General features: G+C 40.5%; 54 protein-coding genes and 3 tRNA genes (1 of these 57 running past the window's edge). 33 read left to right on the top strand and 24 right to left on the bottom strand.

Features of this window, described 5'->3' with window-relative positions:
• On the bottom strand, positions 1–471 hold the 5' portion of the coding sequence (locus tag I6F41_RS13325) for a cryptochrome/photolyase family protein (protein ID WP_182684591.1). Its footprint begins 1083 nt before the window's first position; only the first 471 of its 1554 coding nucleotides appear in the window; it begins with the start codon at positions 469–471; its stop codon lies off the left edge, out of view.
• A gap of 290 nt (positions 472–761) precedes the next feature.
• Between I6F41_RS13325 and I6F41_RS13320 the strand changes: the two genes are divergently transcribed.
• The 23 genes from I6F41_RS13320 (at position 762) to I6F41_RS13210 (ending at position 23568) form a co-directional block, all read left to right on the top strand.
• Positions 762–838, top strand: a tRNA-Met gene (locus tag I6F41_RS13320).
• Between the two features lie 279 nt (positions 839–1117).
• Entirely contained in the window at positions 1118–1573 is a 456-nt protein-coding gene (gene rimP, locus I6F41_RS13315) for a ribosome maturation factor RimP (RefSeq protein WP_041454374.1), read from the top strand.
• 38 nt (positions 1574–1611) lie between these two features.
• Complete coding sequence (gene nusA, locus I6F41_RS13310; RefSeq protein ID WP_011327685.1) at positions 1612–3111, top strand: transcription termination factor NusA; 1500 nt, start codon at positions 1612–1614, stop codon at positions 3109–3111.
• A 25-nt stretch (positions 3112–3136) separates the two neighbouring features.
• A complete protein-coding gene (gene infB, locus I6F41_RS13305; RefSeq protein ID WP_011327686.1) occupies positions 3137–5797 on the top strand; it encodes a translation initiation factor IF-2 in 2661 nt (886 codons plus the stop codon).
• Between the two features lie 109 nt (positions 5798–5906).
• Positions 5907–6407, top strand: coding sequence for a 30S ribosome-binding factor RbfA (rbfA, locus tag I6F41_RS13300; RefSeq protein WP_011327687.1), 501 nt, complete (start codon positions 5907–5909; stop codon positions 6405–6407).
• The gene (truB, locus tag I6F41_RS13295) at positions 6391–7350 is read left to right on the top strand and encodes a tRNA pseudouridine(55) synthase TruB (protein WP_011327688.1); all 960 of its coding nucleotides are present in this window, start codon (positions 6391–6393) and stop codon (positions 7348–7350) included. The genes rbfA and truB overlap by 17 nt, the downstream gene beginning before the upstream one ends.
• Before the next feature lie 154 nt (positions 7351–7504).
• Positions 7505–7774: a 30S ribosomal protein S15 gene (rpsO, locus tag I6F41_RS13290; RefSeq protein ID WP_011327689.1), complete on the top strand. Its 270-nt coding sequence runs from the start codon at positions 7505–7507 to the stop codon at positions 7772–7774.
• 350 nt (positions 7775–8124) lie between these two features.
• Positions 8125–10251: a polyribonucleotide nucleotidyltransferase gene (gene pnp / locus I6F41_RS13285; protein WP_011327690.1), complete on the top strand. Its 2127-nt coding sequence runs from the start codon at positions 8125–8127 to the stop codon at positions 10249–10251.
• A gap of 254 nt (positions 10252–10505) precedes the next feature.
• Positions 10506–11384, top strand: coding sequence for a lipoprotein NlpI (gene nlpI / locus I6F41_RS13280; protein WP_011327691.1), 879 nt, complete (start codon positions 10506–10508; stop codon positions 11382–11384).
• Positions 11368–12543: a hypothetical protein gene (locus I6F41_RS13275; RefSeq protein WP_197108640.1), complete on the top strand. Its 1176-nt coding sequence runs from the start codon at positions 11368–11370 to the stop codon at positions 12541–12543. Before nlpI ends, I6F41_RS13275 begins: the two co-directional genes overlap by 17 nt.
• 256 nt (positions 12544–12799) lie before the next feature.
• Positions 12800–15592 (top strand): monovalent cation/H+ antiporter subunit A, encoded by a 2793-nt coding sequence (locus I6F41_RS13270; protein ID WP_011327693.1) that lies wholly within the window; start codon positions 12800–12802, stop codon positions 15590–15592.
• Positions 15592–15939 (top strand): Na+/H+ antiporter subunit C, encoded by a 348-nt coding sequence (locus I6F41_RS13265; RefSeq protein ID WP_011327694.1) that lies wholly within the window; start codon positions 15592–15594, stop codon positions 15937–15939. The genes I6F41_RS13270 and I6F41_RS13265 overlap by 1 nt, the downstream gene beginning before the upstream one ends.
• Complete coding sequence (locus I6F41_RS13260; RefSeq protein WP_011327695.1) at positions 15936–17453, top strand: monovalent cation/H+ antiporter subunit D; 1518 nt, start codon at positions 15936–15938, stop codon at positions 17451–17453. The genes I6F41_RS13265 and I6F41_RS13260 overlap by 4 nt, the downstream gene beginning before the upstream one ends.
• Positions 17453–17989 (top strand): Na+/H+ antiporter subunit E, encoded by a 537-nt coding sequence (locus tag I6F41_RS13255; protein WP_011327696.1) that lies wholly within the window; start codon positions 17453–17455, stop codon positions 17987–17989. The genes I6F41_RS13260 and I6F41_RS13255 overlap by 1 nt, the downstream gene beginning before the upstream one ends.
• The gene (locus I6F41_RS13250; protein ID WP_011327697.1) at positions 17983–18252 is read left to right on the top strand and encodes a K+/H+ antiporter subunit F; all 270 of its coding nucleotides are present in this window, start codon (positions 17983–17985) and stop codon (positions 18250–18252) included. Before I6F41_RS13255 ends, I6F41_RS13250 begins: the two co-directional genes overlap by 7 nt.
• Before the next feature lie 9 nt (positions 18253–18261).
• The gene (locus tag I6F41_RS13245; protein WP_011327698.1) at positions 18262–18591 is read left to right on the top strand and encodes a Na+/H+ antiporter subunit G; all 330 of its coding nucleotides are present in this window, start codon (positions 18262–18264) and stop codon (positions 18589–18591) included.
• Positions 18592–18775: 184 nt separating this feature from the next.
• Positions 18776–19210 carry a MerR family transcriptional regulator gene (locus I6F41_RS13240; protein ID WP_179808057.1) on the top strand — a complete coding sequence of 145 codons (435 nt, stop codon included), beginning with the start codon at positions 18776–18778 and terminating at the stop codon, positions 19208–19210.
• A complete protein-coding gene (locus I6F41_RS13235; RefSeq protein ID WP_011327700.1) occupies positions 19210–21456 on the top strand; it encodes a heavy metal translocating P-type ATPase in 2247 nt (748 codons plus the stop codon). Before I6F41_RS13240 ends, I6F41_RS13235 begins: the two co-directional genes overlap by 1 nt.
• A gap of 30 nt (positions 21457–21486) precedes the next feature.
• The gene (locus I6F41_RS13230) at positions 21487–21840 is read left to right on the top strand and encodes a cupredoxin domain-containing protein (protein ID WP_011327701.1); all 354 of its coding nucleotides are present in this window, start codon (positions 21487–21489) and stop codon (positions 21838–21840) included.
• A gap of 72 nt (positions 21841–21912) precedes the next feature.
• Complete coding sequence (locus I6F41_RS13225) at positions 21913–22128, top strand: TIGR02450 family Trp-rich protein (protein ID WP_011327702.1); 216 nt, start codon at positions 21913–21915, stop codon at positions 22126–22128.
• 554 nt (positions 22129–22682) lie between these two features.
• Positions 22683–22895: an EF-hand domain-containing protein gene (locus I6F41_RS13220; RefSeq protein ID WP_011327703.1), complete on the top strand. Its 213-nt coding sequence runs from the start codon at positions 22683–22685 to the stop codon at positions 22893–22895.
• A gap of 149 nt (positions 22896–23044) precedes the next feature.
• Positions 23045–23257: a calmodulin gene (locus tag I6F41_RS13215; protein ID WP_011327704.1), complete on the top strand. Its 213-nt coding sequence runs from the start codon at positions 23045–23047 to the stop codon at positions 23255–23257.
• Positions 23258–23352: 95 nt separating this feature from the next.
• Complete coding sequence (locus tag I6F41_RS13210) at positions 23353–23568, top strand: EF-hand domain-containing protein (protein ID WP_011327705.1); 216 nt, start codon at positions 23353–23355, stop codon at positions 23566–23568.
• A gap of 87 nt (positions 23569–23655) precedes the next feature.
• On the opposite strand, the gene I6F41_RS13205 is transcribed toward I6F41_RS13210, so the two are convergent.
• From I6F41_RS13205 to leuS, 15 genes are all read right to left on the bottom strand, one after another.
• Entirely contained in the window at positions 23656–25269 is a 1614-nt protein-coding gene (locus I6F41_RS13205) for a M28 family metallopeptidase (RefSeq protein ID WP_197108638.1), read from the bottom strand.
• A gap of 284 nt (positions 25270–25553) precedes the next feature.
• Positions 25554–25793, bottom strand: coding sequence for an RNA recognition motif domain-containing protein (locus tag I6F41_RS13200; protein WP_011327707.1), 240 nt, complete (start codon positions 25791–25793; stop codon positions 25554–25556).
• 222 nt (positions 25794–26015) lie between these two features.
• Positions 26016–26981, bottom strand: coding sequence for a lipoyl synthase (lipA, locus tag I6F41_RS13195; protein ID WP_011327708.1), 966 nt, complete (start codon positions 26979–26981; stop codon positions 26016–26018).
• The gene (gene lipB / locus I6F41_RS13190; protein ID WP_011327709.1) at positions 26978–27631 is read right to left on the bottom strand and encodes a lipoyl(octanoyl) transferase LipB; all 654 of its coding nucleotides are present in this window, start codon (positions 27629–27631) and stop codon (positions 26978–26980) included. The genes lipA and lipB overlap by 4 nt, the downstream gene beginning before the upstream one ends.
• A 19-nt stretch (positions 27632–27650) precedes the next feature.
• Positions 27651–27929 (bottom strand): DUF493 family protein YbeD, encoded by a 279-nt coding sequence (gene ybeD / locus I6F41_RS13185; RefSeq protein WP_011327710.1) that lies wholly within the window; start codon positions 27927–27929, stop codon positions 27651–27653.
• Positions 27930–28147: 218 nt separating this feature from the next.
• Positions 28148–29311, bottom strand: a complete 1164-nt coding sequence (locus tag I6F41_RS13180) for a serine hydrolase (protein WP_011327711.1) — start codon at positions 29309–29311, stop codon at positions 28148–28150.
• 314 nt (positions 29312–29625) lie between these two features.
• Complete coding sequence (locus tag I6F41_RS13175; protein ID WP_041454376.1) at positions 29626–30399, bottom strand: septal ring lytic transglycosylase RlpA family protein; 774 nt, start codon at positions 30397–30399, stop codon at positions 29626–29628.
• On the bottom strand, positions 30399–31505 hold the full coding sequence (rodA, locus tag I6F41_RS13170; RefSeq protein WP_089367968.1) for a rod shape-determining protein RodA: 1107 nt from the start codon (positions 31503–31505) through the stop codon (positions 30399–30401). The genes I6F41_RS13175 and rodA overlap by 1 nt, the downstream gene beginning before the upstream one ends.
• On the bottom strand, positions 31502–33370 hold the full coding sequence (gene mrdA / locus I6F41_RS13165; protein WP_011327714.1) for a penicillin-binding protein 2: 1869 nt from the start codon (positions 33368–33370) through the stop codon (positions 31502–31504). The genes rodA and mrdA overlap by 4 nt, the downstream gene beginning before the upstream one ends.
• 8 nt (positions 33371–33378) lie before the next feature.
• The gene (gene rlmH, locus I6F41_RS13160; RefSeq protein WP_058372938.1) at positions 33379–33849 is read right to left on the bottom strand and encodes a 23S rRNA (pseudouridine(1915)-N(3))-methyltransferase RlmH; all 471 of its coding nucleotides are present in this window, start codon (positions 33847–33849) and stop codon (positions 33379–33381) included.
• A gap of 42 nt (positions 33850–33891) precedes the next feature.
• The gene (gene rsfS / locus I6F41_RS13155) at positions 33892–34209 is read right to left on the bottom strand and encodes a ribosome silencing factor (RefSeq protein ID WP_011327716.1); all 318 of its coding nucleotides are present in this window, start codon (positions 34207–34209) and stop codon (positions 33892–33894) included.
• A 92-nt stretch (positions 34210–34301) separates the two neighbouring features.
• Positions 34302–34946, bottom strand: coding sequence for a nicotinate-nucleotide adenylyltransferase (gene nadD / locus I6F41_RS13150; protein WP_041454377.1), 645 nt, complete (start codon positions 34944–34946; stop codon positions 34302–34304).
• Positions 34947–34961: 15 nt separating this feature from the next.
• Positions 34962–35999, bottom strand: coding sequence for a DNA polymerase III subunit delta (holA, locus tag I6F41_RS13145; protein WP_011327718.1), 1038 nt, complete (start codon positions 35997–35999; stop codon positions 34962–34964).
• Entirely contained in the window at positions 35999–36490 is a 492-nt protein-coding gene (locus I6F41_RS13140) for an LPS-assembly lipoprotein LptE (protein WP_011327719.1), read from the bottom strand. Before I6F41_RS13140 ends, holA begins: the two co-directional genes overlap by 1 nt.
• Before the next feature lies 1 nt (position 36491).
• Complete coding sequence (leuS, locus tag I6F41_RS13135; protein ID WP_197108636.1) at positions 36492–39080, bottom strand: leucine--tRNA ligase; 2589 nt, start codon at positions 39078–39080, stop codon at positions 36492–36494.
• A gap of 232 nt (positions 39081–39312) precedes the next feature.
• On the opposite strand from leuS, the gene I6F41_RS13130 reads away from it, so the two are divergent.
• The 5 genes from I6F41_RS13130 to I6F41_RS13110 all read left to right on the top strand — a co-directional run bounded on the left by I6F41_RS13130 (position 39313) and on the right by I6F41_RS13110 (position 44339).
• Entirely contained in the window at positions 39313–39771 is a 459-nt protein-coding gene (locus I6F41_RS13130) for a zinc ribbon-containing protein (RefSeq protein WP_011327721.1), read from the top strand.
• A gap of 76 nt (positions 39772–39847) precedes the next feature.
• On the top strand, positions 39848–42271 hold the full coding sequence (locus I6F41_RS13125; protein WP_011327722.1) for a Lon protease family protein: 2424 nt from the start codon (positions 39848–39850) through the stop codon (positions 42269–42271).
• Between the two features lie 2 nt (positions 42272–42273).
• On the top strand, positions 42274–42750 hold the full coding sequence (locus tag I6F41_RS13120) for an FKBP-type peptidyl-prolyl cis-trans isomerase (protein WP_011327723.1): 477 nt from the start codon (positions 42274–42276) through the stop codon (positions 42748–42750).
• Positions 42751–42893: 143 nt separating this feature from the next.
• Complete coding sequence (locus tag I6F41_RS13115) at positions 42894–43409, top strand: hypothetical protein (protein WP_182676823.1); 516 nt, start codon at positions 42894–42896, stop codon at positions 43407–43409.
• A gap of 141 nt (positions 43410–43550) precedes the next feature.
• Complete coding sequence (locus I6F41_RS13110; RefSeq protein ID WP_011327725.1) at positions 43551–44339, top strand: bestrophin-like domain; 789 nt, start codon at positions 43551–43553, stop codon at positions 44337–44339.
• A gap of 113 nt (positions 44340–44452) precedes the next feature.
• Here I6F41_RS13110 and I6F41_RS13105 read toward each other — a convergent pair whose 3' ends face one another.
• On the bottom strand, positions 44453–45049 hold the full coding sequence (locus I6F41_RS13105) for a hypothetical protein (protein ID WP_011327726.1): 597 nt from the start codon (positions 45047–45049) through the stop codon (positions 44453–44455).
• Between the two features lie 398 nt (positions 45050–45447).
• Here I6F41_RS13105 and I6F41_RS13100 point away from each other — a divergent pair, with 398 nt between their 5' ends.
• The 4 genes from I6F41_RS13100 to I6F41_RS13085 all read left to right on the top strand — a co-directional run bounded on the left by I6F41_RS13100 (position 45448) and on the right by I6F41_RS13085 (position 50097).
• Positions 45448–48630: a S41 family peptidase gene (locus I6F41_RS13100; RefSeq protein WP_442960628.1), complete on the top strand. Its 3183-nt coding sequence runs from the start codon at positions 45448–45450 to the stop codon at positions 48628–48630.
• A gap of 126 nt (positions 48631–48756) precedes the next feature.
• Positions 48757–49068: a monooxygenase gene (locus I6F41_RS13095; RefSeq protein WP_011327728.1), complete on the top strand. Its 312-nt coding sequence runs from the start codon at positions 48757–48759 to the stop codon at positions 49066–49068.
• Positions 49069–49525: 457 nt separating this feature from the next.
• Positions 49526–49807 (top strand): type II toxin-antitoxin system Phd/YefM family antitoxin, encoded by a 282-nt coding sequence (locus tag I6F41_RS13090; RefSeq protein ID WP_011327729.1) that lies wholly within the window; start codon positions 49526–49528, stop codon positions 49805–49807.
• Positions 49804–50097 carry a type II toxin-antitoxin system RelE/ParE family toxin gene (locus I6F41_RS13085; RefSeq protein ID WP_086994712.1) on the top strand — a complete coding sequence of 98 codons (294 nt, stop codon included), beginning with the start codon at positions 49804–49806 and terminating at the stop codon, positions 50095–50097. The genes I6F41_RS13090 and I6F41_RS13085 overlap by 4 nt, the downstream gene beginning before the upstream one ends.
• Before the next feature lie 83 nt (positions 50098–50180).
• On the opposite strand, the gene lnt is transcribed toward I6F41_RS13085, so the two are convergent.
• From lnt to miaB, 5 genes are read right to left on the bottom strand one after another with little or no spacing between them, the layout of a single operon-like run.
• Complete coding sequence (lnt, locus tag I6F41_RS13080) at positions 50181–51731, bottom strand: apolipoprotein N-acyltransferase (protein ID WP_172459234.1); 1551 nt, start codon at positions 51729–51731, stop codon at positions 50181–50183.
• Positions 51712–52596: a CNNM family magnesium/cobalt transport protein CorC gene (corC, locus tag I6F41_RS13075; RefSeq protein WP_011327732.1), complete on the bottom strand. Its 885-nt coding sequence runs from the start codon at positions 52594–52596 to the stop codon at positions 51712–51714. The genes lnt and corC overlap by 20 nt, the downstream gene beginning before the upstream one ends.
• 22 nt (positions 52597–52618) lie before the next feature.
• The gene (gene ybeY, locus I6F41_RS13070) at positions 52619–53077 is read right to left on the bottom strand and encodes an rRNA maturation RNase YbeY (RefSeq protein WP_011327733.1); all 459 of its coding nucleotides are present in this window, start codon (positions 53075–53077) and stop codon (positions 52619–52621) included.
• A 4-nt stretch (positions 53078–53081) separates the two neighbouring features.
• A complete protein-coding gene (locus I6F41_RS13065; RefSeq protein ID WP_011327734.1) occupies positions 53082–54140 on the bottom strand; it encodes a PhoH family protein in 1059 nt (352 codons plus the stop codon).
• 50 nt (positions 54141–54190) lie between these two features.
• Positions 54191–55639: a tRNA (N6-isopentenyl adenosine(37)-C2)-methylthiotransferase MiaB gene (gene miaB / locus I6F41_RS13060; protein WP_086994706.1), complete on the bottom strand. Its 1449-nt coding sequence runs from the start codon at positions 55637–55639 to the stop codon at positions 54191–54193.
• Positions 55640–55903: 264 nt separating this feature from the next.
• On the opposite strand from miaB, the gene I6F41_RS13055 reads away from it, so the two are divergent.
• Positions 55904–57073: an FAD-dependent monooxygenase gene (locus I6F41_RS13055; RefSeq protein WP_011327736.1), complete on the top strand. Its 1170-nt coding sequence runs from the start codon at positions 55904–55906 to the stop codon at positions 57071–57073.
• A gap of 290 nt (positions 57074–57363) precedes the next feature.
• On the opposite strand, the gene I6F41_RS13050 is transcribed toward I6F41_RS13055, so the two are convergent.
• Positions 57364–57438: transfer RNA gene (locus I6F41_RS13050), tRNA-Gln, on the bottom strand.
• A gap of 39 nt (positions 57439–57477) precedes the next feature.
• Positions 57478–57562 (bottom strand) — tRNA-Leu (locus tag I6F41_RS13045).
• Positions 57563–57671: the final 109 nt, after the last annotated feature.

Here is a 57671-nt window from a genome sequence, read left to right as displayed (position 1 = left end):
GTAAAAATGCTCCATCGTTATGTGTTTATCTTTTACAAAACGGTGTTTTATTTCCTCAAAGGGCAGTAAAAAATGCTCGCTGTCAACCCCGCTAACCGTTAATGGGCTGGTGTTTGCAAAGTGGGCTAACTGGGTTTTTAATCTATATTCGTCTGGGTATTGATACTCAATAGTATTGCATTGATGTTGCGCCGCTATTCGGGTAAGCAATGCGGGTAAATCTTTATCATTACAGGTTTCGTTTAATGTTAAATGCAGTACATTAAATTCGGCCTGGTTTAATGCTGTTGCAAAGTTTTCCATTGCGCAAAAAAATGCACTGATTTTTTGAATATGGTGCTTAACATAGCTGGTTTCTTGTTTTAGCTCTGCAATAACATATAAGGTATTGGTTTGTTTATTTTTAAACCATGAGTGAGCAGGGTTGAGCTGATCGCCCAAAATGAGTCTAAGAGTATTAAAGTGTGTCATGCCTAAGCCAAATAAATTTAATACGCAAAATTATTACATCAAGATCGCTTACTTTATAAAAACATAGATTTAAAAATTCCTAAATTTGGATAATAAGTGCAAAAATTAACAAAATTAAATAATTACGCGTTAAATTATAAACACGCTATTTGGTGTCACTTTTTTTATAAACTTATTACTTATTATGGTTGCTAATTACGGCGTACATACTTATAATACCCGCCATTGTTTAGTATGTTGAAAGATATTACTAACAGCGATATTAAATTATTAAGTTTAGTATCTATTGGCGCGGGATGGAGCAGTCTGGTAGCTCGTCGGGCTCATAACCCGAAGGTCGTCGGTTCAAATCCGGCTCCCGCAACCAATCATAATAGTGGGTTTAATCTTACTAATTTATATCGCGCATTCTAAGTAATGCGCGTTTTGCGTTTAAGCTACTGTAGTTTAATTTAGTCAGATTTTTGACTCGCAACCAAGCTTGGCCCTAGGCCACACAGTTTTGTGCTTTTTGGTGTGACGCCCCGCTTGGTTCGGGGCGTTGTTGTATCTGCACTGTTTGATTTGTGACATGGTGATCAAATCAAAATTTAAACTCAATATTTTAGGGCTATAAGCCCTTTTTTTGTTTGTATGGAGGATTTTCGTGACAAAACTTGAACAAGATTTAGTGGCTATGTTAACGCCAGCGGTAGAAATGTTAGGTTTTGAATTACATGGTCTTGAGTTTGTACAAGCGGGTCGCCATTCTACCTTAAGAGTTTATATTACTCATGAGGCTGGGATCTCAGTTGATAATTGTGCAGATGCGAGTCGCCAAATAAGTGCGATTTTAGATGTCGAAGACCCAATTACAAATGAATATGATTTGGAAGTATCGTCTCCTGGTGTTGATCGTCTATTATTCAAACAAGATCACTACGAGCAGGCGCAAGGAGAGGAAGTACAATTACGTACTAAACTTCCACAAGACGGTCGTCGTAATTTTAAAGGCGATTTAATAGCAGTTACTAGCGATATGATTACACTATCTAGTGATGGTACAGAGCATTTAATTATGCTTAGCAACATTGAGCGTGCGAACATAATTGCAAAGTTTTAATTCGAGCGCAAAGGAATAGGGCAAGCGAGGCATAACCCATGGCAAAAGAGATATTATTGGTTGCTGAAGCCGTCTCCAATGAGAAAGCGGTTCCAAAAGAAAAGATTTTTGAAGCTTTAGAGTTCGCTCTAGCAACAGCAACAAAGAAAAAGCACGGTGGTGACATCGACGTACGTGTAGCAATTGACCGTAAAACAGGTGACTACGATACTTACCGTCGCTGGCAGATTGCTGCAGTATTAGAAGATGGGTCTTTAGAGAACCCATACAGCGAAATTACCCTAGAAGCAGCGCAAGTTGAAGAACCTGACTTGCAAATGGGTGACTTCGTTGAAGAGCAAATTGACTCAATTAAATTTGACCGTATTACAACCCAAATGGCTAAGCAAGTTATCGTACAAAAAGTACGTGAAGCTGAGCGTGCTTTAGTTGTAGAAGAATACAAAAGTAAAGAAGGTGAGTTAGTAACGGGTGTGGTTAAAAAAGCCACTCGTGACGCGATCGTTCTTGATTTAGGTAATAATGCAGAAGCGGTAATTTACCGTGACGACATGCTACCGCGTGAAAACTTCCGCCCAGGCGATCGTATTCGCGGTCTTCTATACGAAGTTAAGCCAGAAGCACGTGGCGCACAATTATTTGTAACGCGTTCTAAGCCTGAAATGCTAATGGAATTGTTCCGCATTGAGGTGCCAGAAATCGGCGAAGAAATGATTGAATTACGTGCCGCTGCACGTGATCCAGGTTCGCGCGCTAAAATTGCGGTTAAGTCTAACGACAAACGTATTGACCCAATTGGTGCTTGTGTAGGTATGCGTGGCGCACGTGTTCAAGCTGTATCGTCAGAACTTGGCGGTGAGCGTGTTGATATCGTACTTTACGATGATAACCCAGCACAATTTGTTATTAACGCAATGGCACCTGCAGAAGTAGCTTCAATCGTAATGGATGAAGATACGCACTCAATGGATATCGCTGTAGAAGCTGATAACCTAGCACAAGCTATTGGTCGTAATGGTCAAAACGTTCGTTTAGCTAGCCAATTAACTGGCTGGGAACTAAACGTAATGACTGTTGAAGACATGCGTAGCAAAAACGAAGCTGAGTCAGATAAGTTACTTAACTTATTTACTGAAAATTTAGAAATTGATGATGAATTTGCTTCATTATTAATTAACGAAGGTTTCTCGTCACTTGAAGAAGTTGCGTATGTACCGGCATCTGAATTTTTAGAAATTGATGGCTTAGATGAAGAAACGGTTGATCTATTGCGCTCACGTGCAAAAGACGCATTAACCACTAAAGCACTTAAAACGGAAGAAAGCTTAGATGGCGCAGAGCCAGCTGAAGACTTACTTGCGCTTGAAGGCTTAGAACGTCATTTAGCATTTGTTATGGCAAGCAAGGGTGTAATTACACTTGAAGACTTAGCTGAGCAAGGTATTGATGAATTAGTGGATATTACAGAACTATCACCTGAAAAAGCAGGTGAACTGATTATGGCTGCACGTAACATTTGTTGGTTTGCAGACGAGTAATTTATTAACGGAGGTATTAGAGACTATGGCAGAAGTAAATGTTGAAAAACTAGCCGGTGATATAGGTACAACTGTTGATAAATTGCTACAGCAGTTTTCACAAGCCGGTATTACCAAGCAAGCAGGCGAAAGCGTAACCGAAGCTGAAAAAGCGACGTTACTTGATCACTTAAGCAAGCAGCATGGCGGCACAGGTTCAGATGGCCCAGCGCGTATGACATTGCAACGTAAGAGCAAAAGCACATTAAGTGTGACTGGCTCAACGGGCAAAGCAAAGTCTGTTCAAGTTGAAGTTCGCAAAACACGTACCTACGTGAAGAAAAGCGCAATGGAGCAAGAGCAAGAAGAGCTACGCCTAGCCGCTGAAGAAAAACTGCGCCTTGAAGAGCAGCAAAAAGCTGCACAAGAAGCCGCAGAATTGAAAGCGAAACAAGAGGCAGAACGTAAAGCGAAAGAAGACGCTGATCGTAAAGCTAAAGAAGAAGCTAAACGCAAAGCTGATGCAGAGCGTAAAGCGAAACAAAAGCAGATGACCCCAGAGCAAAGTGCTAAGTCTGAGAAAGATCGCATCGAAGCTGAGCGTCTGCAAAAAGAAGCAGAAGAGGCCGCATTGAAGAAAGCTGAAGAAGAAGCGAAACGTCAAGCAGAAGAAGCAAGAAAGCTAGCTGAAGAGAACTCAGCACGCTGGAAGAAAGAAGAAGAAGAGCGTAAGAAGCGTGAAGAAACATCTGATCACCACCTTACAACTTCTACTTACGCACGTGAAGCAGAAGATGTTGCTGATGCTCGTGATGAGCAAGGCACACGCCGTGCGAAGAAAAAGAAAAAAGCGCCAGCAAAAGATAAATTTGCAGCGTCTAAAGGCCGTAATAAAGGCAAGTTAAAAGCACCTACATCGCTACAGCATGGTTTTACAAAACCAACTGCTGATGTTAAAAATGAAGTGCGTATTAGCGAAACAATTACAGTTGCAGAGCTTGCGTCACGCATGGCTGTTAAAGGCGCTGAAGTTGTAAAAACAATGATGAAAATGGGCGACATGGTTACTATTAACCAAGTGATTGACCAAGAAGCTGCACAACTTGTTGCAGAAGAAATGGGCCACAAAGTTATCATTGTTAAAGAAAACGAATTAGAGCAAAAAGTACTAAACGATCGCCATGAAGATGGTAAGTCTGAGCCACGTGCACCAGTTGTAACTGTTATGGGTCACGTTGACCATGGTAAAACATCTACACTTGATTACATTCGTTCAGCTAAAGTAGCCTCAGGCGAAGCCGGTGGTATTACACAGCACATTGGTGCATACCATGTTGATGTTAATGGCAACATGATCACTTTCTTAGATACTCCGGGTCACGCCGCATTTACTTCAATGCGTGCTCGTGGTGCTCAAGCGACTGATATCGTAATCTTAGTGGTTGCAGCTGATGATGGTGTTATGCCACAAACTAAAGAAGCGGTACAGCATGCACGTGCTGCTGGCGTTCCTTTAATCATTGCTGTAAACAAAATGGATAAAGAAGGCGTAGACCCAGATCGCGTTAAGAACGAGCTAGCTCAGCTTGACGTTATTCCTGAAGAATGGGGCGGCGATACGCAGTACGTTCATATCTCTGCAAAAACAGGTTTAGGTATTGATGAGCTTTTAGAAGCGGTATTAAACCAATCTGAGCTACTAGAACTTACGGCTCCAACTGTTGGTATGGCTGCAGGTGTTGTTATTGAATCACGCTTAGATAAAGGCCGTGGTCCAGTTGCATCGATACTTGTTCAATCGGGTACGCTTAACCAAGGTGACATTGTATTATGTGGTCTTGAGTATGGTCGTATTCGTGCAATGCGCGATGAAAACGGTAAAGACATTAAGTCTGCGGGTCCTTCTATTCCTGTAGAAATTTTAGGTCTTTCTGGTATTCCGGCTGCAGGCGACGAAGCAACTGTAGTTAAAGATGAGCGTAAAGCGCGTGAAGTTGCTTTATATCGTCAAGGTAAATTCCGTGATGTTAAACTAGCGCGTCAACAAAAAGCTAAGCTTGAAAACATGTTTAGTCATATGACTGAAGGCGATGTGTCTGAAGTTAACGTGGTACTTAAAGCTGACGTTCAAGGTTCAATCGAAGCAATCTCTGATTCACTAACTAAACTCTCTACTGATGAAGTGAAAGTGAAGATAGTAGGTTCAGGTGTTGGTGGTATTACCGAAACTGATGCAACACTTGCAGCAGCGTCTAACGCAATTGTGGTTGGCTTTAACGTTCGTGCTGATGCTTCTGCTCGTAAAGTAATTGAGTCTGAAAACTTAGACTTGCGTTACTACAGCGTAATCTACAGCTTGATTGACGAAGTTAAACAAGCAATGTCGGGTATGTTGGCACCAGAATTTAAGCAAGAGATTATTGGTCTTGCTCAGGTTCGTGACGTGTTTAAGTCTCCAAAAATTGGCGCAATTGCTGGTTGTATGGTTACTGAAGGTGTTATTAAACGTAGCGCTCCAATTCGTGTACTTCGTGATAACGTGGTTATCTACGAAGGTGAACTTGAGTCACTTCGTCGCTTTAAAGACGATGTTGCTGATGTTCGTAACGGCATGGAATGTGGTATCGGCGTTAAGAACTACAATGACGTTCGTGTTGGCGACCAAATTGAAGTATTTGAAACAGTTGAAATACAACGTACTCTTTAATTGTTAGCTAGCTAGACTAATAAATGGGGGCTTAGCCCCCATTTGTGTATCCATTATTTAATTAACTTATTATTATATTCCAATAGGTTATGATTTTAGGACAAATGCAATGAGAGAATTTTCTCGTACAGATCGTGTTGCTCAGCAAATTCAAAAAGAAATTGCGGTAATTTTACAACGCGAAATAAAAGATCCACGCTTAGGTATGGTGACAGTGTCAGCGGTAGAAGTATCGCGCGATTTATCTTATGCGAAAATATTCATTACGGTATTTAATACGCAAGATGATAATGCAGCGAAGCAAAGTGCAAACGTACTTAACGAAGCGACCGGTTATATCCGCTCGTTACTAGGTAAGCGTATTCGTGCACGTATTATGCCTGAGTTAAAGTTTTTAGTTGATAACTCACTAATGGAAGGTATGCGTATATCTAACTTAGTTGATTCCATTATTCGCGAAGACAACGCTAAACATGTTGCAGATGAAACAGATGTTGAAGACAGCACTGATCATGAAGATGACGTAACTAACAGCGAAGATGAGACTAAACACGTAGATATTGATACAGATAGCGAAGAAGGCACTAATACAGATGGCAAAGCGCAGTAAAGGCCGTCCAGTTGACGGTATTTTGTTGTTAAACAAACCAATTGGCATTTCATCAAATAAAGCACTACAGCAAACAAAAGGTGTGTACTTTGCACAAAAGGCGGGGCACACAGGTGCACTAGATCCATTGGCAACGGGTATGCTGCCTATTTGCTTTGGTGAGGCAACCAAGTTTACACAGTTTTTACTCGATACAGACAAAACCTATGTGGTACGCGCTAAATTAGGCGAGAGAACAACGACATCAGATTCTGATGGTGAAATTGTTAGCACTAAAGATGTAAATGTAACGCGTGAACAACTGATTAAAGAAATTGCCGCTTTTGTTGGTGAGTCAGATCAGTACCCGTCAATGTACTCGGCGCTTAAGTATCAAGGTAGGCCTTTATATAAGTATGCACGCGAGGGTATTGAAGTACCACGTAAATGCAGAAAAATAAACGTGTTTAGCTTAACGTTTGACGAATTTGATGAAGTGAATAACGTAATACAAATGACGGCGCATGTATCTAAAGGCACCTACATTCGTACTATTGTTGACGACTTAGGTGAAAAGCTAGGTTGTGGTGCACACGTTGTTATGCTGCACCGCACTGCGGTTGGTCAATATCCTGCAGAAAAAATGGTGTCGCTAGATGAAATTGAAGCGTTATTAGCAAAAGCTAAAGACGAAGAAGTTGCACCTTCTACTTATTTAGACGCGTTGTTACTGCCACTCGATACAGCTTTAGTTGATTTACCGGTTGTTGAGATAAGTAAAGAGCAGGGCAGTATTTTTAGTCACGGCCAAGCAATAGACCTTGATATAGATTTGCCTGAAGGCGCAATTAAGGTTGTAGCTGACGGTATTTTTATTGGCACAGGCGAGCGTAATGCCAGCGGCCATTTAAAAGTTAAACGTGGCTTGGCCAGCCAACAAGATGATTATGTAAAACCCGAATAAATAGTTGCTTTAAATATTTTCAGCAGCTTATTTATATTGATGGGATAATTAACTTGTAGTTATTTGTACAATTGGTAGAATACGCCCGCTTAATCGTTTTGGCTGAATTAGTGATCGGCTAAAGCACCTTTTAAATTTAATTTTTGGAGTTATTATGTCACTAAGCAATCAAGAAAAAATCGATATCATTGCTAAATTCGCACGTGCTGAAGGCGACACTGGTTCACCTGAAGTACAAGTAGCATTACTTACTTTTGATATCAACAAGCTTCAAGGTCACTTTGCTGATCACAAGCATGACTTCCATTCACGTCGTGGTCTGCTTCGCAAAGTTAGCCAACGTCGTAAATTGCTTGATTACCTTAAAGGTAAAGACATCACGCGTTATACTGCGTTAATCAAAGAACTTGGCCTACGTCGCTAAGCACTTGATTATCAAAAAAGGAGCTTTTTAGCTCCTTTTTTTGTGCCTAAAATTCAGCACGACGTTTTATAAACACCTTAAATTATAAAATAAAACCTCTATTTAATAGGTAAGCAAAGGTCGTCATTTTTAGCCTTCATAAGGCTTAGCTTTTATCTAATAGCTAGACTCGCATTCTAACGGCGCTTTGGTATATACTATGCGCGTAGCTAAAAAGGTTTAGTTACGTTTATTTACGTCATCGCCAATTGTAGTACTTAATTGATTTTAAAATAAATACAATTATGTACTGTAATTGGTACTTAGATGACAACTTAAAAACATTTTAAAACATTTAAGGAATATTTTAAGTGCAAGCAATTATTAAAGAATTTCAACTAGGTCAACACACAGTGACACTAGAAACTGGTGCAATCGCTCGTCAAGCAGACGGCGCTGTACTTGCAAGCATTGGCGACACTTCAGTACTTGTTACTGTTGTTGGTAAACGTGAAGCGCAACCTGGCCAAGACTTTTTCCCACTAACAGTTAACTACCAAGAGCGTATGTACGCTGCTGGTCGTATCCCTGGTGGTTTCTTAAAGCGCGAAGGTCGTCCTAACGATGGCGAAACACTTATTGCACGTCTTATTGACCGTCCAATTCGTCCACTTTTCCCAAGTGGTTTTGTAAACGAAGTACAAGTTATTGCTACTGTTGTTTCTGTTAACCCTGAAATTCAACCTGATATGGTTGCGTTAATTGGTACTTCAGCTGCACTTGCTATCTCTGGTATTCCGTTCAGTGGTCCAATTGGTGCTACTCGCGTTGGTTACATCGACGGCGAATACGTACTTAACCCAACACTAAAAGAGCTAGAAGAAAGCAAGCTAGACTTAGTTGTTGCTGGTACTGATAACGCAGTATTAATGGTGGAGTCAGAAGCAGACGTACTTGCAGAAGACATTATGCTAGGTGCGGTTGTTTATGGTCATGAGCAAGCTCAAGCGATCATTACAGCAATTAAAGAATTTAAAGCAGAAGCAGGCAAGCCTACTTGGGATTGGACTGCACCAGCTAAAAACGTATCACTTGAAGAAAAAGTAGCGTCTATTGCTGCTGATAAAGTGGGCGAAGCTTACCGCATTACAGATAAAGTAGCGCGTAAAGAAGCACTTGGCGTAGCTAAAGATGAAGTTGTTGCTGTATTAACAAGCGAACTTGCTGAAGGCGAGTCTTTAGATAAGCAAGAAATTGGTAAAATCTTCGGTTCACTTGAGAAGAAAATCGTTCGTGGCCGTATTGCTGCTGGCGAAAAGCGTATCGATGGTCGTGAACCAGATATGATTCGTGCACTTGACGTAATGACTGGCGTATTACCGCGTACTCACGGTTCTGCTATCTTTACTCGTGGCGAAACTCAAGCACTTGTAACAGCTACACTTGGTACAGAGCGTGATTCACAGTTAATCGACGATTTAACTGGCACGCACAAAAACCACTTTATGCTTAACTACAACTTCCCTCCATTTTGTGTAGGCGAAACTGGTTTTGTTGGTTCTCCTAAGCGTCGTGAAATCGGCCATGGTAACCTTGCTAAGCGTGGTATTGCAGCAGTAATGCCAACATTGACTGAATTCCCATATTCAATCCGTGTAGTATCTGAAATCACTGAATCAAACGGTTCATCTTCAATGGCTTCTGTGTGTGGTACTTCACTTGCACTTATGAATGCTGGTGTACCAATTAAAGCGTCTGTTGCGGGTATCGCAATGGGTCTAGTTAAAGAAGACGATAAGTTTGTTGTACTTTCTGACATCTTAGGTGATGAAGATCACTTAGGCGACATGGACTTTAAAGTTGCGGGTACTGCTGGCGGTATTACAGCACTACAAATGGACATTAAGATTGAAGGTATCACTCAAGAAATCATGCAAATTGCGCTTAAACAAGCAAAAGCTGCACGTTTACATATCTTAGAAGTGATGGACAAAGCAATTTCTGCACCGTCTGAAGAGCTTTCTCAGTTTGCTCCACGTATTTATACTATGAAGATCCCACAGAAGAAAATCGCTGAAGTTATTGGTAAAGGTGGCGCAACAATTCGTCAACTTACTGAAGAAACTGGCACAACGATTGAAATTGGTGATGATGGCACAATCAAAATTGCAGCAACTGACGGCGAAAGCGCAGCAAATGCAATTAGCCGCATTGAACAATTAACTGCTGAGCTTGAAGTAGGTACTATCTACGAAGGTAAAGTTGTACGTATTGTTGATTTTGGTGCGTTTGTAAATATTCTTCCTGGTAAAGATGGTCTAGTACATATTTCGCAAATTAGTACTGAGCGTGTTAATAACGTGACTGATCACCTTTCTGAAGGTCAAGAAGTTAAAGTTAAAGTACTAGAAGTAGACCGCCAAGGCCGTGTACGTCTAAGTATTAAAGAAGCAATGGAATCTGCAGCACCTGCAGCTGATGCGCCAACTGACGCATAATTGCTAATACTTAATCCGGTTATATTTACTGGATAACATAAAAAGGGGCTGTTTAGCCCCTTTTTTTATGCTTTAATGAAACTAACTGCTTATAGCAATTGAATTTAAAGTTAATTATTTTAAGCGCTTAAGTTGAATGGATATCATTATTTTAAAGCGTTAAATAATTTATTAGCTAAACGCAGTTAATATGAACCTTACTAGACATCGCATGTCTTATTTATTTGCTACTTACCTTGGTATTAAGGATTTTAATGACACTCAAACATTTAGCCTTGGCATCTTTTACTATTTTGTCTTTAAGCGCGTGCCAAAGCACTTCAAAAGCTGAGTCAATGCCGATTGTTAATGTGCCTTTTACTGCGCCTCTCGCCTCTGATTTTAGAAGTGAAATTGCAATTGCACGTTATTCAGAGCTACTAAATAGAGTAGATCTAAGCCCTGAGCAACAAGCAAAACTTTATTATGATCGGGGTGTATTATTTGACAGTTTAGGCATGACCACGTTGTCGCGAATTGACTTTAATCGTGCTGTTAAATTAAAACCAGATTTAGCCGAGGTGTATAATTTTTTAGGTATTCAACATACCTTAATGCAGCAGTATGAAAAAGCCTATGAGCTTTTTGATTCAGCCCTTGAGCTTAACGAAGAACATGAATATGCGTATTTAAATCGTGGTATTGCACTGTACTATGGCGACAGAGCAGAGCTTGCACAAAACGATTTTAATGAGTTTTTAGCGCGCTCTCCAAACGATCCTTACCGTGTGTTATGGCTTTTTTTAGCGCAAGCACAGGATGATAAAGTTAAAGCACTTAGTGTGCTTAAAACCAATGCTAAAGCACTTGATGAATCGCAATGGGCGTATCAGTTAATTGCGCTTTACCTGGGCGATATTAGCGAACATGATTTTTTATCTGTTATTAGTGATGGGGTTAAATCAGAGCAAGAATACGCACAGCGATTATGCGAGGCTTACTTTTATTTGGCAAAATCGCATCAAGCAGCAGGTAATATTAATTTAGCCGCTGATTATTTTAAGCTGGCACTGGCTACCAACGTGCATGAGTTTATTGAATATAAATATGCGCGATTAGAACTTGAGCTGATGACAGGTGTTGACGAAAGCTAAGCGTTATAAACTAGCGGTAGTATTACTGTGTAGCCTATTAATTAGTGGCTCGAGTAATCATGCTAACAGTATTGGCTTTTGGCAGGTTTTAAATGCCAAGGCCAATATAATACAAAGTTATTGGCTATTTCCTGATTATTTTTCTCTGCATTTACAGCAACTCCCTGATATTGCGCTCGCTTCATTAGCGCGAAATAAAATACCTACCGCGCAATATAGATATTCACTTAAATTATTAAAAAATAACCATACCGATACTGCAAAGTTATTTTGGCAAAAAAACACCCATACTATGAGTGAGTCAAAACGCCAAGCATTAGCGATGGAGTTATTAGCTCAATCTCAATGGGGCGATCTTAAATTATTGGCAAAGCAGGGGTTATTGCCTGAGGGAGATGCATTAAATCATCTTAAACTGCAAACAACTCAGCCTTATAGCAGCCTGCCCACAGCGTTTATGCAGCGCCTTGGTTTTTTATCATTGAGTTCAGAGGTTAAAGCGGATGAACAATGTTTGTTTAACGTGTTAATGATGAGCGATCACCGTAGCGGGTTATATAAGCTCGCTAAACTTATAAAGCAATACAATAAGCGCCCTGAGCCCAGTGCTGGGGTTTTTTGTTTATCACAACCGATTTATGTTGGCGGTGCTATTAATTGTAGTAGTGCAGCAAATAAAATGGCGCAGTGCGATTGGCAAACCGCTAGGCTAAAAAAACAGCTTCCTACTGATTTTGACTTTATAGTAATGATGCCCAAGCAGGGAAGTGCAAATGTGCGCAGTGGCATTATGCAATTAAATTCAAAAGCAGGTTACCAAGTGTTTTTACATGAATTAATGCACTTTAATGGTTTTGAGGATGAATACGCGCTACCAAAAACGAAGCAAGCTTGGCTGTGTGCACAAAGTGGTTTTGTGGCACCTAATTTGTTTTTAGTAAATAGCGAAGCTACCCCACCAGTAGGTTGGTATAAAAGCCAGAGCTGCCAGCAAGGGGCCGTGGCTTATAAGCCCAGTGAAGCTTGGTCTATTATGCAATATCAGCAGTTAGCTCTCTCAGCGCAATACAGAGCGTTGTGGCAAGCACACATAAATACCCATTTTACAGTGTTTCCTCGTTTTAACTCCTTCATGGAACGCTCAATAACGCCACGCTAAATTTTAAAGTCTTTACTCTAAGGCGTATGAAAAGCGAACATAGTTGATATTGTTGCATTAATTTATATATAAATTTGCTTGATAATTATGCAGCTAGAGGCGCTTTCTATAGACAAAAACGGCGTTTATCAGTATAACTATACGTATTAATGCTGTTAAAAAAGCAGACCACAAAAGCTAATGCCCAAGTCACTTTGGTAATTAACTATAACGAATAGCGTATTGATAAATTTATGATTTTAAAAGGTCCTTTACTATGACTTTGCTCTGGATACCCCTGCTATCCTTAATTGGCAGTGTTATTTCTGCATTTACAGGCAAACTAACGCGAAACCAAGCGACAAGCTTAACTATGCTTGCACCATTAATCGCACTTTGCATAACTCTATATCATGCGCCTGCGGTACTTGCCGGTGAAACTATTCGTTTTAGTGCTGCTTGGATCCCAAGTTTAGGGCTCGATTTCTCCCTGCGCTTAGACGGTCTAAGTTTACTGTTTATATTTATGATTTTGGGCATAGGCTTATTGGTTATTTTATATTCTCGTTATTATTTAAGTAATAACGACTCAATGGCAAAGCTATATAGCTACTTAATGTTATTTATGACCGCAATGCTTGGCATTGTTATGTCTAATAATGTTATTCAGCTATGGGTGTTTTGGGAATTAACCAGTATAAGTTCGTTTTTATTAATTAGTTATTGGTGGCATAAGTCAGAGGCGCGCAAGGGCGCACGTATGGCGCTTACAGTTACCGGAGCCGGTGGTTTAGCGCTGCTTGGTGGGTTACTGATAATTGGCGACATTGTTGGCAGTTATAACCTAGACATAATTTTAGCCAGCAGAGCAATTATTCAATCGCACGATCTATATGAGCTTGCACTGGTTTTAGTGTTATTAGGTGCATTTACTAAATCGGCCCAATTTCCGTTTCATTTTTGGCTACCTCATGCCATGGCAGCGCCAACACCTGTGAGCGCCTATTTACATTCGGCGACCATGGTTAAAGCGGGTATCTTTTTGTTAGCGCGTTTTTATCCGGCCTTAGCGGGCACCGAAATGTGGTTTATATTAGTTGCCTTAACAGGTTTAATTACTTTGTTATTTGGCGCATACGTGGCTTTATTTAAGCATGATTTAAAAGGTTTATTAGCGTATTCAACTATAAGTCATTTAGGTTTAATTACGCTATTGCTTGGCCTAGATACCGAACTTGCTACTGTTGCCGCTATTTTTCATATTATTAATCACGCCACCTTTAAAGCGTCACTGTTTATGGCCACTGGTATTATTGACCATGAAACAGGTACGCGCGATATGCGTAAACTCAATGGTATGTGGCGCTTTATGCCCTACACAGCAACGCTTGCTATGGTTGCCGCTGCAGCAATGGCGGGTGTCCCTTTGCTTAATGGCTTTATTTCAAAAGAAATGTTTTTTGCCGAAACACTGCATCAGCAAGTACTTGGCTCTATGTCGTGGTTAATCCCAGTTTTAGCAACCATTGCGGGGGCATTTGCCGTGGCTTATTCGGCGCGCTTTATCCACGATGTATTTTTTAATGGCGACCCAATAGATTTACCGCGTACGCCACACGAGCCGCCTCGTTATATGCGCGTACCCATCGAAATATTAGTGGTGTTGTGTTTACTTGTTGGCATGTTTCCGCACTTTGTAGTTGATGGTATTTTATCGGCAGCCTCATTAGCAGTACTGGGCAAAGCAATGCCAGAGTATCAGCTGAGCATTTGGCATGGCTTTAATTTACCGTTATTAATGAGTGCCATGGCAGTTGCTGGCGGCTTATTTATTTATGTTAACCGTAAACACCTGTTTCAATTTCAAGCGTCTTTACCGCCGCTAAACGCTAAAAAAATGTTTGATCATTTAGTACAATGCGTTATTGATTGGAGCCAAGATAAAATAAACAAAACAGAAAATGGCTCACTGCAACGCTATGTATTTATTATGCTGGGCGTTATTTTATTAGCTGCTGGTTGGCCGTTATTCGAAATGCAAAAATTAGCGGGAAGTGTGCCAAATACACCGGTTGATTTACACAACGGCATAGGTGCTAGCTTGTTAATTGTAGGTGCCATTGCCACAGTGATAAGCCATAGATCGCGTATGGTCGCTTTGTTAATGGTATCTATTGTGGGATTAATGGTAGCTGTGGTGTTTACCCGCTTTTCGGCACCAGACTTAGCCTTAACGCAATTAACGGTAGAAGTGGCAACAATAATACTACTTATGTTGGCATTGTTTTTCTTACCGCAAAGCACCCCAAGAGAATCAAGCTCATTGCGTATATTACGTGATTTAAGTATTGCCTCGACAGTGGGCGTTGTTATAGCCAGTATTTGTTACGCTTTGCTTACTCGTCCGCTTGATTCTATTTCTGACTTTTTTATTGCCAATGCCAAAACCGGTGGTGGCGGTACCAATGTAGTTAACGTTATTTTAGTTGATTTTAGGGGCTTTGATACGCTTGGCGAAATTACCGTATTAGGTATTGCAGCACTAGGGATTTTTAAGCTTTTATCGCGAATTCCATTGTTTATGCCTGCAACCGACAGTGATGGCCGTTCATGGGCACGCGAGCGCCACCCTATTTTATTAGCCAGTATTTCGCAAAGCTTACTCCCGCTTGCACTGTTAGTGTCGGCTTATATTTTCTTACGTGGTCATAATTTACCGGGCGGCGGCTTCATTGCCGGGCTTGTTACTTCTATTGCCTTTATTTTGCAGTATATGGCACATGGCTCTACTTGGATCAGTGAGCGCTTTGATGTTAATTACCGAAAAATTATTGCCTCGGGTATCGCTATTGCTATGTTCACGGGTGTGGGTAGCTGGTTTTTTGATAAGCCATTTTTAACCACGTGGTTTGACTATTTTGACATTCCATTTATTGGTAAAACAGAGTTAGCAAGTGCCATTGTATTTGACCTTGGTGTGTACTTAACCGTAGTGGGTGCCACATTGATGATATTAGCAAGCTTAGGTGATATGACCACAAGTGCAGAGCAAAAAGAAGGTGATGTTTAATGGAGTTATTATACGCGTCGTGCGTGGGTGTATTAATTAGTTGCGGTGTGTTTTTACTGCTAAGAGCACGTACTTTTCCGGTTGTGCTTGGTCTAACTATGATTTCTTACGCAGTTAACTTGTTTTTATTTTCATCGGGTCGACTAACCACAAATAAAGCTGTTGTATTAGGTACAGGTGCAGATTACGCCGATCCACTGCCGCAAGCTTTAGTGTTAACAGCCATTGTAATTGGTTTTGCAATGACCGCCTTTGTGGTTATATTAGCAATACGTGGCCGTGCAGATTTAGGTAATGACCATGTTGATGGTCACCTTGTTAAAAGTAAGTACAAGGTGAAAAAATGATTCAGCATTTAACATCGCTTCCTGTATTGCTGCCTATGCTAGCAGCTATTATTTTACTATTACCACCGTGTGGTAAAAACTTATTTGCCCGTCGTTTGGCTTCAGGCGTAATGGCAATTATTACATTTGTAGTGAGTGTTTTATTACTGATAACCGTACACAACGAAGGTATTAACGTATACGCAATAGGTAACTGGTCAGCACCATTTGGTATTGTACTTGTTGCAGATATGCTCTCTAGCTTGTTGGTAACACTTACTTCATTTTTAGGCGTAATGGTTGTGCTGTACGGATGTGCAGGCGATGATGAACACGGCAGTTTTTTTCATCCACTAATTCACTTTTTAATTTTAGGTGTTAATGGTGCATTTTTAACTGGCGATTTATTTAACGTATTTGTATTTTTTGAAGTGCTGCTTATTGCCTCTTATGCCTTGCTTATGCACGGTGGTGGCAAGCAAAAAACTAAAGCTGCATTGCACTATGTTATTTTAAACTTAGTAGGTTCGAGTGCGTTTTTAATTGGTTTAGGTATTTTATACGGTGTACTAGGCACGCTAAATATTGCCGATATGGCGCAAAAAATATCTTTACTTACTGGCGACGATGTTTATTTAGCTAAAGCCGGTGGACTATTGTTATTAGTAGTATTTGCTTTAAAAAGTGCGTTGTTGCCACTACATTTATGGTTACCAAATACCTATTCAAGTGCCGCCCCAGTTGTTGCTGCGCTATTTGCGATTATGACCAAAGTTGGTGTGTACGCCATGCTACGCGTTTATACCGTTATGTTTGGTGAGCAAGCTGGCGAACTTGAACACATGGCGCAAACTTGGTTATGGGGCTTAGCAATTGCAACGATAGTTGTAGGGGCCATAGGGGTATTAGCCGCTCAGGATTTACGTAAGATCACTGCCAATTTAGTACTGGTGTCGGTGGGTACTTTGGTGGCTTTAGTGTCGTTACAAAACATAAACGCTACGGCGGCCTTGCTATATTATTTAGTACACTCAACTTTGGTATGTGCTGCTTTATTTTTACTCGCCGATATAATTTCTATTCAACGCGGTAAAGTTGGCGACAGATTGGTAGCAGGTAGAGTGGTAAAACAGCCGTTTTTATTAGGTACGTTATTTATTATTGCAGCATTAACTGTAATAGGCATGCCGCCATTTTCAGGCTTTGTAGGCAAAATTTGGATTTTAAAAACAACACTCAATAGTGAAAATGCACTTGTATTTTGGCCTGCTTACTTAATTACCAGTTTAGTGTTAATTATTGCACTAGCACGCGCCGGAACTAGTTTGTTTTGGGAAGGTAAGTACACAGGTAGTGAGCCAAATGACGCACCAAACGCGCATCCATTGCAAGTAATTGCTATTGTGGGGTTACTTATTTGCTCAGTAATGCTAGTTGTTTTTGGTGGTGCTATTAGTGAGTACACCATAAAGGCCGCAACCCAATTACACGACATAAGTGGTGGTATTAATGCCGTGCTTAAAGGAGGTGTTTAATGCGACTAAAAGCACGTTTTAGATTGTTACCTACGCCATTTCGTAGTGTATTTTTATTTATAGTATGGCTGTTATTAAATAATAGTGTGTCTGCAGGGCACTTGGTATTAGCGGCTATATTTGCGATTGTTATTCCGTTATTTACTATATCGTTTCGCGATCCTCAGCCATTAATTTTAAGGCCCGGATTAGCCTTTAAACAAGTTTTTATTGTACTGTACGATATAATAGTGGCCAACTTACAAGTGGCTGTATTAATACTTGGGCCAAGTAAAAACATGCGCCCAGCATTTGTTAAAGTACCCGTAGATTTAACCCATGAAATGCCGATTACTATTTTGGCAAGCTGCGTGTCACTCACACCTGGCACTGTGAGCGCTGAGGTATATCCTATTTTAGAATCACTTAATAAAGGTGAGCAACCAAAACAGCGTTATTTGCTTATTCATGTACTTGATCTTAAAGACGAGCAAGCACTTATTAAACAAATAAAAGAGCGTTATGAGGCTCCCTTAAAGGAGATATTTCAATGTTAGAAACCGTATTATTAATTGTATTTAGCATGATTGGATTAGCGCTACTATTAAATTTATGGCGTTTGGTAATTGGTCCATCGGTTCCCGATCGTATTTTAGCGCTCGATACTATGTATATAAACGTGATTGCGCTGATTATTTTATACAGTATAAGTATGAGCACGGGGTTGTACTTTGAAGCGGCTTTATTAATTGCAATGCTTGGCTTTATAAGCACAGTAGCATTATGTAAGTATTTACTTCGCGGCGATATAATCGAATAAGGTATAGCAATGATCAGTGAATGGATAGTATCAATATTATTATTACTAGGTGGCGTGTTTATTTTAATTGGCTCAATAGGCTTAGTTAAACTGCCTGATTTTTTTATGCGCTTACATGGCCCAACTAAAGCAACTACCCTAGGTATGGCGAACATTTTAACTGCCGCTATGGTGTACTTTGCAAATACCGAACATGGCGTGAGTGTTAAAGAAGTACTTATTACTATATTTTTATTAATTACCGCACCGATTAGTGGGTATATGTTAATTAAAGCAGCCATTCATCATAAGCTCAAACCAAAAGATGGCACCAAAGGGCTTGATAATATTGAAGATTAATATTATTTATAAATGCATTTAGCGTGTAACTACCCTAGATATATTTAACTACAATAAAGCCGGATAAAGTTAATTTATTCGGCTTTGTTGTTTTTAAAGTATTTAAGTTGACCTATGTGTGACACATAGGTTTACACTACAGGTATGAATTTAGCTTTAAACTATGAATTATCACGGAGGAGCTATGTACGTTAAACAACTTGCCAATAAAATGAGCGTTACACCCGACACTATTCGCCATTACACGCGAATGCAGTTGCTCAAACCAGTCCGTAGTGTAAGTAACGGTTATCAAGAATATACAAAAACTGATCAACAGCGTTTAAAGTTTATAATCAATGCTCGTCAGTTGGGCTTTTCTGTTAAAGATATTCAGCACATTATTACTGAGTCGGAGCAAGGAAACTGCCCATGCCCATTAACACGAAAACTAATAGTTAAACGCTTAGCCGAAACCGAAGCTCTTTTTCAAGAAACACTTAAGCTGCGCACACGAATGCAAGCGGCAGTTAAGCAGTGGCAAAGTTCTCCCGATGGCGCAACTAGCGCTGATATATGTAGTTTAATAGAGTCATTTGTTGACCCCATTAGCACTGAAGAAAATAACCCGGAGGCGTAATGAGTAATAATATTAACAGCAGCTCACAAAACTTTATTATTGAAGGGGCTAATTGTGGCAGCTGCGTAGCAAAAATAGAAAAAGCGCTAAAAACAGTATCGGGTGCACAGCGAGTAGAAATGAACTTTGCACAACGCACCGTACAAGTGGAAGGGCAAGCGGATGAAGCGGCGCTTATTGCAGCGGTAGAAAACATTGGCTATAAAGCAAAGCCCATGAGTAATGACTCAGAGCAAGATGCGCTCGATGAAAAAGCCAAAGCCGATGACGCGCATTATAAAAAATTAATGCGCAATATGATATTAGCGTTAGGCGTAGGTGCACCATTAATGCTTTATGGGCTTATTTTCGATATGAACGTAATAACCACGACTCAACGTATAGCTTGGTTTATTGTGGGTTTAGCCACGTTGGCAGTGATGGCCGTAGCCGGTAAGCAATTTTACAATGGCGCATGGCAAGCATTTAAAAACCATGCCGCCAATATGGATACGCTTATAGCGCTGGGAACCGGTACTGCTTGGTTATATTCTATGGTAGTCGTTATTACCCCTAACCTACTACCAGAGGTGGCAAGGCATGTGTACTTTGAAGCCTCAGCAATGATCATTGGTTTAATAAGCTTAGGCCTAGCATTAGAAGTAAAAGCACGCGGGCGCACCTCTGAGGCTATAAAGCGTTTAATAGGGCTGCAACCAAAAACAGCACGTGTTATTCGCGACGGGCAAGATCGCGATATTGATATTAGCGACGTAGTAAAAAGTGATCAGGTACGAGTGCGCCCGGGCGAAAAAATATCAGTAGATGGCGAAGTGCTTGAAGGCAGTAGTAGTGTTGACGAATCAATGCTAACGGGTGAACCTATGCCGGTTACTAAACAAATAGGCGATACGGTAGTCGCTGGTAGTATTAATAAAACCGGAACATTATTATTCAAAGCGACCCATATAGGCAGCGAAACAACACTCGCCAATATTATTAATATGGTAAAGCGGGCACAAAACTCAAAGCCGTCAATTGGTCGTTTAGCAGATGTTATTTCGGGTATTTTTGTTCCCACGGTAATGATAATAGCAATACTTGCTGGGCTTGCCTGGTTAAACTTTGGCCCTGAGCCAGCAATTGCTTATGCGGTAGTTGCTGTCACTACAGTGCTTATTATTGCTTGTCCGTGTGCGCTTGGTTTAGCAACGCCAATGTCGGTAATGGTGGGCATAGGTAAAGCTGCTGAGTCGGGAATACTGATCCGCAACGGTGAGGCACTACAAGTAACTTCTAAAATTACCACCATGATTTTAGATAAAACTGGCACCATTACCCAAGGATCGCCAACGGTAACCGATGTTATTACCTTTAATAACAGCGATGAAAACACAGTAATGCAGCACGTTGCTAGCCTAGAGAGTAGTTCAGAGCATCCATTAGCCGAGGCCATAATAAGTTATGCTAAAGCGCTAAACTTAACGCTGAGTAAAGTAACTGACTTTGATGCACTTACCGGTAAAGGAGTAATAGGGACACTTGATGGACAAACGCTGTTGTTTGGTAATAAGGCCTTAATGGATAAATACCATGTTGCAATTGACGATGCGTACGAGCAGGCACAAACATTGGCAAGTGAAGCAAAAACCCCAATGTATTTTGCAGTTAATCAACAGCTACAGGCTATTATTGCTGTAGCAGATCCTATTAAAGCAGACTCAGCTGCAGCAATTAAGCGGTTGCAAAATAAAGGCATTCACTTAGTCATGCTCACAGGTGATAACCAAGCAACAGCGCAAGCAGTTGCTAAAAAAGTAGGAATAAAGGACTTTATTGCAGAAGTACTCCCTGACGACAAAGTAAATGAAGTTATAAAACGCCAAGCAAAGGGCGAAATAGTGGGTATGACGGGCGATGGCATTAACGATGCACCGGCACTAGCACAAGCCGATGTTGGCTTTGCGATTGGCACAGGCACTGATATAGCCATAGAAAGTGGCGACATAACCCTAATGCGCGGATCGTTACACGGCCTTGCAGATGCAATTGCAGTAAGTAGCGCGACCATTTTAAATATTAAGCAAAATCTATTTGGTGCCTTTATTTATAATGTGGCGGGTATTCCAATTGCTGCTGGGTTGTTATATCCATTTTTTGGATTATTGCTTAACCCAGTAGTAGCAGGGGCTGCTATGGCACTATCATCGCTAACGGTTGTTAGTAACGCCAATAGATTACGCTTTTTTAAACCAGCAAAATCATAAGCCAAAGCCTTTAATTTAGGAGTAATAATTATGTTGATGATTAATATATTAGGCGCATTACTCATAATTGCGATTGTGTACTGGTTTTGGCTTTTTAAGCCAAAGCAAGTGCAAAGTAACGACAATAAGGTAGTTATAGTGGTTGATAACGGTATATACCAGCCGGCGCAAATTAAAGTTGTTGCAGGTAAAGAGTTAACACTTAACTTCGATCGCCAAGATAGTGCACCATGTAGCGAAACAGTCATATTTCCACAGCTTGATATAAGTAAAACCCTCGTAATGGGCGATGCTAATACCTTAAAAATACCCGAGCTTAAAGTAGGTGAGTACGACTTTCACTGCCAAATGCAAATGTATAAAGGTAAGCTAATAGTGCAGTAATAGTTGAGCTAAACGTATTGTTAGCGCGTATTGGCTTATCATATTTACAGCTTGGTTGGACTTTGCAATTTTATGAATAAACTAAACCCTAAAAAGCTACTTAATAGTAAGTGGACTGCAGTACCTGCAATCAATAAAGAAAAACACTTTATTATTATAGAGGTTGAGTACGATGAGGATAGCAACGTGATTGCGTGCGTTACTGAAGCAATAATTTCAAAAAGCCAATACCCAATTAGTTGGCGAGATTTAAAAAACGCACAAAATTGGTTACAAGGCTGGAAATAACAACTAATTCCACTTCTCGTAAAAATAATAAAGCCGCTGCAATAAGATTATGTAGCGGTTTTTTGTTTCAATTCACTGTTAATCACATCCTAATGTGCCCTGCATTCGCCAAATGGCGACAAAAAGCATCATTTACTTTAAAACACTTCATAAATGCTGAATAAATAAAATTAATTATAAAAAGCTATTAAATTTCAATGCCTTATTGTTTGTTTTTTATTTAATAATTTATAAAAAGTAAATTGTTCATGGTGGGTTTATTACAAAATCAACTTAAAGCAGCCAGTAGTGGCTTATTTGCGCTGTGTTGTGTCTTTTTTATTAAAGTTAACCTTATGATTTTTAAGCTTTAATTATTTAACATCAAACAGTTGTTGCTAAAAAGCAACAAAAAATCATTATAAAACACCCTCAAACGGCTTAAATAAGTATAAGTAGCTGTTTTTATTGTGATTTAAAAACATGGCACCGAAGTTGTAATACCTAAGCTGTATTGAGCAAAACAAGATTAAAGTTAAACAGCTTAAATCATAACCCAATGAAGGAATTACATTATGAAAACATTTAAATCAACACTGGTACTAATGGCTTTAGCTTCTTCATCAGCGGCTTTTGCAGCAACAGATTTTGACACACTCGATGTAGATGGTAATGGTGCAATTAGCCAAGCAGAAGCGTCGGTAGATGCAGAGCTTATGAGTAAATTTACTGAGCTTGATACTGACCAAAATGGTGAGTTATCTAAAGAAGAATTTTCTAAGGCATAAGCCTCAAGCCCTACAACACAATTAATATTCTGAGTTGCCAAAGACAACCTAAATAGGCAAGGGAGCCTTTGATAAAGAATAATAAGGAAATTCAAGTGTTCACGGGAAAGTTAATACATTTATATTACATAGACTTGAAGGATTAAATTATGAAAAAATTACAATCAACACTGGTTTTAATGGCATTAGCGTCTTCATCTGCAGTATTTGCAGGCACCGACTTTGAAACACTTGATGTAGATAGCAGTGGCACAATTAGCCAAGCCGAAGCGTCGGTTGCCGCTGAGTTAATGGAGCAATTTGCAGAGCTTGACGTTGATGGCAACGGTGAGCTTTCTAAAGAAGAATTTGCTGAGTATTAATTTTCAGCACATTAATTTACAGAATATGGATTTTTGAAAAGGATTTTCACTTTATTATTTTTTATTAAACAGGCTTTAAGCTTAAGGATAACACAATGAAAACATTACATAAGACATTAGCACTAATCGCACTAGCATCATCTTCAGCGGCATTTGCAGCAGTAGACTTCGACTCATTTGATACAGATGGCGACGGCGTTATTAGCCAAACAGAAGCGCAGGCAAACCCGCAGCTTGCACAAATATTTGATGAATTAGATGCAGATGGTAATGGTGAACTTTCTAAAGAAGAGTTTGCAGCAGTTCAATAATGCTACCCATTTCTAACTAAATAATGATAATACGTACTAAAAAGCAGCCAATTGGCTGCTTTTTTATGTGTGTTTAAAACGCAATTGCTAGCGCTTATCTTGCTCACGTTTTGTTTTAAAGTCAGACTCTGCTTTCCACTTTGGCCAATCGTTGCTGTTAGCCAGCTGTGTGGCTATATTAATGATCAGTTGGCTATCTTGCTCTACACCACCAAGCGACCAGTCGGTAGAGTAATCATCGGCTTCTTTGTGGTACTTATGAGTAATGTAATCAGGGTCGGTATCACCAAGGCTCATAAATAATAAACTGGGCACACCTTGCTTAGAAAGCGAAAAGTGATCAGAGCGAAAAAATAAACCATTTTGCGGGCGAGGATCCATTTTTACCGTTCGACCTTGTGCCTTAGCGGCCTTGGCTAAGTAATCTTCCATTTCAGAAAGCCCTTTACCATACTGTAAAACATAGTCAGTAGCGTCAAGTACGTTCATGCCATCAATATTTAATAAGCCAACCATTTGTTTAGTTGGGATCACCGCACCAGATGCAAATTCTTCTGAGCCAATTAGGCCAGTTTCTTCTGCGGTAAAATTGGCAAAAATGATCGAGCGTTTAAATGGCGTTTGTTGATGCATTTTACTCATTACTCTGGCAATTTCGAGCGTGGCGGCTGTACCTGATGCGTTATCTACCGCACCATTATAAATTTTAGGCCCGCTATCTGTTTGTTTAGTGCCAAAGTGATCCCAATGCGCACTAATTACAACGTATTCGTCTGGCAGTTCGCTACCGGTAAGTTGTGCTACTACGTTATGCGATTTTGCATGCGATACTTCATTTTTAAAAGCCAGGTTGGCTTTTACATTAAGCGGCAGCGCTTTAAAGTCAGCATTTAAAGCCTGTTGTTTTAATTGCTGATAGTTAAGGTTTGCAGCATTAAATAAGCGCTCGGTAGCCTCAAGGTGTAACCATCCCATAACGGGAAGTTTTGAGGTGTTGTTGGTGTCATCAATTAGCGTATATTTAGTACCCGTATTTGAGCTCTCTACCACGCTCCACGGGTAAGCTGCTGGTGCAGTTTCGTGCACTATAAGAACGGCAGCAGCACCTTGACGAGCCGCTTCTTCGTACTTGTAAGTCCAACGACCGTAGTAGGTCATAGTATTACCGGTAAACAGGCTGTCGTCTTGAGTTGCAAAGCCAGGATCGTTAACTAACACCACCACGGTTTTGCCTGTTACATCAAGATTTTTATAATCGTTCCAGTTATATTCTGGTGCATTAATACCATAGCCTACATATACCACGTCAGAATTACGCACATCAATAACGCTTTGTAGCTGCTCGGTACGGGCAGTAAAGTCTTTACCTGCACTAAAAGTGAGCTCACCAATAGTTAATTGCATATTTTGATCAGCAGTTACTTTTGCCATTTTCACCGGTTGTAAGTACTTATCGTTATAAGCACCGCTTAAACCAAACGCTTGGTATTGCTTAGTTAAATAACCAATCGTTTTTACTTCACCGGCTGTAAGGGGGCCACGACCTTCAAATTCGTCTGAGGCGAGTGTTTTAATGTGCTGCTTAATATTATTAATACTAAGTTCTTGGGAATTCTCAAGTTTAGTTGTGTCTGCAGCTTGCTCTGAGCAACCTATGAGCGTTAGAAATAAAAAAAGGCTGGTTGTTTTTATAATTGTCATAATAACTGAGGGTAGGTAATACATAGCTCGACTATATACAGCGAACTTTAAAGTGTCTATACAGGATATAATTTTATAGACTTAAGTTTTAGCTGTTGCACAATATTGAACTTTGAACTTTGAACTTTGAACTTTGAACTTTGAACTTTGAACTTAGGAGGGGGAGCAAGGAGCAAAAATTAGTTGTGGCAGTGTTATAAATGTAGGCTAAATTAATACTGCCCTAATAATAAAACACATCTGTGTTTATAATATTAAGGGCAATAATAGCCGCGGCTAACTAATTAAGCATCTGCCAATTTAACGCGTATTTTGCTTTTATCAACAGTTGCTTGGTTAAGGGCTTTAATTGCACCTTTAACTTCTATGTCGTTTGGCATTTCAACAAAGGCAAAACCTTTAGATTGGCCAGTTTCTTTATCAAGTACTAAGTTACAGGTAGTCACTTTACCGTGCTCTGCAAATAAAGTACGAAGGTCATGCTCAGAAGTAGCACGAGATAAGTTGCGAACTAATAGTTTCATAATGAACCATGTTTTAAAAATAACTACCGCGATTGTCTCAAGTAAAAGCCGATTGACCTAACGATAAATTGCGATCAGTAAAAATAGTTTAGCCAGTGGTGGCTACAAGCGAGATAATTATGCGCGGATTTGTTTTGGTTTAAGCAATTAGCATAATGCTAGGTGCCTAATAGAAAACCGCTGCTTAATAAAAGCGAGCGGTTTTTTTATGCCAAAAACGACTTATTTTACTTCTTTACCTGCCGCTTGTTGGTCAGCATGGTAGCTAGAGCGCACAAATGGGCCAGAGGCTGCATGAGTAAAGCCAATTTCATCAGCGTAGGCTTTTAGTGCATCAAACTCAGCAGGTGGCACGTAACGTTTTACTGGTAAGTGGTGCTTAGAAGGCTGTAAGTATTGGCCTACTGTAAGCATATCAACGTTATGGGCACGTAAGTCGCGAAGTACTTCTTCTATTTCGCTAATTTCTTCACCTAAACCAACCATTAAACCAGACTTAGTTTTAATCTCTGGGTGCGCTTCTTTAAAGCGACGCAGTAGCTCAAGTGACCATTTGTAATCAGCCCCTGGACGCGCAAGCTTATATAAACGCGGCGCAGTTTCTAGGTTATGGTTAAACACATCTGGTGGGGTTTCGATTAGTATTTCGAGTGCGCGGTCCATACGGCCACGAAAATCGGGTACTAAAATCTCAATAGTAATATTTGGGCTGTGCTTGCGAATTTCGCGAATACAATCGGCAAAATGCTGCGCGCCGCCATCACGTAAATCATCACGATCTACCGAGGTAATAACCACATAGCTTAGCTTCATGTCTTTAATTGTAAGCGCTAGTTTTTCAGGCTCAGTTGCATCAGGTGTTAATGGACGACCATGGGCAACATCACAAAATGGGCAACGACGAGTACAAATTGCACCTAAAATCATAAAGGTAGCTGTACCGTGGTTAAAACATTCAGATAGGTTAGGGCATGAAGCCTCTTCGCATACCGAGTGCAGCCCATGCTTACGCATTGCCTGTTTAATACCCTCAATACGCTCTGTTGATTTAGGTAAGCGAATTTTTAGCCACTCTGGCTTGCGTAACATTTCGTTTTTTTCTGTTGGTAAAACTTTTACGGGGATCAACGCCATTTTTGCTGCGTCGCGTAGTTTTACACCTGGTTCCATCTTGACTGGTTTATTCATTCGTTTTCAAACCCTTCAGTATGCTTAACCTGTGTTGCATTAAGCTTTTTAATCATGTGTTTTACCAGTCCTGCACCTGCTGTTTCTAGGTTTTGAGGACCCTTTAATTCTTTAGTTTGCACCATATTCATGCCTGCATAACCACATGGGTTAATGCGTAAAAATGGACTTAGGTCCATGTTAACATTTAATGCTAAGCCATGAAACGAGCAACCACGACGAACGCGTAAACCCAAAGAGGCTATTTTACTGTCGTTAACGTAAACACCGGGCGCATCGGCTTTGGCGTATGCTTGAATGTCGTACTCGGCGAGGGATTCAATAATACACTCCTCTAGCCAAGTAACTAATTCGCGTACACCAATTTTTAAACGACGTAAGTTAAATAGTACATACATCATTTGCTGGCCGGGGCCGTGGTAGGTTACTTGCCCACCGCGATCAACTTTAATCACTTCTATATCGCCGGGTGCGAGTAAGTGCTCGTCTTTACCTGCTTGGCCTTGAGTAAATACACTTTCGTGCTCTACTAACCAAATTTCATCCGCGCTATCGTCGTCGCGGGTATCGGTGAAGTCTTGCATTTTCTGCCAAATTGGCAAGTAACGCTGGCGGCCAAGTTGGCGCACGATTAAGGTGTTTTCTTTCACAACAAATCTCAATTATGGCTTAAAGCATGTGGCGTACGTCATCTAGATTACTGATCACGTTATAAATTTCTTCAATATGAGCGCCACTAGTAACGGTTGCAACAAGCGAAACTGATTCGTAATTACCTTTGCTACTTGGTTTTACTTTTGGGGCATAGTCGCCAGGTGCAATAACTTGTAACTTAGCTAAAATTTGATCCGTTAAGTTTACATTGGCTAAACCCATTATTTTAAATGTAAACGGGCAAGGGAACTCTAAATACTCATCAAATTTAGTATCTTTAACTGGTTGAACCACGACAGTGACTCCTCATACAAAAAAGTGTTGGCTTAATTTTGCTAAGTGGCAAACCCTAAGCTTAATACTATTGGGCTAATGGCAATCTGAGTTAAGCTTGTTTGGCTGTGCCAAAAAAGTTACAACTCAACATAATTGACTTATATGGGGCGCATTCTAGCATTTTTCAAGCAAAAAAAAACGCCTCATAGCAGAGGCGTTAATATTGTTTTATGCGGCTATTGCATAATCTGTAAACGTAAGTAGTCATAAATTTTACTAAAGAAGCTACCTTCTTCCACTTCTTCAAGTGTAACTAGCGGATATTGTGCAATATCTTCGCCTTCTAGTTGTAAAAATAAAGTACCTACTTTAGTGCCTTTAGCTAATGGCGCTTCAAGCGTGTTATCTAATTTAAAGTTCGCTTTTAAATTTTTATGCTGACCACGTGGAATAGTGATAGGGGTATCTTCTAAAATACCTAAAGAAACATTTTCTTTATTACCCATCCAAATACGTTGTTCTGCAAAGCTATCGCCCGCTTTGTACGGTGTAATTGTTTCATAAAAGCGAAAGCCATAGTTAAGTAACTTTTTGCTTTCTTCTTTACGTGCGCGCTCGCTTGAAGTACCCATAACAACAGCAATTAAACGCATATCGTTTTTAGTTGCAGAGGTTACTAAGCTGTAGCCTGCATCTGATGTATGGCCGGTTTTAATACCGTCTACGTCTAGGCTTTCATCCCATAATAATGAGTTGCGGTTGTATTGTTTAATGCCGTTATAAGTAAATGACTTTTTCTTATAAAGTGCGTACTCATCGGGTACATCGCGAATAAGTGCGCCGCCAAGTGTTGCCATATCACGCGGTGTTGTATAGTGCGCGTCGGTATCAAGGCCGTGGCTATTAATAAAGTGAGTGTTGCTCATGCCTAATTTTGCAGCGTGGGCGTTCATTAAATCAGCAAAAGCGCTTTCGCTACCGGCAATGTGCTCTGCCATAGCAACGCAGGCATCGTTACCTGATTGAATAATTATTCCGTGGTTTAGGTCATCAACGCTAATTTGTTTACCTACTTCAATAAACATTTTAGATGATTCTGGAAAGTTTTTAGCCCATGCTTTTTCGCTAACCGTAACCATGTCGGTAGGTGCAATATTACCGGCTTTAACTTCTGTGCCTATAACATAACTGGTCATCATTTTAGTTAAACTAGCAGGTGCTAACTTTGTATCAGCTTCACCTTGGGCAATAACTTTACCAGTTGTAAAGTCTACTAAAAAATAACCTTTAGCATTAACTTGAGGAGGTGCTGGAATAATTTGTGCGGTGGCTGAAAATACGGCGGCAGAACAAACTAGGCCGCATACCCCGTTGAGAATTTTATGTTTAATAGATTTCATCATACTCATTAATGGTTAAAGTTAAAGATTTGCGTTAGCCCATTCACATACCCAAACTACCCCTAGATGCGGGCGTCGTTGGAATTAAAAACGATTTAGGCAAGGCATTGATTACAAATAATAGTCACTCTATTGTTCAAATCAATAACGCAGTATAAATCGTTTTTAAACCAACCTCCAGGGCGTTTCACTGGAGCTTACTCTCTGTGTTGTTACTTTTTAAAAGGGATTACCATTTCAGCAAAGTAACGCCTAGATATTAAGTCCCAGTGCAACGCTGAATTCTGCATCTTAGGGTGGTTTGGGTATTAGTCTTACTGAGTGTAAAGCAAGAACGCGTTTTTAAATTGGTTTTGTTTTAATTGTGTTAATACTTGCTGTGCATGCTGGGCGTCTTTAATTGGCCCTAAATGTAACCTGAAAATATCGTCTTTTTGCACGATATTAGTGGGTAATTTATAATCGAGGCGTAAACGACTAGCCAATGCTTCAATATTTGCTAGTGTACTACCTGCTGCTACCTGAATATAGGTTAAATGCGCAGTCGAATTATCAAGCGTAACTGCTTCAAGCTTAACCTTGGCTGTACCATGAGTGTAATAACCTAGTTTGTATGCGGCTGCGTAGGATAAATCAATCACTCTATCTTCATGAAATGGGCCACGGTCATTTACGCGCACAATGACAGATTTATTATTACTGGTATTTGTTACTTTTACAAAGCTAGGTAAGGGCAGTGTTTTATGAGCGGCGGTCATGGCAAACATATCGTATATTTCGCCATTTGAAGTATGATAACCATGAAATTTACGGCCGTACCACGATGCAATGCCTTCCTCTGCATAACCAGTCTCGTCAAGCATAGGTGTATAACTTTTACCTAATACGGTATAAGGCCGGCTTGCGCTGGCACTTTTAGTAACTTTAACCACTACAGCGTCTTGCATTTCTAATGTGGTAGGCGCACGTAATGGTGCAGCATCATGGCGCATGCTGTAGCGACTGCTTGGGGTGTTATTTGAGCTACTACAAGCACTTAAAAGTATTAGGACAAAGCTGATAGTAAAAAATCGAGTATAAAATTGCATTATTTTAAAAGCATCCTTTTATCAGTTGCAATAGACATAATAATGCCAAAACTGGCCATCAGCGTCACCATAGACGTACCACCATAACTTATTAGTGGAAGCGGTACACCTACAACGGGTAATAAACCCGATACCATGCCTATATTTACAAACACATAAACAAAAAATGTCAGTGTAAGTGAGCCAGCTAATAACTTGCCAAAGGCATCTTGTGCATTAACGGCAATGTATAAACCGCGGCCAATAATAAATAAATATAAACTGAGTAAAATACACACCCCAAATAAGCCAAATTCCTCACTTAACACCGAAAATATAAAGTCTGTATGGCGCTCTGGTAAAAATTCAAGTTGCGATTGCGTACCCTGTAACCAACCTTTACCTTCAATGCCACCAGAGCCAATCGCAATTTTAGACTGAATAATATGATAGCCAGAGCCAAGCGGGTCGCTTTCAGGATCTAAAAAAGTAAGTACTCGTTGCTTTTGATAATCGTGCATACCATAGTGCCAAAAAGGCCATGCAGCGAGTGCTACTATAGAGCTTAAAAAACCAATTAAACGCCAGCTCAAACCCGATAAAAACAATACAAAAACACCTGAGCTGGCAATTAATATAGAAGTGCCTAAGTCGGGCTGCTCTTTAATTAGTAGCGTCGGTAGCATCATAATTACAAAACCAATAATTAAATGCAGTGGGCGAGGGGGTAAGTGATTACGTCCTATATACCAAGCAACCATCATGGGGACTGCAAGCTTCATTAATTCAGATGGTTGAAAGCGAGTGATACCTAAGTCTAGCCAGCGCTGAGCACCTTTAGAACTCACTCCAAATAATAACACTCCAACTAGCATTAATAGCCCTAAGCAATAAAGCGGTATAACTAAGCGCTTTAAAGTAGCAGGAGATAGCTGCGCTAATACGAACATAGCTACAATTGCACCGGCCATACGCGTAATATGGCGGATCATCATGGCGTTATCTTGGCCACTGGCGCTGTACACAATAGTGATACTACCGACCATCATTATTAGCAGCGCAATAAATAAGGGTAAGTCTATATGTAGGCGCATCCAAATTGAGCGTTTATCGTGCAAAGCGGTCATGGGATGTTATTCCTTGCAAGATTAACGGGGTTGGCTGCAAAGTAGTAATCCATAAGTTGCCGAGCAATTTGCACACCACCATGGTTATTTTCTAATATTACAGACACTACAATTTTGGGATCGTTATACGGTGCAAAACCAATATAAATAGTGTTGTCGCGTTGTCGCTCTTTTAACGCATCAGCATCGTAGCGTTCGCCTTGAGCAATACTTACTATTTGTGCTGTGCCCGTTTTACCAGCAGAGTCATAATTAGTCCCTTTAAATGCTTTATGCGCAGTACCCGATACTTTTTTTACTGTGTTGTGCATTGCATCTAAAGCAATTTGCCAATGATGAGGGTTTTTTAATATTACAGGGGGCTTTTCTTCATTATTGATTTGTATAATGTCGTTATCTTTTTTAACCACTTGCACTAAATGTGGCGGATGGTTAATACCACGGTTTACTAAAATGTTTGTCGCATTTGCAATCTGAATTGGAGTGGCGGTCCAATAGCCTTGGCCTATGCCTACAGAAATAGTGTCACCACGCCACCATGACTCTTTAAAGCGATTTTCTTTCCACTCTTTTGAGGGCAGTATTGCCGTAGTTTCTTCATGAATATCAATACCAGAGAGTTCACCAAAGCCAAAACGCGACATAAAGTTACTTATTTTAGTAATACCTAAGCGATAAGCTGCATCGTAAAAATAGGTATCGCACGACTCTTCAATTGCTTTGTATACATCAACATGACCATGACCCCAACGTTTCCAGTCGCGCCATTTATGCTCTACATTTGGAATTTGAAAAAAACCAGGATCCCACATAGAAGTACTTTCGCTGACTATATTCTCTTCTAGGGCTAAAATAGCCATATGTGGTTTTACAGTAGAGGCAGGTGCATAACGACCTTGAGTTGCACGATTAATTAACGGGCGGTCTGGGTTTAGTAAGGCTTTATAGTTTTTGCTGCTTATGCCGTGCACAAATAAATTAGGGTCGTAACTAGGGTTAGAATAAAGCGCAAGTACACCGCCATCTTTAGCGTCCATAACGACAATAGCACCACGCATATCTTTAAGCGCATGTTGGGCAATTTGCTGTAAACCAATATCGAGTGTGAGTACTAAGTCGCTCCCTGGTTGCGGGGGGAGCATGCTTAAAGTGCGAATTATTCTACCGCGATTATTAACTTCAACATGCTGCGAGCCCACTTGGCCATGCAAGAGTTCTTCGTAATACTTTTCGATGCCGAGTTTGCCAATGTCGTGAGTGGCGCGATAATTTGTAGCTTGATCTTCTTGAGTTAATTTATTTAGCTCTTTTCTGTTTAATTTAGCCACATAGCCCAGTGCATGGGTAAGGGTATCGCCAAACGGATAATAGCGGGCGAGGCGAGCTTCAATACTAAAGCCCGGAAATTTATGTTGGTTTACTGAAAATTTAGCAACTTCTGTTTCATCTAAACGTGCTTTTAGTACTTGGCTTTTAAAACGCCGCGTATGTTTTATATCGTCTAAAAAGTCGGTTTTTTCTTGCTCGCTTATGGTTATTATTTTACTTACTTGTTCAAGCGATAGCGGCAGGTCTGCAACATCTTCAGGAATAACCTCAAGATTATAAACGGGTTTGTTTTCGGCAAGTAATACGCCATTGCGGTCGTAAATTAAACCTCGGTTAGGCGCAATTGGAATAACTTTAATACGGTTGTCGTTGGAGCGAGTTTGGTAGTTTTGATGATCATCTACCTGAATTTTATATAAATTCGAGAGTAAAATAGCAATTAGAGCTAATATAAAAATAAAACCCACAAACGCACGCCGTGCAAATAAGTTTGCCTCTGCTGAATGGTCGCGAATAGTGGGTCTTTGTTTTAACATGGCAAGGATTACTCGCGATGATAAGGATGGTTGTTATTTAAGCTCCAGCCTCTGTATAGGCTTTCAGCAACAATAATACGCACCAAAGGGTGCGGTAAAGTTAAGTTAGATAACGACCATTTTTGCTCAGAGGCAGCAATACACTCTGGTGCAAGTCCTTCAGGACCGCCAATAAGTAAACTTACATCGCGGCCATCGAGTTGCCATTTTTCCATGTTTTTAGCAAGTTCGTGGGTATCAAGTGGTTTACCTGTTACTTCTAGAGTAACAATACGGTTGCCTTTAGGAATAGCTGCTAAGGTTTTTTCACCTTCAATATGTAAAATGCGTTTTATATCTGCATTTTTACCACGTTTTCCGGCTGGGATTTCAATCAGTTCAAGTGCCATATCTTTAGCAAAACGACGTTGATACTCTGTAAATCCGGTTTCTACCCAAGCTGGCATTTTTGTACCAACGGCAATCATTTGTATTTTCACGTGTTACTTCCAAGCCTGTCTAAAATAAGTGGGTGTTTATTACTAGCCCCACAGTTTTTCTAGATCGTAATAGCTACGTGCTTCGTTTTGCATCACGTGTACAACCACATCACCTAAATCAACCAATGCCCATTCACCGTCGCTTTGGCCTTCATAACCTAAAGGTTCTTCACCTGCGTGGCGAGCCTCTTTTGCTAAATTATCAGCAATTGACAGAACATGACGTTTAGATGTGCCAGAGCATACAACCATGTAGTCTGTAATGTCTGATGTTGCTGTTACGTCAATATGAATCACATCGCGTGCTTTCATATCTTCAATTTTATCTATTGCAAAAGCGAGTAGTTGTTTCGAATCCAAGGTTTTGTCTCAATTTTAAATTTAATAGCGTGCATTTTAACATGCTAGGGGTTTTATACCAATGACTCTTGCAGAGTATTCACTTGTCAAGGTTAATTAGTATTATCATCATTTTGGTAAAGCGCATGGCGCTCTATATACAGACTCACTGCATCGGGTAATAGTTCATTCTTTTTATTAGTATTTTTAAGTTGTTGGCGAATATTACTCGATGCTGCATCGAGCATTTCACCGGGTAAAAAATAAAGTTTACCGGCAACCGTATGTGAAAGGGTTTTTGCATTATTAACTTGCGCTTGTTGCATATAATGCTGTAAATGGCCACTAACAGCACATTGCTGCCCAGGGCGTTGATACACCACAATATGGCAAAGTTGCGTGATTGCTTGCCACTGATACCATTTATCGAGGTTATTAAACGAGTCCATGCCAATTAAAAACACAATTGGCGTGTTTGGATGCTGTGCTCTTAATTCTTGTAAACTCAATAAAGAATAAGAAGGCCCAGTGCGGTGCAACTCTCTTAAATCGAGTTGAAAAAAAGGGTAAGGCGCAATTGCTGCATTGAGCATAGCTACTCGGTGCTCGGTGCTAATGCCAGGAGCCATTTTGTGGGCGGGCAGTGCGCAAGGCATAAAGTACAACGTATTTAAGTTAAGTGCATTTACGCATTGCTTTGCCATATTAATGTGCCCCAAATGAACGGGGTCGAAAGTGCCACCAAAAATTGCGATCATGTTAAATTCTGCATTTTAATTAACAGGATGACATGGCAGCGAAATATTCAGCGGTTGGCAAAACTTAATACAAATATGCGCGAGTGCTTGATAGGGCGCAATTAAGTTACCTTGTTTGTAGCTGGCGTCAAATATTGCAAGCTCAGAGCTAATTTGCTCAAGGGTATGAATACTTAACCTGTTTATAGCACTTTGTACTGGCGCTTGTTGGTTTTTCCATATTGCTTTTTGCTTAAATAAATTAGCAATGGGCTCGCCATTAAGTAAACCAATTTGCACATCAATTAAGGTGTTAAGCTCCTTGGTTATTGCCCATAAAATACTCACCACTTCGGTGTTATCGCTGGCCAGTTTATTCAGCACTTTTATTGCTTGTTTAGCTTGGCCGTTTAATAGTGCGTCGCTTAAATCAAAAATATCAAACTTGGCTTGATTTAATAGCCCTTGCATTACTAATTGTTGTGTAATGAGCGCATTGGCGTGTAGTAATGAGAGTTTTTCGAGTTCTTGAAAACACGCCAGTAAATTACCTTCAGTGGCGCTAATTAAACTCAGCTTTGCCTCATTTTGCATATTAAGAGATAAACGCTGGCATTGCTCATCTAACCAACGCTTTACATGCGTACCGGTAAGCGGATAGCAAGGTACAAATAAACCGTGTTTATCAAGCGCTTTAAACCAAGCACTGCGTTGTACGTCTTGGCTGGCTTTAGCGCCTTTAATAATTAAAATGGTATCGGGGTTTATTAGCTCAATAATTTTTTTAAACGTGTTGCTGCCAATAATTCCTGGCTTTTGCTGGTTTAAATCAAGCTCAATAATAGTGCGGGCGCTAAACAGCGACATACTTTGATATTGAGCTATAATTTCTTGCCAATCAAAACCTTGCATTAAAGTAAATTTAATTACTTCATCAAAGCCTTGCTCTTTAGCAATTGCGCGAATTTGTTGTACACATTGCGCTTCTTGAAAAGGCTCTTCACCAAACACTAAGTAAAAGGGTTTTAAGCCTTTTTTTAGTTCACTCGGTAATTGATTAGCGTAACAGCGCATTATAGTTGCGACAACTCTCTAAGAATACGACGACTAGCTTGTTGGCGTATTTCGCTAATAAGGAGTGCAAGCTCTTTTGCTTTGGCTAATGCATTGTCAGGATCGTCTTGATAATTACGATATAACTCAAAGCGCTTTTCTATTGGCTCAGCATTAGGACGATTGATCACAAACGCAACACTGTAAGTAAGTTCGTATTCTGCTACTTGGCCATTTTGAAACAACGACAAGGTTTGACGTTCAAGCTGATCTTTAAATAAATAAAGCTGTGCCGACTTTTTACTAGCCGCAACTAGTTTAACGTCACTGGCAATAAGCTCACTTTTTAAGGCGCTAAATAACGCTGACTTTTCATCGTCGCCAATGAGGGTTATTTGTTTTAGATCGTCTGGCAAGCTAGAGGCTTTTTTTAAATGAAAGCCACAGCTAGTTAATAAAAAACAGACTAGCACTAAGGCTAGTCCGTTTTTAATGGCGTTAAAAGCGGCCATATTAATTAGCTACCACATTAAGCAGTTTACCCGGTACGTAAATAACTTTACGAACGGTAACACCGTCAGTGTATTTAGTTACGCTTGCTTGTTCAAAAGCGAGTGCTTCTACTTGCTCTTTTGTGGCATCGGCTGCAACGGTTAGTTTAGCGCGTAGTTTTCCGTTAACTTGAATAATAATTAACTTTTCATCTTCAACCAAAGCCGACTGATCAACCTCTGGCCATGAAGCGTTAACTATATCGCCTTCTTTACCTAGCTCTTGCCATAATTGGTGCGACAAATGCGGCGTAATAGGTGCAAGCATAATAAGCATTGCTTCAAGCGCTTCGTTAGCTATCGCTACATCTTGCTTACTATTTAACGGTGCTTTTAATAATTTATTAGACAGCTCCATAATTGCCGCAATAGCAGTATTAAAGGTTTGACGACGTTCAACATCATCACTCACTTTAGCAATTGCTTTGTGTAAATCGCGACGCAGTACTTTTTGCTCGTTATTTAATGCTGTTTTATTGAGTGGTTGAAAACCAACTGTTTTAACATCAACCGCGTATTTCCACACACGTTTTAAGAAGCGATGTGCACCTTCAACACCCGCGTCAGACCATTCTAGCGTTTGCTCTGGTGGTGCTGTAAACATCATAAATAAACGTACAGTGTCGGCGCCGTATTGTGCAATAACATGCTGTGGGTCAATACCGTTATTTTTCGATTTTGACATTTTGCTCATGCCAGATGAAAACACCGGGTTACCATCAACTTTATGCCATGCTTTAGTTACGCGGCCTTTGTCGTCTGTTTCGGTATTTACGTCGCTTGGCGAAATCCAAATGTCAGCCCCTTTTTCATCTTTACGATAAAACGTTTCGGCTAATACCATACCTTGACAAAGTAAGCGGTCAAATGGCTCGTCTGAATCAACTAAACCAAAGTCGCGTAATAGTTTATGGAAAAAGCGCGAGTACAATAAATGTAAAATAGCGTGTTCAATACCACCTATGTATTGGTTTACTGGTAACCAATAGTTAGCCGCTGCTGGGTCTAGCATGCCTTCGTCATGACGTGGGCTACAGTAACGAGCGTAATACCAAGACGATTCCATAAAGGTGTCAAAGGTATCGGTTTCATGAAACGCTGGTGCGCCATTCATGGTGGTTTTTGCCCAGTTAGGATCAGCTTTGATTGGCGATGTAACGCCATTCATTACTACGTCCTCTGGTAAGCGTACTGGCAGCATATCGTCGGTTGCTGCAAGTTCGTTACCGTCTTCGTCGCTAAGCATTGGAATTGGTGAACCCCAATAACGTTGGCGGCTTACGCCCCAATCACGCAGGCGGAAGTTTACTTTACGCTCGCCCACACCCAAGGCTTCTAACTTATCGGCAATGGCATTAAATGCCGCGTCAAAATCAAGGCCGTCAAATTCACCCGAGTTAACCAATACACCTTTATCGGTAAACGCTTCTTTGTTTAGGTTTACTTCAAGGTCAGAGCCCGTAACTGGCGCAATCACTTGTTTAATATAAAGGCCGTAGGCTGTTGCAAATTCAAAGTCACGTTGGTCGTGTGCAGGCACTGCCATTACCGCGCCTGAGCCGTAATGCATTAATACAAAGTTAGCGATCCAAATTGGTACTTGCTCACCAGTAAGTGGGTGAGTAGCAAAAAAGCCAGTTGCTATGCCTTTTTTCTCCATGGTTGCCATGTCGGCTTCACTTACTTTGTTGTTTTTACATTCTTCAACAAACAGTGCCACAGAATCGCTATTTTTAGCCGCTTCTTTAGCAATTGGGTGGCCTGCAGCAACCGCTACATAAGTCACACCCATAAAGGTATCTGGACGCGTGGTATAAACGCTAAATGTTTCGTTGTTATCAGTGCGTTTAAATTCAATATCACACCCTTCAGAGCGACCAATCCAGTTGCGCTGCATGGTTTTAACTTGTTCAGGCCAATCTTCTAACTTGTCTAAATCGTCAAGTAGTTCTTGTGCGTAGTCGGTAATTTTAATAAACCACTGTGGAATTTCTTTTTGCTCAACCACAGCGCCCGAACGCCAACCGCGACCGTCAATAACTTGCTCGTTAGCTAATACAGTTTGATCTACCGGATCCCAGTTAACCGTCGACATTTTTTTGTACACTAAGCCTTTTTCGTACAACTTAGTGAAAAACCATTGTTCCCATTTATAGTATTCTGGATGACAGGTGGCAATTTCGCGATCCCAGTCATAACCAAAACCTAACTGCTTAAGTTGGGTACGCATGTAGTCAATATTCTCGTAGGTCCATTTTGCAGGGGCTGTTTTGTTTTTAATAGCCGCGTTTTCTGCAGGTAAACCAAACGCATCCCAACCCATAGGTTGCATTACGTTTTTGCCTTTTAAGCGCTGAAAGCGAGATACAACGTCACCAATAGTGTAGTTACGCACGTGACCCATATGGAGTCGACCGCTCGGGTAGGGGAACATAGAAAGGCAGTAATACTTTTCTTTGCTCTCATCTTCCGTAACTTTAAATACTTTGTTTTCTTCCCAGTAACGTTGGATTTTTGACTCTATTTTTTGAGGGTTATATTGCTCTTGCATCTACGGTTCCAGACTTCTTACGACTAATAAAAAATTAGCTCTAGGATAACCCAAATAAACCGCTATTTATAGCGCCATAAACACGCTTTTATTAAATTATAACTTTCAGTGCAGGTTAACCTATACTTTTGTAAGCTAGTTGCTGAAAAGCATAGGTTAAAGGTTGATTTAACAGCCCTAATAGGTTCAACCTACAAATCTAAATATGCCCTAAATTTGCAGGAGTAAGAAAATGGCTGACTACAAAACATGGCTAAACGATTTAACGCTTTGGTTAAAAGATGTAAAAGATCATGAATTAAAAGAGGCGGTAAAACGATTTGTTGAATCTGAGCAGGCACTTAAAAATTTAGGAGAAGAAAAGTATCAACTTTATCGTAACTACTTAATGCGCGATTTAGAACACTTGCAAGAGCACGAAACCCACTATAATTCGCTTGCATGGCAAGAGCTTAAAGAATCATTATGGTATGAGCTTTCGCACATAGAAGACAAAACACAGCTAGAGTGGCACTCACTTAGCCAAGATTTTAAGCACAATGGCATATATCACGTAGGCGAATGGATAGCCATGGGCACATTAGTATGTAAGAATTGTAACCATAGTTACGATGTTTATCATGCTACGCAAATAACACCTTGTTTAGAGTGTGATGGAATCTATTTTAGCCGTAAGGCTTTGCAACCCTAAATATAAGTATTAAGTGGCTGCAGGCCACTTAATACGCCAAAAGCCAGTGAATACGCTGGTAAACAAAGAAGTTAGAATGACGAAAAAATTACTGCCACTACCTGTATCAAAGCTTGCGCCGAGCATTTCTACTAGCCACGTGCATACTTGCATGAGCAACCCATACCCAGAGCATTTTACTTTTATAGGCCAACAACGGGCGCAAAGTGCATTAGACTTTTCACTCGGTATGGATTTACCTGGCTATAATGTATACGTAATGGGCGAAGCTGCACATGGACGTTTTACCCTAGTAAAAGACAAACTAAAAGAGCATGCCAAAGGCAGAGTAACGCCTAATGAGTGGTTGTATGTAAATAATTACGACGACCACCGCGAGCCTATCGCACTGTTTATGCAAGCTGGGCAAAGTAAAAAGCTTGCCGATGACATTGATGCTTTTATTGACGAAGTGCTCGACACCTTTCCTGCCGCATTTGACAACCCTGCGTACCAGCGCAAAAAGAAATCCATAGACCGTGAATTTAACGACGCCTATGACGGTGCTATTACCGCGGTAGAAATTGCGGCGCTTGAACAAAGTGTGGCGCTTATTGAAGAAAAAGGCGTAGTAGGTTTTGCTCCATTAATAGGTGGCAAGCAGCTAAGCGATAATGAATTTTCGCACCTTGAAGATGAGCTACGTGAAACCTTTTTTGAAAGAATTGAAAAACTCGAAGACACATTAATAGAAGCACTTATTGAGCTGCCGCGCTGGAAGCGTGAATCTACCGAAAAACTACGTAACCTTAAAAAGTCGACTGCCGAGCAAGCAACTAAGCCCTTATTAAAAGACTTAGAGCATAAATATGCCAGCCATATTGGCGTGCTGCGTTATTTAAAAGACATTCGCGTAGAAATTATTGACGCTGTGCTTGAGTGGTTAGACGATGAAGGCGAAAGCGAAGAAAACAAAGAAGACTTTGATCGCAAAGGCATGCTTACAGACTTTTTTGCGCCCAATATTTTAGTTGAGTTTAAAGAAGGCGACGCCGCTCCTGTGGTTTACGAACCTAACCCAACGTTTGGCAACATATTTGGCAAGGTTGAGTACGCTACCTCACAAGGCTCGCTTATAACTAGCTATCGCTCAATTCAGGCCGGCGCATTGCATCGCGCTAACGGTGGCTATTTAATGATGGACGCCGAAAAAGTAATGGCTAACCCACAAGTGTGGGATGGTTTAAAACTATCGCTTAAAACCCATCAAATTAAAAATGACTTACCGTATCAAGATAGCGTTGTAGGCAGCAGTTTTACGTTGCGCCCGCAGTTAATTCCGCTAGATGTAAAAATAATATTATTAGGCTCGCGCGAGCTGTACTACACCATAGGTGAGTACGACGAAGAATTTGCTGAGCTGTTTAGAATACTAGCCGACTTTGACTACTACTTACCGAGTAGCGATAAATTACAGTACCAATTTATTACCAAAGTAACTGACTATTGTGAGCACGTTTTAAAATGCACCACTACAGAAGCAGCAATGGTGCGCTTGCTCAAATTTAGTTATCGCCAAGCCGAGCATCATAATAAACTCTCTGCCCGCTTTGCCGATGTGTTAGAGCTGGTAGCCGAAGCAAGTTATTATGCCAAACAAGACAAGCTAACGGTTATAGACGCTCATCATATTGACGAAGCCATTGAAGGTAAACAGTATCGTACTGGGCAAATTAGCGAAAACATGCTCAGTGATATTAAAGAAGGGCACACCCTTATTGCCACGCAAGGCCAAGCCATAGGCAAAGTAAATGGTTTAACTGTACTGCATATTGGCGATACCTCATTTGGTACACCTGCGCGTATTACGGCAACAGTTTATGCCGGTGCCGATGGCGTTTTAGATGTAGAGCGCGAAGCCGAGCTAGGTAAAGCAATTCACTCTAAAGGGGTAATGCTACTTACCGGCTATTTAGGCAATAAATACGCGCAGCACTTTAGCTTAACGCTCAGTGCAAATATTGCAATTGAACAAAGCTATGGCTACATAGATGGCGATAGCGCGTCACTTGCCGAGTTATGCGCGTTAATTTCGGCTATTACTAGTTTACCACTGAGTCAATCAATTGCGCTTACAGGCTCAATTAACCAACATGGCGATGTACAAGCTATTGGTGGCGTAAACGAAAAAATAGAAGGCTTTTTTAAACTGTGTAAAATGCGCGGTTTAACTGGCGAAGAGGGCGTGATCATTCCTAAATCTAACCAAGTTAACTTAGTGTTAGATGAGGAAATACTTAATGCAGTTGAACTTGGTAAATTTAATATTTACGCAGTAGAGACGGTAGATCAGGCACTTAACTTACTGATGGATTTAGAAGCTGGCGATTTAGTTGACGGGCACTATCCTGAAAACTCAGTAAACGGCCTAGCCTTAGCACGACTTAAAGATATTGCAGACATTGTAAACGGCGATAGCGAAGATGAAAAAGACGCAGAACCAGAAGAGGAAAAAAATTAACTATGCTTAATATAATATTAGCGGTAATTATCGCCATATTTTGCTTTTTAATATTTAAAAACAGCAAAAAAGCCAAACAACAAGTGGGTATTAACGCGCAAATAGAAGCTGATTTTTTGGCAGCTAATGCAAAAGTAGATGGCGTACAAGAGACCGCTTCAGGCTTGCAGTACAAAGTATTGCACCAAGGGCAAAGCGATGACAAGCCTAACCCCAAAAGCATGGTTAATGTGCATTACCACGGTACGTTAATAGACGGCACAGTATTTGACAGCTCAGTTGAGCGTAAAGCCCCTATTAGCTTTGGTTTACATCAAGTTATTAAAGGGTGGACTGAAGGTCTGCAACTTATGAGCCCCGGCGATAAATACCTACTTTATGTACCGCATCAACTGGCTTACGGTGAAAAACGTGTGGGCAGCATTCCACCGGCATCACTGCTTATATTTGAAGTTGAGTTATTGGCTATTGAGTCGTAATATTATTTTAAGTAATAATTACTTAAGCCCTGCTTTCATAAAGTGGGGCTTTTTGCTTTTAGCCAGCCTGTAAACGTTACTCAAGAATTTTAATGTTAGGTCGATACCTATAATAGTGACAAAGCTATTTTAGGGATAAAGTAATGAAGATTTCACCGGCGCCCCCTTTACACCATGCATACAGCCTTAATACTCAGCCTTTAACACAACCAGGTAAGCAACTTGCTGAAGGTGAGACAGAGGATGAGCCAAAATATGTTTTATCAAAGTTCTTAGACACTAAAGCACAAAAGTACAGTGAAGATAACGCAATGTTTGGCGATCAATATAAAAACCTAGAAAAAGTGTATAAGCACTTTTTAGGGCGGGTTATTGCATTGCAAGAGCAAATTAACAAACTCAAACAAAGTCCAATTCAAAGCAGTTTAACCATAAATAGCACCGCAAATGAGCCAAATAAAAGTGATGCTAGTTTAGCTATTGATGTTGAGCATTTAGGGTCTAAAAAATATAAAAACTCACAACAACAAGAGCAAATAGATATACTAGAGCGGCAATTAGGGGAGTTAAAATCAGAGCAAGCAGCAATAAAACAACAAATGGTTGAGCTGGTTATGAGTGAAATGAAAAGACGAGGCGATCACGACTATAATGTTTAGCGTTAAGGCAGGTTGGTGAATCAGCCCTTAACTTAATTTTACTTACTTCCAGTTTAAATTTACCGTATCTTTAAAGTATAACTTTGTTGAGTACGCTTTAAAAAGTACACCCAAATAATGGCCAGTGGAATTTACTAAATTATGTTCGAAGATGAATTACTTTATGGATACAGCAGTGTATTAATTGCAGTTACATTGTTTATTGCGATCGTTATTTTTAACGAAATAGGCTTTAGAGCAGGGCGGTTTATTCAAGGCAGAACCGACAGTGAGGTTAAGACGCTAACGGGTTCTATTCAGGGCAGTATATTAGGTTTGTTAGCATTACTACTGGGTTTTACATTTAGCATGTCGATGCAACGGTATGATAACCGCAGCATGGCGTTAATAGATGAAGCAAACACAATCGGCACAGCCATATTACGGGTTGAATTACTGCCACAAGAATACAAAAAACAAGCCAATGAATTATTTAAAGAGTATGTAGACTTACGAGTTGCTATAGGCCAATTAGATTTAACCAAACACGCGCAGCGTAACGACTACAATAATAAAATAGCCAACCTACAGCGTCAGTTATGGTCATTGGCTATCGCAGCCACAAATGTTGACCCAAGGCCTGTAACTACAGGAGCGTTTGTAAAATCGCTTAATGATGTAATAGACAGCCAAGGAAAGCGAAATGCTTTATTGCAAATGCATGTACCTGAGGTGGTATTAATACTGCTCTTTATTGTTTTTATTTCGTCTGGCGGCATTATGGGTTATTCCGCAGGACTCAGTGGTAAGCGAATGATTGTGCCCATAGTATTGGTTTCTTTGTTAATTACTTTAATCGTATTTATTATTATAGATTTAGACCGGCCAAAGCGCGGGCTTATACAAGTAGATCAAACGGTAATGATTGAGGTTTCAGAAAATATTAAATAGTAATAAAGAAGGGGTTTTAATTTAAGCGCGTAAATAACAATTATATTGTTTGCTGCTTTGGCGAACTAAATACTTATTTAGTTCGCCAATAAAAATGTTCGCGTAGTTTAAAATTACAGTAACGCTTTAACCTCAGGATCTGCAAACGCTAATTCAAAGCGCTCTTTATAAAGCATTTGTAAGTCGTTGGTATGCATACTTGGAATGTCTTGCTCGCCAGTAAAGTTTTTATTTATAAGCGTAGCACCAGTGCGATCCTTAATTATTAGATCAAAGTTATACCATGAGTTATCAGTAAAAGCGTGGTGATCATACTTCCATTCGTTAAGTACGATTATAATTGTCGCAGTATCGCTATCTGCTTTAATGTCATTAATATCGACCTGTGGTGTGGTAGCTATTAGCTTAGCGTTAATACCAGAGCGAATAAAACCAGCAGCAAGGCGTTTACCTAAGTGTTGTGGCATAGTTTCGCCAGTAATGATGTTTTGTGTATAAGGTATACCAAAGCCAGAGCGACTTAATCCTTCAAAACCAGAGAGTTTGTCACCATTTACAACATATGGGCGATGATCTACCACTGCAATTTGTATTTCATCAACTTGGGGCTTATTTAACGTAGGAGCTGCTTGTTCTGCAGTCATAATGGCCGTACAGCCGGTAGTTAAAAGTAGGGTAACAGCGATAAAGATTGAAGCTATTTTGTTCACATTATATTCCTTTTATGTGTATTTATGATTAAATAAAACCAAATTACAGATCGTTAGGTAATACCATGAAAGTAATGGATTTTATTGGGCAAGATAGTATTAACAAAAGCTGAATAAATCAAGGCAGTATTAACTTTTATTTTTTTAATGGGCTTAAAGTACTGCTTTTAGCTAGAGTAGGTGTTTAAAATATTAAAATGTGAGTGAAATATATTACCAATTATTAAGCTTTTACAATGACTGTATTTACACCTTGTTACAGTAATTTGTCGCACAAAGCTGCAAACTGTCTTTTTATTGTTATTATGAAATGAAATAACATTGTAAGGACGATAACCTTGAAACTACGCACTTTATTAACAGCAATAGCAGTAGCGGTTGCACCGGCAATATCGCCGATGGTTGCGGCTTATCAAACACAAGATACCCGCTTATTACGCTTTCCCGATATTCATAAAGAATCAGTAACCTTTGTTTATGCGGGCGATATTTATATAGCAAACACTAAAACAGGTAAAAGCACGCGCTTAACTGATCATATTGGTTTTGAAACCTTTCCTAAATTTTCGCCAGATGGCAGCCAAATCGCTTTTTCTGCCCAATATAATGGCAGCCGCCAAGTGTATGTAATGAACCGAGATGGCTCCGACTTAAAACAACTGACTTATTATAACGACGTAGGTGTAATGCCGCCGCGCGGTGGTTTTGATTATCGCGTACTTGATTGGACCCCAGACGGTAAGCATATTGTGTTTAGAGCTAACCGCACCCCTTATGGTCAGCGTGTTGGCCGACCTTATATAGTGCCTGCTGCGGGTGGCCTAGAGCAACCATTAGCCATACCAGAAACTGGCGGTGGCATGTTATCGCCCGATGGCAAACAGTATGTGTATACACCCATTGATCGCGAATTTCGTACTTGGAAACGCACCCGTGGCGGGCGCGCACAAGATGTATGGGTTTACGATTTAGAAAATAACAAATCAAAGCAATTAACAACCAACAGAGCAACCGACCAACAGCCTACTTGGGTTAACAATAACATTTACTACGTGTCGGACAGAGAATACACGCTAAATTTATACAAACATCAAGATGGCAAAAATCCGATAAAAGTAACTAACCACAGCGACTTTGATGTGCTTTGGCCCTCGGCTGGGCCCAACGCCATAGTGTATGAAAATGGTGGTTATTTGTATCGCTTTGATGACGCCACGCAGCAATCTGAAAAGCTGAGCATAAATGTTCAAGGTAACCGTGAACATACAATGGCCTACAGTAAAAATGTTAGTGACTTTATTGATTCAATGGACGTATCGCACGATGGAAAAAGAGTACTATTTACAGCACGCGGCGAACTGTTTTCTGTGCCGGTTAAAAATGGCCCAACCCGAAACTTAAGCCATACGCCAAAAGGGCGTGAAATATCGGCTACATGGTCGCCCAATGGACGCTATATTGCTTACATGAGTGATGAAACAGGCGAGTACGAAATTTACCTAAAAGACAGAGCTAACAATAACCAAGTTAAGCAACTGACCAGTAATGGCAGTATTTGGCGTTTTGAGCCAGTTTGGTCACCAGATAATAAAAAGTTATTGTTTAGCGATCAGAATCACACCCTGTGGTGGCTCGATATTAAAACCGGTAAGCAGCGTAAAATTGATACCGCAAAATATAATGAAGATGGTTTAACTAGCTATATTTGGTCGCCTAATAGCGAGGATATAGTGTTTGTTAAAAATAACGAAAATCGCTACGCCTCATTATGGCATTACAATTTAAAAGACAAACGCGTTACTCGCTTAACTGATGACATGAGCAGTGAGACAAACCCAGCGTTTTCTCCCGACGGGCAGCAATTGTATTTCACATCAGAGCGCGACTTTAATTTAACTTTTAGTAGCTACGAGTTTGACTACATGTTTAACAATGCAACCCGACTGTATTCGGTTGCAGTAAATAGTAAAATCAAGCCACTTAATACACCGCTGAGTGACGAAATAAGCATTGTTGACTCAAAAGCAGATAAAGACGATAAAAAATCAGCTAAAGCACCCAGTAACTATATAGAAAGTAACGGCTTTATGAGCCGCGTTGTGGCGCTAAATGTACCTGCAGGAAACTACGGCGCACTAAGCGGCGTAAAAGACGGCGTATTAACACTATCGGCAGGAGAGCTTAAGTTAGTGCCTAATGCCGTTGATGGTGAAGTTGCCACAATAGCAGCAGGAGTGAGTAATTATAAAGTGTCGGCTAATGCTGAGCATATTATTGCTCGTGCAGGAAAAAACATTAGCGTAATAAAGCCAGAAGCTAAACAAGACTTAAAAGCTACGCAACTTAACTTGCAAGACATGGTATTAAAAATTGACCCGCAAACCGAATGGGCACAAATGTATCGTGAAGGCTGGCGCACTCTGCGCGACTGGTTTTATGACGAAAACCATCATGGCCAAGATTGGAATGCTATTTTAGCGCGTTACCAACCTATGGCAGACGCTATTGCACATCGAGCCGACCTAGATTATGTATTAAGTGAAATAGCAGGCGAAATAAACTCAGGGCATATTTATGTTAACTCGGGCGATATGCCAACATCTCCTCGTTTACAGCATGGCTTATTGGGCGCAGAAATTAGCGCGCATAAATCAGGCTTTGTAAAAATAGAGACTATTTTTAAAGGCGAAAACTGGCACGAAAACTTTCGCTCACCGCTAAACGAAACCGGCATTAACGCCAATGTAGGCGATTACATAATTGCAGTAAATGGCCGCTCAGTAAAAAGCGTAGTCAACTTTTACGAACTACTAGAAAACACCCAAGGTAAATCGGTTGAATTACTACTCAGTAAATCACCAAGCCTAAAAAACAGCTGGAAAGTAATGGTAACGCCTATTGCCAGCGAAACTGGATTGCGTTACTTACAGTGGGCACAATCGCGCGCTGAGTATGTTAATAAGCTTTCAGATGGGCGTATTGGCTACGTGCATTTACCTAACACCCATTACGAAGGTAACCGTTCGTTATTTAAAAACTTTTTACCGCAAACTAATAAAGAAGCGATGATCATAGACGATCGTTACAATGGCGGCGGTTTTATACCTGAACATATGATCACTTGGTTAGCGCGTAAACCGCTTAACTACTGGAAACGCCGTGGTGTAGAGCCAACTAAAACCCCGCAGTTTGCACACGATGGCCCTAAAGCTATGCTGATCAATGGCTACTCTAGTTCAGGCGGCGACGCACTACCGTATTACTTTCGCCAAGCAGGTTTAGGCAAATTAATTGGTACGCGTACCTGGGGCGGTTTAATTGGTATTTCGGGTAACCCTGGGCTTGTAGATGGTGGCTCAGTTATTGCCGCTACTTTTAGAATTTTAGATAACGAAGGTAACTGGATCATTGAAAATGAAGGCGTAAGCCCAGACATAGAAGTGATTGATCGCCCAGAGCTTATTCAAGCCGGACAAGATCCGTCGATTGAACGCGCTGTAAAAGAGTTATTAAAAGAGCTTAAAGCAAATCCGAAAAAACCATTGGTAGTGCCAGCACCACCGAGTGAATTTGGTCGCTAATTGCAATAAATTAAGCTGCTAAGTCACGCAGCCTGTTAGCTACTTTGCGTGTGCTTGGTAGCTAACTAATTTATTAGAGTATTATTAAAAGCGTGATACCGCGCTTTAGTTAAAAGAGAGCTTATAGTGAAAAAATTATTACAGGTAGACTTTGATTTTGCAGGCCCGTTTGGGGAGCAAATGTCAGCAGCATTAAAAGATTTAGCCGAATCAATTAACCATGAACCCGGTATTATTTGGAAAATTTGGACCGAAAACCAACAAGGTCAACTTGCTGGTGGTATTTACCTATTTGAAGATGAAGCATCAGCTAATGCGTATTTAACTATGCACACAGCACGCTTAAAGGCTATGGGGGTTGCCCAAGTTCGTGGCCAATTATTCGATGTAAACCTGCCATTATCAGCGATTAATAACGCACCGCTTACCGTTAAATAGATTAGTTAAATAGTTAGTTAAATAGTTAAGCAGCCAAATAATAAGACGGGTTAAAAAATCATTTAAATTAAAGGCTGCCTAGTGCAGCCTTTTTTCAAAGCCCACAAATTAAATAACGTATTTTATATAGAGGAGTTACGCAAGAGCGGAGCGAAACCGAACAAGGGAATTAATAATACTCTATTCATCTCAGAGTGTTTAGATATGCTTTGCTACACAGAACATCCATGCTTTAGTTTTTAACAACATTCACAAAACATAAGTCGCTAAAGAAGGTGTCATATAAGCTTATTTAGCATCATTTTGATGCTTAATAAGCTTGTTTACCTTAGAGTTAGTATAATTGGATTTATATACTTCGCTCGATATTGTTATTGAGCTTAAGTATAAAGTATTGTATTTAACATTTATTTTAACTATAGTTTGTACCATATAAAGTACAACTAAAGGTACGATCATGAGTAGGCTTCATTTAGATCAAGATATTCAGCCGCTTTCAGATTTTAGAGCTGGAGCTGCATCATTTATACGCCAAGTTAATGAAACCAGAAGGCCAATTGTAATAACTCAAAGGGGTAAAGGCGTTGCTGTGGTTTTAGATGTTGCTGAATATGAATCTATGCAGGAAAAAATAGAGTTATTAGAGGAAATACAAAAAGCTGAAGATCAACTCTCTATGGGGCTGGGTATTTCAAACTCAGATGCTCGTGCGCAAGTTTTAAAGAGTATTAAAGATTGAAAGTAGTTTGGTCGCCTTTAGCATTAGAAAAATTAGTCACTATGGCTAAATTTATTGCTTTTGATAAACCATCGGCGGCTGACAAATGGGTTAATGATATTTTTGATCGAACAGATTTACTTGGTACTCAACCTGAACTAGGTCGGGAAGTGCCAGAATTATTAGGCTCAAGATATCGTGAATTAATATTTGGTAGCTATCGAATTATTTATAAAGTTGAACATGAAATTAAAATACTCACATTACGCAATAGGCGTCAATTGCTTAGCTTGAGCGATGTAGAGCAATAATTAACCAGAAAAGTTAATTGTTAAGCCCAAAGACTGCGCTGGGCTTAATCTATTGCTAATTCTCTAAGTTTAGAATTTTTCATTTATCTCTTAAACCTAATCCCAAACCCGCCAACACCCAGCAACAACACAAATCCCCATACAAACATGTTGCCGTATTGGCTGTACACGCTGTCGCCTTGTATTAACTTAACGTCGGCTTTCATGGTGGTTGCTTCAAACTGTGGCATGCTTTGTTGCGTGTGGCTTATTGGGTCGTATACGCCGCTTACGCCGTTGTTAGTAACACGTATTAGTGGCCGCTGTAGCTCTAGAGCGCGCATGCGAGCGATTTGCATATGCTGGTGGGGGCCAATGGAGTCGCCAAACCAAGCATCGTTACTTACGGTAAAGAGTAAATCTGAGCTGTGCTGATAATTACCACGCACTAGGTCGGCAAATACTATTTCGTAGCATATAGCGGGTAGTATATTAAAGCCGTTAGCACGTAGGTTGTTTTGTACTTTGTCGCCACGGGTAAACGACGACATAGGTAAATCAAACAACGGTGCAATAGGGCGCAGTAAATCTTCAAATGGTACAAATTCGCCAATAGGGAGTAATTGGTGTTTTTGATAGCGGTTTTTATCTAGGTAGCGGTAGTGGCCGTGTTCATCATCTTTATTTTTATTACCCACTACTATAAGGGTATTAAAAATAGTTTTAGTGTCGAGTTGGTAGTCAACAACACCGGTAATTAGCGCGGTTTTATTAAATGAAGCGGCGCTGTCTAAGCCTGCTAGGTATGAGTCGGCAAGCGCTTCTATTTCGGGTACTGCGGCTTCGGGCCATACTATTAAGTCGGCGTCCCAGTGTGTGCGGGTTAGGTCTTGGTATTTACTCATGGTGGTCCAAAACTGGCTGGGATCAAAGCGCAGATTTTGTTTTATATTACCTTGTACAAGTAATGTCGACATGCTTTTTCCAGAGTACTGTGCTGTACCTGTGGTGTATGCACCGGCAAAAAGTAGTGCTAAAGCACTGCTGGTTATGGCCAATGTTTTAAAATCTTTTTGGCTTAGGCGATACAATGCAAAACCAATGGCAATACATACTAAGGTTAAACCAAATTCGCCAATATAAGGGGCAAGCAGTCTAAGTGGGCTGTCGGTTTGCGTATAACCAAAACTTAACCATGGAAAGCCTGTTAGTAAGTGTGCGCGTAAGTATTCGCTTATGGCAAAACTTACAATTAATAATGCGCCATAACTTTTAGGGCCGCTGGCAAAGCGAGTTGTTGCCCAAAAGGCAAGTGCAGGAAATAACGCTAAGTATGAACACAATAAGGCCATAAGCGCTAAAGAAGCGATTAATGGCATGCCGCCAAAAGTGGCTATAGATACATGTACCCAGCTAATACCAGCACCAAACCAACCTAAACCAAATATAAAGCCATATTTAGCGGCTGTTTTTGCGTGTGTTTTACCGGTGTTTTTTGGATTAATACAAAAAATGATGGCAGCAAGGCTAAAAAATGCAATGGGCCAAATTTCAAAGGGGGCATAGGCAAAAGTTAAAATAAGGCCCGCAATTAATGCGAGCCATGCTTTTTTATCTTTTGCTAATAAGGTGAACTTAGTTAGCAGAATCTTCACTGTAGTTATCATCAACCTTAGGAACGGTGACTTGCAGTTGCAAGATGCGGCGATTGTCAGAGTTGGTTACTTTAAATTGGTAACCTTCTATATCAATGGTTTCGCCACGGCTTGGCATGTGGCCAAAGGCATGTAATACAGTGCCACCAATAGTATCGGCGTCATCTGTGCTGTAACCTGTTTTAAAATGCTCGTTAAAGTCATCAACAGGGGTTAGCGCTTGTACTACGTAAACATGCTTAGCAAGTTGGCGAATATCTTGTTGCTCTTCTTCTTCGTCGTGTTCGTCTTCTATTTCGCCCACGATTATTTCAAGAATATCTTCAATAGTGACTAAGCCCGATACACCGCCGTATTCATCAATAACAATAGCCATATGGTAGCGTTGCTGACGAAATTCGTTAAGCAGGGTATCGACACGTTTACTTTCGGGTACTACCATTGCTGGGCGTAAATAATCGCGCAGTGAGGGCAGTAAGTCGTCTTTGTTTAAGATTAGGGGTAATAAATCTTTAGCGAGTAAAATCCCTTCTACATGGTCTTTATCTTCACACACCACCGGAAAGCGTGAGTGCGTAGAGTGAACCATCATAGGTATGAGCTCTTCAAGCGGGCTGTCGATCTCAAGGGTGATCATTTGTGAGCGCGGCACCATAATGTCTCGCACTTTAAGCTTAGACACGCCAAGCACACCTTCAATCATCTCTTTGGTTTCTGGATCGATTACATCCCGCTCTTGCGCATCGGCAATTACTTCAACCAGCTCTTCTCTGTTCTGGGGTTCCCCTTGAAACTTTTGGGCTATTCGGCCCAGCCAGCTTTTTCCAGAAGAACCCTGGCTAGAATGCGAGTTACCGTCGCTCATTATATCTGATTACTCCGTTTATTTAAATTTCGTCCCGATATGGGTCTGCTATGTTTAGCTCAGCAAGTAATTGCTTTTCTATACTTTCCATCTCAAAAGCATCTTCACTCTTTATATGGTCAAATCCAAGCAAATGCAAGCATCCATGAATAACCATATGAGCAAAGTGGTCATGAAATGACTTTTCTTGCTCAATTGCTTCAGCCAATACAATAGCTGGGCAAATAACTAAATCACCTACTAAAGGAATATCTATTCCCGGTGGTGCTTCAAACTCAAACGACAGTACATTAGTAGGCTTGTTTTTACCACGGTAGTCGTTGTTGAGTTGTTGCGACTGCGCTTCGTCACTAATTACAATAGTGAGTTCAGATTCGTCGCGGTATTGGCTAAGGGCTTTGTCGGCCCAAAGCGCAAATTGTGCCTCGCTTGGTAAGTTGTCAAACTCACAGGCTATTTGTAAATCAAGTTCAGTGTTCACGGTATTACTCTTTAGTAGCAGGCGGTTGTTGAGCGGCAAGTTGCTCTCGGGCTTTTTGCTTTTCTAGGCGCATAAGTCGCTCGCTTTCATCGTTGCGCTCGTAGGCTTCAACAATACGCGCAACCACAGGGTGTCGAACTATGTCTTGGGCTTTAAAGTGGTTAAAGCTTATTTCGTCTACGCCATCGAGTACTTCCATTGCATGGCGTAAGCCTGAGCGCACACCACGTGGTAAATCTACTTGCGTTATGTCGCCAGTAATAACCGCTTTTGAGTTAAACCCAATACGGGTTAAAAACATTTTCATTTGCTCTGCGGTGGTATTTTGGCTTTCATCTAAAATAATAAAGGCATCATTAAGCGTACGCCCACGCATATAAGCAAGTGGGGCAATTTCAATAACGTTTTTTTCGATTAGTTTTTCTACTTTTTCAAAGCCAAGCATTTCAAATAGCGCATCGTAAAGCGGGCGCAAGTATGGGTCGACCTTTTGGCTTAAATCGCCCGGTAAAAAACCGAGCTTTTCACCTGCTTCTACCGCTGGGCGGGTAAGCAATATACGGCGAATTTCTTGGCGCTCTAGGGCATCAACTGCAGTTGCCACAGCTAAGTATGTTTTGCCTGTACCAGCAGGGCCAATGCCAAAGGTAATATCGTGATGCAAAATATTAGAAACGTATATACCTTGGTTTTCGTTACGCGGCTTTATAACACCACGGCGCGTTTTAATCACCATTTCTTTGGTGTAAGTGCTGGTTGTGGCGTCTTGTTCAAGGGCGTTTGATTCGGTAATGGCTAAGTGCACGTTGTCGGGTTCTATTTCGCCAATTTCGCCGCGCACAGGTTGAGTATCAATATAAAGGTTTTTTAAAATTTCTACAGCGCTGGCGCTACTGTAAGTTTTGCCTGTGACTTTAAAAAAGTTATCGCGGTGGATAATTTCAACACCGAGTCGGCGTTCAATTTGTTTGATGTTTTCGTCAAACGGGCCACATAAAGAAGAAAGGCGTTTGTTATCGGCAGGTTCTAAATAAATCTCTAATGTTTTTAACTGATTACTCAAAATTACTTCCTATAGCATGGCGCCAGTGTTAACTGGCGCTAAAATTTCCACTAAGGGACGAAAGTAGCAACGCCAATTTCGTTTATAGTGTCAGGTTTAGGCTCAAGGCTTGCAGCTTTAGTTAAAATAGCTGAAGGAGCGATTTCACGGCGTAAGTTCATTTCTGATTCTGTACGAATTAAGTCACCACGTAAAGAATTAGGTAGTGCCTCGGTAATACGTACGTCAACAAACTGACCGATCACTGTATGTGGGCCAACAAAGTTAACTACACGGTTGTTTTCGGTACGGCCACGTAATTCCATTGGGTTCTTTTTAGAAGGACCTTCAACGAGTATACGCTGCTCTGTATCGAACATTTGACGGCTAATTTGTTGCGCCATTTGTGTAATACGATTTTGCAGTAAGTATAAACGCTCTTTTTTCTCTTGCTCGGTTACGTCATCTGGCAAGTCGGCCGCTGGTGTACCTGGGCGTGCACTGTAAATAAAGCTAAAGCTCATATCAAAACCAACGTCGCTAATTAGCTTCATGGTTGCTTCAAAGTCATCTTGGGTTTCACCCGGAAAACCAATAATAAAATCTGACGACATGCTTAAGTTAGGACGAATTTTGCGTAACTTACGAATTGTCGACTTATATTCAATTGCCGTATGGCCGCGTTTCATTAGGTTTAAAATACGGTCTGAACCACTTTGTACTGGTAGATGTAAATGATCTACAAGCTCTGGTACATCGGCGTATACGTCAACTATATCTTGGGTAAACTCTACTGGATGCGATGTGGTGTAACGAATACGGTCAATACCATCAATGGCAGCAATAAGACGAATTAAATCCGAAAAATAACAAATTTCGCCATCGTGTGTGTCGCCGCGGTACGCGTTTACGTTTTGGCCAAGTAGGTTTACTTCACGTACGTTTTGCTCAGCAAGCTGGGCAATTTCTAATAGTACGTCATCTACTGGGCGGCTAACTTCTTCGCCGCGAGTGTATGGTACAACACAAAAAGTACAGTACTTAGAGCAGCCTTCCATAATAGATACAAACGCAGATGGGCCATCGGCTTTTGGCTCTGGTAAACGGTCAAATTTTTCAATCTCTGGGAATGAAATATCAACAACCGATGAGCCTTTATCGCCTTGCACTTGTTTAATCATTTCTGGTAAACGGTGCAGCGTTTGTGGGCCAAAAATAACGTCTACAAATGGCGCACGCTGGCGAATAGAGTCACCTTCTTGTGAGGCAACACAACCACCTACGCCAATAATTAAGTCTGGCTTGTCGTCTTTTAACAACTTCCAACGACCTAACTGATGGAACACTTTTTCTTGTGCTTTTTCACGAATTGAACAGGTGTTAAGTAAAATTACGTCGGCATCTGTTGCATCATCAGTTAGCTGGTAGCCATTGGTGGCATCTAAAAGTTCAGCCATTTTCTGAGAGTCGTATTCGTTCATCTGACAACCCCAGGTTTTAATATGCAGCTTTTTGCTCATTGAAATATTGCCTCGTGTTCAATTCGATAGTGGCACAAAAATGTGCTAGAAACAGGATTAAGTGAAATGCATTACTGCGCTATACCCACTTAAAGGACGCGTATTTTAGCTGGATACACACGTAAATCCAAGTATAGTTTTCATGTTTGTGATTTCAAATCAATGCAGCTTTAGTTTTATCCACAGTTGAGCGTATCCTTTGGCACATAACAAGCTAATTACGATACAATTAAAATAGTTTTAAGAAATTAAAAAGATGAGAACATGACAAAAAATAAAGTAATTGTTGTGGGTGCTGGCATGGTGGGTGCTGCTATGGCAATTAAACTTGCCCAGCAAGGCAAAGCAGTGCGCATAATAGAAAAAAAACTAATAAATCCGCAGCAAGTTTTAAGCAGTGATCAGGTTGATATTCGCGTATCGGCAATAAATCGTTTTTCAGAAAAGCTGCTAGACGAATTGGGCGCAATGCCACTTTTAAAACAAAGTAGGTTAGCGCCGTATCAACAATTAGAAGCGTTTGAGCGCGGTGGTGATAATTTATTATTTGATTGCGCCGATATAAACACCACGCATTTAGGCCACTTAATTGAAAATAACCTAATTCAAGCCAGTTTATGGCAGCAATTTGAGCAATACAACATTGAAGTTATTGAGCAAGCAGCGCCTATTACGAGTATTGAGCAAACCTCAGATGCAATTACGCTAGTGTATGGTGAGCAAACGTATACCGCTGATTTAGTTATTGCAGCCGACGGCGGGCAATCGCAATTACGCGCTAAAGCCAACATAGGTATAACCGGTTGGCAGTATCAGCAGCACTGCATGGGCGTACTTATAAAACTTGATGCGCCGCAACAAGTAAAAACGTGGCAGCAATTTACTCCCACCGGCCCTTTGGCCTTTTTACCTATGCAGGCTCCTTACGCTAATTTAATTTGGTATGACGATGCCAATACACTGCAAAGCTTTAAAGGTTTAAACCCGCTGCAACTTAAAACACATATTGTTAAAAAGTTTCCTGAGCTTGCCGGTGATTTTACCGTGTTAAAGCACGCGGTGTTTCCACTGGCTCGCCAGCACGCAAATAAATATTCGCAAGGGCGACTAGTGCTTGTAGGTGACGCTGCACATACTATTAACCCATTAGCCGGGCAGGGCGTAAATTTAGGCTTTCAAGACGTTGTAGCGCTTGCACAGGTGCTATTAAGTGCTGATGACATAGGTTGCCCATTAAAATTAAATGAGTATGAAAAATCGCGCCGCAAAGCAAATTTATTAATGATGAGTATGATGGATGCCTGCTACTTTGGCTTTTCTAATCAAATTGCACCATTAAAATGGGCGCGTAGCCAATTTTTAAAAATAGCTAACAATACCGGACCGGTAAAAAACTGGGTTTTAAAATACGCTATTAGCGGCGAGTTAAATTAATACTAATTGCTATAACATTTGCGAACTATTGAAAAGGCTCATTTATGGGTCTTTTTTTATGCTTATTTATTGATTAAAAGTGCGGTAGCAGAGGGGCTGCTAATAAAATATAGCCACTAAAATACAGTTATTAAAATAAGATTTTATAGATAGATTAAAAATACAGAAGTTTAAAATAAATAGATTTAAAATGAGTAGTTATGAGTAGTTATGAGTACTTATGAGTACTTATGAGTACTTATGAGTAATACAAAAAGGAAGAGTAATTTAAGTAGGAAGTATAAACAAATTGGCTGGGATACCAGGATTTGAACCTGGGAATGCCAGGATCAAAACCTGGTGCCTTACCGCTTGGCGATATCCCAACTATAAATTTGTACAAGTTTTCGTTCTAGTTAAGAACATGGTGCGGAAGGAGAGACTTGAACTCTCACATCCTAAGATACTGGAACCTAAATCCAGCGCGTCTACCAATTCCGCCACTCCCGCATCACTAATTTGCTAATTTAAACTCTAAGCTAGAGCTATTCTTTAAACAACTTTCCTTGGTAGAAGAAGTTGGCTGGGATACCAGGATTTGAACCTGGGAATGCCAGGA

Origin of the sequence: Pseudoalteromonas sp. SCQQ13 (assembly GCF_015864415.1) — a bacterium.
In the GTDB taxonomy this organism is placed as follows: Bacteria; Pseudomonadota; Gammaproteobacteria; order Enterobacterales; family Alteromonadaceae; genus Pseudoalteromonas; species Pseudoalteromonas nigrifaciens.
This window is presented reverse-complemented; position numbering and strand designations above follow the sequence as displayed.

Excerpts from the sequence above, each read along its gene's own strand:
- nusA (WP_011327685.1), top strand. The coding sequence starts at position 1,612 with ATGGCAAAAGAGATATTATTGGTTGCTGAAGCCGTCTCCAATGAGAAA.
- infB (WP_011327686.1), top strand. The coding sequence starts at position 3,137 with ATGGCAGAAGTAAATGTTGAAAAACTAGCCGGTGATATAGGTACAACT.
- rbfA (WP_011327687.1), top strand. The coding sequence starts at position 5,907 with ATGAGAGAATTTTCTCGTACAGATCGTGTTGCTCAGCAAATTCAAAAA.
- truB (WP_011327688.1), top strand. The coding sequence starts at position 6,391 with ATGGCAAAGCGCAGTAAAGGCCGTCCAGTTGACGGTATTTTGTTGTTA.
- rpsO (WP_011327689.1), top strand. The coding sequence starts at position 7,505 with ATGTCACTAAGCAATCAAGAAAAAATCGATATCATTGCTAAATTCGCA.
- nlpI (WP_011327691.1), top strand. The coding sequence starts at position 10,506 with ATGACACTCAAACATTTAGCCTTGGCATCTTTTACTATTTTGTCTTTA.
- I6F41_RS13270 (WP_011327693.1), top strand. The coding sequence starts at position 12,800 with ATGACTTTGCTCTGGATACCCCTGCTATCCTTAATTGGCAGTGTTATT.
- I6F41_RS13265 (WP_011327694.1), top strand. The coding sequence starts at position 15,592 with ATGGAGTTATTATACGCGTCGTGCGTGGGTGTATTAATTAGTTGCGGT.
- I6F41_RS13260 (WP_011327695.1), top strand. The coding sequence starts at position 15,936 with ATGATTCAGCATTTAACATCGCTTCCTGTATTGCTGCCTATGCTAGCA.
- I6F41_RS13255 (WP_011327696.1), top strand. The coding sequence starts at position 17,453 with ATGCGACTAAAAGCACGTTTTAGATTGTTACCTACGCCATTTCGTAGT.
- I6F41_RS13250 (WP_011327697.1), top strand. The coding sequence starts at position 17,983 with ATGTTAGAAACCGTATTATTAATTGTATTTAGCATGATTGGATTAGCG.
- I6F41_RS13245 (WP_011327698.1), top strand. The coding sequence starts at position 18,262 with ATGATCAGTGAATGGATAGTATCAATATTATTATTACTAGGTGGCGTG.
- I6F41_RS13240 (WP_179808057.1), top strand. The coding sequence starts at position 18,776 with ATGTACGTTAAACAACTTGCCAATAAAATGAGCGTTACACCCGACACT.
- I6F41_RS13235 (WP_011327700.1), top strand. The coding sequence starts at position 19,210 with ATGAGTAATAATATTAACAGCAGCTCACAAAACTTTATTATTGAAGGG.
- I6F41_RS13230 (WP_011327701.1), top strand. The coding sequence starts at position 21,487 with ATGTTGATGATTAATATATTAGGCGCATTACTCATAATTGCGATTGTG.
- I6F41_RS13225 (WP_011327702.1), top strand. The coding sequence starts at position 21,913 with ATGAATAAACTAAACCCTAAAAAGCTACTTAATAGTAAGTGGACTGCA.
- I6F41_RS13220 (WP_011327703.1), top strand. The coding sequence starts at position 22,683 with ATGAAAACATTTAAATCAACACTGGTACTAATGGCTTTAGCTTCTTCA.
- I6F41_RS13215 (WP_011327704.1), top strand. The coding sequence starts at position 23,045 with ATGAAAAAATTACAATCAACACTGGTTTTAATGGCATTAGCGTCTTCA.
- I6F41_RS13210 (WP_011327705.1), top strand. The coding sequence starts at position 23,353 with ATGAAAACATTACATAAGACATTAGCACTAATCGCACTAGCATCATCT.
- I6F41_RS13205 (WP_197108638.1), bottom strand. The coding sequence starts at position 25,269 with ATGACAATTATAAAAACAACCAGCCTTTTTTTATTTCTAACGCTCATA.
- I6F41_RS13200 (WP_011327707.1), bottom strand. The coding sequence starts at position 25,793 with ATGAAACTATTAGTTCGCAACTTATCTCGTGCTACTTCTGAGCATGAC.
- lipA (WP_011327708.1), bottom strand. The coding sequence starts at position 26,981 with ATGAATAAACCAGTCAAGATGGAACCAGGTGTAAAACTACGCGACGCA.
- I6F41_RS13180 (WP_011327711.1), bottom strand. The coding sequence starts at position 29,311 with ATGAAATCTATTAAACATAAAATTCTCAACGGGGTATGCGGCCTAGTT.
- I6F41_RS13175 (WP_041454376.1), bottom strand. The coding sequence starts at position 30,399 with ATGCAATTTTATACTCGATTTTTTACTATCAGCTTTGTCCTAATACTT.
- rodA (WP_089367968.1), bottom strand. The coding sequence starts at position 31,505 with ATGACCGCTTTGCACGATAAACGCTCAATTTGGATGCGCCTACATATA.
- mrdA (WP_011327714.1), bottom strand. The coding sequence starts at position 33,370 with ATGTTAAAACAAAGACCCACTATTCGCGACCATTCAGCAGAGGCAAAC.
- nadD (WP_041454377.1), bottom strand. The coding sequence starts at position 34,946 with ATGATCGCAATTTTTGGTGGCACTTTCGACCCCGTTCATTTGGGGCAC.
- holA (WP_011327718.1), bottom strand. The coding sequence starts at position 35,999 with ATGCGCTGTTACGCTAATCAATTACCGAGTGAACTAAAAAAAGGCTTA.
- I6F41_RS13140 (WP_011327719.1), bottom strand. The coding sequence starts at position 36,490 with ATGGCCGCTTTTAACGCCATTAAAAACGGACTAGCCTTAGTGCTAGTC.
- leuS (WP_197108636.1), bottom strand. The coding sequence starts at position 39,080 with ATGCAAGAGCAATATAACCCTCAAAAAATAGAGTCAAAAATCCAACGT.
- I6F41_RS13130 (WP_011327721.1), top strand. The coding sequence starts at position 39,313 with ATGGCTGACTACAAAACATGGCTAAACGATTTAACGCTTTGGTTAAAA.
- I6F41_RS13125 (WP_011327722.1), top strand. The coding sequence starts at position 39,848 with ATGACGAAAAAATTACTGCCACTACCTGTATCAAAGCTTGCGCCGAGC.
- I6F41_RS13120 (WP_011327723.1), top strand. The coding sequence starts at position 42,274 with ATGCTTAATATAATATTAGCGGTAATTATCGCCATATTTTGCTTTTTA.
- I6F41_RS13115 (WP_182676823.1), top strand. The coding sequence starts at position 42,894 with ATGAAGATTTCACCGGCGCCCCCTTTACACCATGCATACAGCCTTAAT.
- I6F41_RS13110 (WP_011327725.1), top strand. The coding sequence starts at position 43,551 with ATGTTCGAAGATGAATTACTTTATGGATACAGCAGTGTATTAATTGCA.
- I6F41_RS13100 (WP_442960628.1), top strand. The coding sequence starts at position 45,448 with ATGGTTGCGGCTTATCAAACACAAGATACCCGCTTATTACGCTTTCCC.
- I6F41_RS13090 (WP_011327729.1), top strand. The coding sequence starts at position 49,526 with ATGAGTAGGCTTCATTTAGATCAAGATATTCAGCCGCTTTCAGATTTT.
- corC (WP_011327732.1), bottom strand. The coding sequence starts at position 52,596 with ATGAGCGACGGTAACTCGCATTCTAGCCAGGGTTCTTCTGGAAAAAGC.
- miaB (WP_086994706.1), bottom strand. The coding sequence starts at position 55,639 with ATGAGCAAAAAGCTGCATATTAAAACCTGGGGTTGTCAGATGAACGAA.
- I6F41_RS13055 (WP_011327736.1), top strand. The coding sequence starts at position 55,904 with ATGACAAAAAATAAAGTAATTGTTGTGGGTGCTGGCATGGTGGGTGCT.